At 70.0% G+C, this 51,795-nt stretch carries 46 protein-coding genes; 33 read left to right on the top strand and 13 right to left on the bottom strand.

The window, feature by feature from the left end:
* From A9X00_RS23070 to A9X00_RS23050, 5 genes are all read right to left on the bottom strand, one after another.
* A partial coding sequence (locus A9X00_RS23070; protein WP_197515242.1) for an alpha/beta fold hydrolase occupies positions 1 to 343 on the bottom strand: 343 nt, incomplete at its 3' end.
* Positions 344 to 354: 11 nt separating this feature from the next.
* Entirely contained in the window at positions 355 to 1,701 is a 1,347-nt protein-coding gene (locus A9X00_RS23065; RefSeq protein ID WP_067158765.1) for an AarF/ABC1/UbiB kinase family protein, read from the bottom strand.
* 52 nt (positions 1,702 to 1,753) lie between these two features.
* On the bottom strand, positions 1,754 to 2,701 hold the full coding sequence (locus tag A9X00_RS23060) for an alpha/beta fold hydrolase (protein ID WP_067158764.1): 948 nt from the start codon (positions 2,699 to 2,701) through the stop codon (positions 1,754 to 1,756).
* Positions 2,677 to 3,267: a DinB family protein gene (locus A9X00_RS23055; RefSeq protein ID WP_067158759.1), complete on the bottom strand. Its 591-nt coding sequence runs from the start codon at positions 3,265 to 3,267 to the stop codon at positions 2,677 to 2,679. The genes A9X00_RS23060 and A9X00_RS23055 overlap by 25 nt, the downstream gene beginning before the upstream one ends.
* A 1-nt stretch (position 3,268) precedes the next feature.
* Complete coding sequence (locus A9X00_RS23050; RefSeq protein WP_067158758.1) at positions 3,269 to 3,799, bottom strand: DinB family protein; 531 nt, start codon at positions 3,797 to 3,799, stop codon at positions 3,269 to 3,271.
* A gap of 39 nt (positions 3,800 to 3,838) precedes the next feature.
* Here A9X00_RS23050 and A9X00_RS23045 point away from each other — a divergent pair, with 39 nt between their 5' ends.
* From A9X00_RS23045 to rplL, 5 genes are all read left to right on the top strand, one after another.
* On the top strand, positions 3,839 to 7,981 hold the full coding sequence (locus A9X00_RS23045; protein WP_067158757.1) for an NEW3 domain-containing protein: 4,143 nt from the start codon (positions 3,839 to 3,841) through the stop codon (positions 7,979 to 7,981).
* Positions 7,978 to 8,595 (top strand): malonyl CoA-ACP transacylase, encoded by a 618-nt coding sequence (locus tag A9X00_RS23040; RefSeq protein WP_067158756.1) that lies wholly within the window; start codon positions 7,978 to 7,980, stop codon positions 8,593 to 8,595. The genes A9X00_RS23045 and A9X00_RS23040 overlap by 4 nt, the downstream gene beginning before the upstream one ends.
* Positions 8,595 to 9,509 carry an ROK family protein gene (locus A9X00_RS23035; protein ID WP_067158750.1) on the top strand — a complete coding sequence of 305 codons (915 nt, stop codon included), beginning with the start codon at positions 8,595 to 8,597 and terminating at the stop codon, positions 9,507 to 9,509. Before A9X00_RS23040 ends, A9X00_RS23035 begins: the two co-directional genes overlap by 1 nt.
* 236 nt (positions 9,510 to 9,745) lie before the next feature.
* Positions 9,746 to 10,372 carry a 50S ribosomal protein L10 gene (gene rplJ / locus A9X00_RS23030; protein ID WP_067158748.1) on the top strand — a complete coding sequence of 209 codons (627 nt, stop codon included), beginning with the start codon at positions 9,746 to 9,748 and terminating at the stop codon, positions 10,370 to 10,372.
* A gap of 42 nt (positions 10,373 to 10,414) precedes the next feature.
* Positions 10,415 to 10,810 carry a 50S ribosomal protein L7/L12 gene (gene rplL, locus A9X00_RS23025; protein WP_067158746.1) on the top strand — a complete coding sequence of 132 codons (396 nt, stop codon included), beginning with the start codon at positions 10,415 to 10,417 and terminating at the stop codon, positions 10,808 to 10,810.
* A 61-nt stretch (positions 10,811 to 10,871) separates the two neighbouring features.
* Here the strand turns inward: rplL and A9X00_RS23020 are convergent, their stop codons facing one another.
* On the bottom strand, positions 10,872 to 11,546 hold the full coding sequence (locus tag A9X00_RS23020; RefSeq protein WP_067158744.1) for a TetR/AcrR family transcriptional regulator: 675 nt from the start codon (positions 11,544 to 11,546) through the stop codon (positions 10,872 to 10,874).
* A gap of 71 nt (positions 11,547 to 11,617) precedes the next feature.
* Here A9X00_RS23020 and A9X00_RS23015 point away from each other — a divergent pair, with 71 nt between their 5' ends.
* From A9X00_RS23015 to A9X00_RS22970, 10 genes are all read left to right on the top strand, one after another.
* A complete protein-coding gene (locus A9X00_RS23015; protein ID WP_067158742.1) occupies positions 11,618 to 13,132 on the top strand; it encodes a carotenoid oxygenase family protein in 1,515 nt (504 codons plus the stop codon).
* A 160-nt stretch (positions 13,133 to 13,292) separates the two neighbouring features.
* On the top strand, positions 13,293 to 14,306 hold the full coding sequence (locus A9X00_RS23010; RefSeq protein WP_067158739.1) for an ABC transporter ATP-binding protein: 1,014 nt from the start codon (positions 13,293 to 13,295) through the stop codon (positions 14,304 to 14,306).
* A 384-nt stretch (positions 14,307 to 14,690) separates the two neighbouring features.
* The gene (locus A9X00_RS23005; RefSeq protein WP_156772248.1) at positions 14,691 to 18,215 is read left to right on the top strand and encodes a DNA-directed RNA polymerase subunit beta; all 3,525 of its coding nucleotides are present in this window, start codon (positions 14,691 to 14,693) and stop codon (positions 18,213 to 18,215) included.
* Between the two features lie 43 nt (positions 18,216 to 18,258).
* Positions 18,259 to 22,209, top strand: coding sequence for a DNA-directed RNA polymerase subunit beta' (locus tag A9X00_RS23000; RefSeq protein ID WP_067158731.1), 3,951 nt, complete (start codon positions 18,259 to 18,261; stop codon positions 22,207 to 22,209).
* 170 nt (positions 22,210 to 22,379) lie between these two features.
* Positions 22,380 to 23,135, top strand: a complete 756-nt coding sequence (locus tag A9X00_RS22995; protein WP_067158729.1) for a deoxyribonuclease IV — start codon at positions 22,380 to 22,382, stop codon at positions 23,133 to 23,135.
* A gap of 11 nt (positions 23,136 to 23,146) precedes the next feature.
* On the top strand, positions 23,147 to 23,983 hold the full coding sequence (locus A9X00_RS22990) for a PHB depolymerase family esterase (RefSeq protein WP_067158727.1): 837 nt from the start codon (positions 23,147 to 23,149) through the stop codon (positions 23,981 to 23,983).
* A gap of 46 nt (positions 23,984 to 24,029) precedes the next feature.
* Positions 24,030 to 25,658, top strand: a complete 1,629-nt coding sequence (locus A9X00_RS22985) for an acyl-CoA dehydrogenase family protein (RefSeq protein WP_067158726.1) — start codon at positions 24,030 to 24,032, stop codon at positions 25,656 to 25,658.
* Positions 25,659 to 25,666: 8 nt separating this feature from the next.
* Entirely contained in the window at positions 25,667 to 26,605 is a 939-nt protein-coding gene (locus A9X00_RS22980) for a crotonase/enoyl-CoA hydratase family protein (protein ID WP_067158721.1), read from the top strand.
* Between the two features lie 2 nt (positions 26,606 to 26,607).
* Complete coding sequence (locus A9X00_RS22975) at positions 26,608 to 27,330, top strand: PaaX family transcriptional regulator C-terminal domain-containing protein (protein WP_067158720.1); 723 nt, start codon at positions 26,608 to 26,610, stop codon at positions 27,328 to 27,330.
* Positions 27,327 to 28,094 carry a crotonase/enoyl-CoA hydratase family protein gene (locus tag A9X00_RS22970; protein ID WP_067158719.1) on the top strand — a complete coding sequence of 256 codons (768 nt, stop codon included), beginning with the start codon at positions 27,327 to 27,329 and terminating at the stop codon, positions 28,092 to 28,094. The genes A9X00_RS22975 and A9X00_RS22970 overlap by 4 nt, the downstream gene beginning before the upstream one ends.
* A gap of 9 nt (positions 28,095 to 28,103) precedes the next feature.
* On the opposite strand, the gene A9X00_RS22965 is transcribed toward A9X00_RS22970, so the two are convergent.
* Together A9X00_RS22965 and A9X00_RS22960 are read right to left on the bottom strand one after the other, a co-directional pair.
* On the bottom strand, positions 28,104 to 28,583 hold the full coding sequence (locus tag A9X00_RS22965) for a DUF3060 domain-containing protein (protein WP_067158718.1): 480 nt from the start codon (positions 28,581 to 28,583) through the stop codon (positions 28,104 to 28,106).
* Between the two features lie 33 nt (positions 28,584 to 28,616).
* A complete protein-coding gene (locus A9X00_RS22960; protein ID WP_067158717.1) occupies positions 28,617 to 28,994 on the bottom strand; it encodes a DUF3060 domain-containing protein in 378 nt (125 codons plus the stop codon).
* Positions 28,995 to 29,108: 114 nt separating this feature from the next.
* On the opposite strand from A9X00_RS22960, the gene A9X00_RS22955 reads away from it, so the two are divergent.
* The 11 genes from A9X00_RS22955 to A9X00_RS22905 all read left to right on the top strand — a co-directional run bounded on the left by A9X00_RS22955 (position 29,109) and on the right by A9X00_RS22905 (position 41,222).
* Entirely contained in the window at positions 29,109 to 29,762 is a 654-nt protein-coding gene (locus A9X00_RS22955; protein ID WP_067158716.1) for a TetR/AcrR family transcriptional regulator, read from the top strand.
* Between the two features lie 262 nt (positions 29,763 to 30,024).
* Complete coding sequence (rpsL, locus tag A9X00_RS22950) at positions 30,025 to 30,399, top strand: 30S ribosomal protein S12 (protein WP_003879423.1); 375 nt, start codon at positions 30,025 to 30,027, stop codon at positions 30,397 to 30,399.
* The gene (rpsG, locus tag A9X00_RS22945) at positions 30,399 to 30,869 is read left to right on the top strand and encodes a 30S ribosomal protein S7 (RefSeq protein ID WP_067012878.1); all 471 of its coding nucleotides are present in this window, start codon (positions 30,399 to 30,401) and stop codon (positions 30,867 to 30,869) included. The genes rpsL and rpsG overlap by 1 nt, the downstream gene beginning before the upstream one ends.
* A gap of 102 nt (positions 30,870 to 30,971) precedes the next feature.
* Positions 30,972 to 33,077, top strand: a complete 2,106-nt coding sequence (gene fusA / locus A9X00_RS22940; protein WP_082975450.1) for an elongation factor G — start codon at positions 30,972 to 30,974, stop codon at positions 33,075 to 33,077.
* A 114-nt stretch (positions 33,078 to 33,191) separates the two neighbouring features.
* Positions 33,192 to 34,382: an elongation factor Tu gene (gene tuf / locus A9X00_RS22935; protein ID WP_067012880.1), complete on the top strand. Its 1,191-nt coding sequence runs from the start codon at positions 33,192 to 33,194 to the stop codon at positions 34,380 to 34,382.
* 193 nt (positions 34,383 to 34,575) lie between these two features.
* Positions 34,576 to 36,294 carry a PE family protein gene (locus A9X00_RS22930; RefSeq protein WP_067158767.1) on the top strand — a complete coding sequence of 573 codons (1,719 nt, stop codon included), beginning with the start codon at positions 34,576 to 34,578 and terminating at the stop codon, positions 36,292 to 36,294.
* Between the two features lie 132 nt (positions 36,295 to 36,426).
* Complete coding sequence (locus tag A9X00_RS32570; protein ID WP_067158715.1) at positions 36,427 to 37,227, top strand: PE family protein; 801 nt, start codon at positions 36,427 to 36,429, stop codon at positions 37,225 to 37,227.
* Between the two features lie 85 nt (positions 37,228 to 37,312).
* Complete coding sequence (locus tag A9X00_RS22920) at positions 37,313 to 38,140, top strand: SHOCT domain-containing protein (protein WP_067158713.1); 828 nt, start codon at positions 37,313 to 37,315, stop codon at positions 38,138 to 38,140.
* Between the two features lie 49 nt (positions 38,141 to 38,189).
* Positions 38,190 to 39,017: a mycofactocin-coupled SDR family oxidoreductase gene (locus A9X00_RS22915; protein ID WP_067158712.1), complete on the top strand. Its 828-nt coding sequence runs from the start codon at positions 38,190 to 38,192 to the stop codon at positions 39,015 to 39,017.
* A gap of 25 nt (positions 39,018 to 39,042) precedes the next feature.
* Positions 39,043 to 40,227 carry an NAD(P)/FAD-dependent oxidoreductase gene (locus A9X00_RS22910; protein WP_067158710.1) on the top strand — a complete coding sequence of 395 codons (1,185 nt, stop codon included), beginning with the start codon at positions 39,043 to 39,045 and terminating at the stop codon, positions 40,225 to 40,227.
* On the top strand, positions 40,224 to 41,222 hold the full coding sequence (locus A9X00_RS22905; RefSeq protein ID WP_067158766.1) for a D-2-hydroxyacid dehydrogenase family protein: 999 nt from the start codon (positions 40,224 to 40,226) through the stop codon (positions 41,220 to 41,222). Before A9X00_RS22910 ends, A9X00_RS22905 begins: the two co-directional genes overlap by 4 nt.
* Here the strand turns inward: A9X00_RS22905 and A9X00_RS22900 are convergent.
* The 4 genes from A9X00_RS22900 to mftR are packed head-to-tail and all read right to left on the bottom strand — an operon-like array spanning position 41,204 to position 44,652.
* A complete protein-coding gene (locus A9X00_RS22900) occupies positions 41,204 to 42,439 on the bottom strand; it encodes a VOC family protein (RefSeq protein WP_067158708.1) in 1,236 nt (411 codons plus the stop codon). The genes A9X00_RS22905 and A9X00_RS22900 overlap by 19 nt on opposite strands.
* Positions 42,436 to 42,957: an RNA polymerase sigma factor gene (locus tag A9X00_RS22895; RefSeq protein WP_067158706.1), complete on the bottom strand. Its 522-nt coding sequence runs from the start codon at positions 42,955 to 42,957 to the stop codon at positions 42,436 to 42,438. Before A9X00_RS22895 ends, A9X00_RS22900 begins: the two co-directional genes overlap by 4 nt.
* A 52-nt stretch (positions 42,958 to 43,009) precedes the next feature.
* Positions 43,010 to 44,062, bottom strand: coding sequence for a DUF2332 domain-containing protein (locus A9X00_RS22890; RefSeq protein ID WP_067158704.1), 1,053 nt, complete (start codon positions 44,060 to 44,062; stop codon positions 43,010 to 43,012).
* A complete protein-coding gene (gene mftR, locus A9X00_RS22885; RefSeq protein WP_067158702.1) occupies positions 44,059 to 44,652 on the bottom strand; it encodes a mycofactocin system transcriptional regulator in 594 nt (197 codons plus the stop codon). The genes A9X00_RS22890 and mftR overlap by 4 nt, the downstream gene beginning before the upstream one ends.
* 90 nt (positions 44,653 to 44,742) lie before the next feature.
* Between mftR and mftA the strand changes: the two genes are divergently transcribed.
* The 7 genes from mftA (at position 44,743) to mftG (ending at position 51,253) form a co-directional block, all read left to right on the top strand.
* The gene (gene mftA / locus A9X00_RS22880; RefSeq protein WP_067158700.1) at positions 44,743 to 44,832 is read left to right on the top strand and encodes a mycofactocin precursor MftA; all 90 of its coding nucleotides are present in this window, start codon (positions 44,743 to 44,745) and stop codon (positions 44,830 to 44,832) included.
* A gap of 5 nt (positions 44,833 to 44,837) precedes the next feature.
* The gene (gene mftB, locus A9X00_RS22875) at positions 44,838 to 45,110 is read left to right on the top strand and encodes a mycofactocin biosynthesis chaperone MftB (RefSeq protein WP_369830784.1); all 273 of its coding nucleotides are present in this window, start codon (positions 44,838 to 44,840) and stop codon (positions 45,108 to 45,110) included.
* A complete protein-coding gene (gene mftC, locus A9X00_RS22870) occupies positions 45,107 to 46,273 on the top strand; it encodes a mycofactocin radical SAM maturase (protein ID WP_067158695.1) in 1,167 nt (388 codons plus the stop codon). Before mftB ends, mftC begins: the two co-directional genes overlap by 4 nt.
* Before the next feature lie 2 nt (positions 46,274 to 46,275).
* Positions 46,276 to 47,457, top strand: a complete 1,182-nt coding sequence (gene mftD / locus A9X00_RS22865) for a pre-mycofactocin synthase MftD (RefSeq protein WP_067158692.1) — start codon at positions 46,276 to 46,278, stop codon at positions 47,455 to 47,457.
* A gap of 217 nt (positions 47,458 to 47,674) precedes the next feature.
* Positions 47,675 to 48,406, top strand: coding sequence for a mycofactocin biosynthesis peptidyl-dipeptidase MftE (gene mftE / locus A9X00_RS22860; protein ID WP_067158690.1), 732 nt, complete (start codon positions 47,675 to 47,677; stop codon positions 48,404 to 48,406).
* Entirely contained in the window at positions 48,403 to 49,815 is a 1,413-nt protein-coding gene (gene mftF / locus A9X00_RS22855) for a mycofactocin biosynthesis glycosyltransferase MftF (RefSeq protein ID WP_067158688.1), read from the top strand. Before mftE ends, mftF begins: the two co-directional genes overlap by 4 nt.
* A gap of 16 nt (positions 49,816 to 49,831) precedes the next feature.
* The gene (gene mftG / locus A9X00_RS22850; RefSeq protein WP_067158686.1) at positions 49,832 to 51,253 is read left to right on the top strand and encodes a mycofactocin system GMC family oxidoreductase MftG; all 1,422 of its coding nucleotides are present in this window, start codon (positions 49,832 to 49,834) and stop codon (positions 51,251 to 51,253) included.
* A 10-nt stretch (positions 51,254 to 51,263) separates the two neighbouring features.
* Here the strand turns inward: mftG and A9X00_RS22845 are convergent, their stop codons facing one another.
* Positions 51,264 to 51,560 (bottom strand): hypothetical protein, encoded by a 297-nt coding sequence (locus A9X00_RS22845; RefSeq protein ID WP_067158684.1) that lies wholly within the window; start codon positions 51,558 to 51,560, stop codon positions 51,264 to 51,266.
* Positions 51,561 to 51,795: the final 235 nt, after the last annotated feature.

The following is a 51,795-nucleotide window of genomic DNA, read 5'->3' as shown; positions in this document are numbered from 1 at the left end:
CGATGCCCAGGTGATCCAGCACGGCCGCCGCGTCGTCGGCCAGGTCCTCCAGCGCGTAGGCTGCCTCGGCGCGCAGCCCCAGCCAGAACCGCAGCAGCCGGGGGACCAGGGGCTGCCCGGAGCCCGTTTTCGGCGTCTTGTCGGACAGGCCGACGTCGCGGTTGTCGTACCGGATGACCCGCAGGCCGCGCCCGACGAGCCTCTCGCAGAACGCGGTCCGCCACAGCAGCAGCTGCGCGCCGAGGCCCATGATCAGCAGGACGGGCGGGTCGTCGACGTCGCCCATGTCCTCGTAGTACAGCTTCAGGTCGCCCGAAATGGCATGGCCGCTGCGGATTTCCATCGGGATACCCCCTAGACCTCCACGTCGCTCTGGTGCTCGCGGCCGACCTCGACCATGAAGTTGGCGAAGTAACCCGTCAGCTGCGGGTCCGACATCATCTGCCACTTCGGTGCGAGCAGCTTCATGTAGCGCTCGACGTAGAGGAACTGCTTGCCGATGAGCACCAGCTCCCGGGGCAGCTTGACGTCGTAGGCGTCGGCCAGGGTCGACAGCTGCCGCCCGATGTCGGCGTAGGACATGTCGCCCAGCGTCTGCATGGTCAGCGGGGTGGCGAAGCGCTCCAGGTCCTTGGCGGCCTGGGCCTCGGGCTTCATGGTGCCGACGGCGCCCATCAGCACCACGATCTTGCCGGCCGAGGCGTGGTCCTTCTTCACCAGCAGCGCGTACACCAGCTCGCGCAGCAGCCAGCGGGTGCGGGGGTCGATGCGGCCCATGATGCCGAAGTCGAAGAACACGATGCGGCCCGCCTCGTCGACGTAGAGGTTGCCGGCGTGCAGGTCGCCGTGGAACAGCCCGTGCCGCAGCCCGCCCTCGAACAGGGAGAACAGCAGCGCCTTGACCAGCTCGGTGCCGTCGAAGCCGGCCTTGCGGATGGCGGCGACGTCGTCGATGCGGATGCCGTGCACCCGTTCCATGGTCAGCACCCGGTCGCTGGTGAAGTCCCAGTGCACCTGCGGCACCCGGATGTTCTTGCCCAGCGGGGAGGCGTGCAGGTGCGACACCCAGGCCTCCATCGACTGCGCCTCGAGGCGGAAGTTCAGCTCCTCGGCCAGGTTGTCGGAGAAGTCGGCGACCACGTCCTGCGCCGAGAGCCGGCGGCCGAGCTTGGCCAGTTCGACCGCCTGGGCGAAGCGCTTGAGGATCTGCAGGTCGGCGGCGACCCGGCGGCGGATGCCCGGCCGCTGGATCTTGACGACGACCTCCTCGCCGGTGTGCAGGGTGGCGTAGTGCACCTGGGCGATGGACGCGGACGCGAACGGCGTTTCGTCCCACTTGGCGAACAGCTCGGCGGGGTCGGCGCCCAGCTCCTCGACGAAGAGCTTGTGTACCTCTTTGGGGTCGGCGGGCGGCACCCGGTCGAGCAGGCCGCGGAATTCGCGCGACAGCGACTCGCCGAACGCGCCGGGGCTGGATGCGATGATCTGCCCGAACTTCACGTACGTGGGCCCCAGGTCGGCGAACGTGTTGGGAAGCTGCTTGATCACCTTTTGCTGCCACGGCCCCCTGCTGGGCAGCTTGGTGAGGATGCTTGCGGCGGCGCGGGTGACCTGCCAGCCGGTGGCTGCTACCCGGGCCGCTTCGACGGGCAACGGCACCCGGTCGAGCGTGGCCACCTCGCGGTGTTTGGTAGTAGTCATCTGTGCAGTCTGCCAAATCGAGACTGTCAAGTCCCAATTCCTGTGAGCGCGCTCACCGGTTCTCGCCGAGCGCGAAGTTCTCGGTGAGGGCTTCGATGATCGGCCGCCACACCTGTTTGGGGAGGTCGTGTCCCATCCCGTCGATCACGACGAACCGCGCCCCGGGGATGGCCGCGGCGACGGCGCGCCCGTTGCGCGGGCGCACCATCGGGTCCGCCGAGCCGTGCAGCACGACGGTCGGGGCAGTGATCGCCTTGCTGTAGCCGACGAGGCTGCCGGTGCCGAGCATGGCGTCGAATTGGCGCAGCATGCCCGGCGGGTAGCTGCAGCGGTCGGCGAGCCGGCGCACCCGGTCGCGCAGCTCGGCGTCGGGCGGCAGGAAGTTGGGGCCGTTGAACACCGCCACGTTGCGCACCTCGAGGGCCAATCTCTCCTCGGGCGACGCGTCCTTGGCCGGCGGATCAAAGGCAAGCTTGATGACCCGCCAGGCCGGCAACGCGGCGAACGGCTTGCCGGTGCTCGACATGATGATGCCCAGCGACGCCACCCGGCGCGGCTCGGTGGCGGCCAGGATCTGCGCGATCATCCCGCCCAGCGAGGCGCCCACCACGTGCGCCCGGCCGACGCCCACGTGGTCCAGCAACGCCACCACGTCCCCGGTCATGTCGACCAGCGTGTAGGGCACCCGGCTGGGCCGGCCGAGCAGGTAGCGCCCCACGCGCCGGTACACCGAGCCGCCGGCCCGCAGCCCGTGCATCTTGCCCGACAGCCCGGTGTCGCGGTGGTCGAAGCGGATGACGCGGTAACCGGCGTCGAGGAGTTGCGCGCAGAAGCCGTCCGGCCACATGGGCAGCTGGGCGCCCAGGCCCATGATGAGCAGCGCGGGCGGCGCGACCGGGTCGCCGAGATCCTCGTAGTAGAGCTCGACCGGGCCGTGCGGCGTGTCGCGGCGCGCGATGCCGCTCCGGATTTGCGCTATTTCCGCCAGGGCTGGACCCACCCTTCGATCTGCCAATTTTCCAGGCCCGCGATCAGCTCGTACATGGTGGCGCCGTCGATGGATTCCCGGACGATGTCGGCGTGCCCGGCGTGGCGGGCCAGCTCGTTGATCACGTGCAGGATCACCCAGCGCACCGACCAGGCCTTCTGGTCCTTGGGGAACCAGGGGATGTCCTGCGGCACGGGCACCGTGGCGTCGAGGTCGGCGGTGTCGGCCAGGCGCAGCGTCTCCGCGTTCTGGGCTTCGAACGCGCTCAGCAGCCCGGCCAGCGTCTCGTCGGGCCGCATCACGTGCTGGTCGCCGAACTCCTTGGCGATCTGGTCGAACGGCCGGGGATCCTTCGGCGGCAGGTCCGGGGCGGCGGCGACCCGGGCCATCCAGTTGCGTTGCATGGCGGTGGCGTGCTTGACCAGCCCGCCGACCGACAGCGCGCTGACCGACGGCGTCGAGCGGGCCTGTTCATCGGTGAGGCCGTACGAGACGGCGAAATAGGCGCTTTGGTGAAAGGCCAGGAATTGACGCAGGGCGTCGCGTTCGTCGGTGACGGGCGGGGCGAGTGCGGGCATTTCAATCCTTCCGAATGGCGTGGCTGTGCAGGTAAAGGTCCCGGAGGCAGGCGATTTCGGCGCCATGGTGGATCGCTTCTCGATTGATGTGCAGAATCAGCTCGCTGAGCGGGTGGTCGGCGTACGGCCCTTCGGCCGGGCCGCACCGGCGGGTCAGGTCGGTGGTGGACAGCGACCGCACGCCGGTGATCCACGCGGCGTACGTCTGGTCAAGCTGGCTCAGGGCGGTGACGGCGTCGGTCGCGTAACCCCAACCCTGGTAGTCGGCGGGCGGCCCGCCGAAATGGTGGTGGGCACGGACCGCGAACACACCGACGATGACGTGTGCCAGGCGCCAGGCGATCGTGGTGAACGGCGTGGGGCTGGGTGCCGGGAACGCGAAGTCCACCGACCCGTCCGGATGAACCGTCCAGCAACCGGGCACCGGCTGCCAGAAGTACTCGTCGTCGGTGAGGCCGTCGAGGCGGGGGCGCAGCTGCCCGCGCCAATGCCAGTCGAGCTGGTCGGCCAGTTGGGTGGTCAGGTCCGCCATGGGGACGAGCTTGCCAGCACGAGGTGACATGCTTTTCGCATGCAGGTGATCTCGGCGGGCTCGACCGAGCTGTTCGTCGGGCCGCCGGACGCGCCGCTGCAGCTCGCGCGCGTCGGCGTCGCGGGCTGCGCCGAGCCGACGCCGATCCGCATCGACGGCGACGGCCTGAGCGGGGAGGCCCTGGCCCGGCCCGGAAGCGACGTCGTCGAGGTGCCGGTCACGGTCGAGCGCCCGGTCGTCGGCCAGCGCCGGGCCGCGCGGGCGCGGGCCGGGCGCGCCAGCAAGCCGTTCGAGTTCGCCATCGCCGAGCCCGGCTGGACCATGTTCATGGTCAGCCACTTTCATTACGACCCGGTCTGGTGGAACACCCAGGGCGCGTACACCAGCGAATGGGCCGAAGACCCGCCGGGGCGGCAGGCCAACGGTTTTCAATTGGTCCGCGCGCACCTGGAGATGGCCCGCCGCGAGCCCGAGTACAAGTTCGTGCTGGCCGAGGTCGACTACCTCAAGCCGTACTGGGACACCCACCCCGAGGACCGCGCCGACCTGCGCCGGTTCATCGCGCAGGGCCGCGTCGAGGTGATGGGCGGCACCTACAACGAACCCAACACCAACCTCACCAGCCCGGAAACCACGATCCGGAACCTGGTGCACGGCATGGGTTTTCAGCGCGGCGTCCTGGGCGCCGACCCGGCCACCGCGTGGCAGCTCGACGTGTTCGGCCACGACCCGCAATTCCCCGGGCTGGCCGCCGACGCCGGCCTGACGTCGAGTTCGTGGGCGCGCGGGCCGCACCACCAGTGGGGCCCGGGCGGCGACGTCCAAGCCATGCAGTTCTGCAGCGAGTTCGAGTGGATCGCGCCGTCGGGCCGCGGGCTGCTGACGCATTACATGCCCGCGCACTACGGGGCCGGCTGGGGGATGGACGAGTCCGCCTCGCTCGCCGACGCGGAGGACGCCACGCGCGCACTGTTCGATCGGCTCAAGAAGGTCGCCCTGACGCGCAACGTGCTGCTTCCCGTCGGGACCGACTACACGCCGCCCAACAAGTGGGTCACCGCGATCCATCGAGACTGGGCCGCGCGCTACACCTGGCCGCGGTTCGTGTGCGCGATACCGCGGGACTTTTTCGCGGCCGTGCGCGCCGAACTCGCGCAGCGCGGCGGCGAGCCGTCGCCGCAAACCCGGGACATGAACCCGATCTACACCGGCAAGGACGTGTCCTACATCGACACCAAGCAGGCCAACCGGGCCGCCGAGAACGCCGTGCTGGAGGCCGAGCGGTTCGCCGTGTTCGCCGCGCTGCTGGCCGGCGCCGAGTACCCGCAGGCCGCGCTGGCCAAGGCGTGGGTGCAGCTGGCGTACGGCGCGCACCACGACGCCATCACCGGCTCGGAGTCCGACCAGGTCTACCTCGATCTGCTGACCGGCTGGCGCGACGCGTGGGAGCTGGGCCGCGCGGCGCGGGACAACTCGCTGGCGCTGCTGTCGGCGGCGGTGGGCGGCGACGTGGTCGTGTGGAACCCGTTGGCGCACAAGCGGACCGACATCGTCACCGCGCGGCTCGGCGCGCCCGTCGGCGCCGGGGCGCGCGTGCTCGACCCCGACGGCACCGAGCTGCCGGCGCACGTGGCGGACGACGGGCGGTCCGTCACCTGGTTGGCGTGCGACGTGCCGTCGCTGGGCTGGCGGGCCTACCGGCTGGTGCCGACGGGCGAGGCGACCGGCTGGGAACCGGTGCCCGGCAACGAGATCGGCAACGAGCACTACCGGCTTCGGGCCGACCCGGCGCGCGGCGGCGGGATCGTGTCCCTGGCTTCCGGCGGGCGCCAGCTGATCGCGGCGGGCCGGCTGGGCAACGAGCTGGCCCTCTACGAGGAATACCCGTCGCACCCCAGGCAGGGGGAGGGGCCGTGGCATCTGCTGCCCAAGGGGCCGGTGGTGTGCTCGTCGGAGTCGCCGGCGCGGGTGCGGGCCTACCGCGGCCCGCTCGGTCAGCGCCTGGTGGTGCGCGGCCGCATCGGCGATCAGCTGCGCTACACGCAAACCCTGACGCTGTGGAACGGGTTGGCGCGGCTCGACTGCCGCACGGCCATCGACGAATTCACCGGCGAGGACCGCTTGTTGCGGCTGCGCTGGCCGTGCCCGGTGCCGGGCGCCATGCCGGTCAGCGAGGTGGGCGACGCCGTCGTCGGGCGGGGCTTCGCGCTGCTGCATGACGGGGCGCGCTCGGTGGACACCGCGCGGCACCTGTGGACGCTGGACAACCCGGCCTACGGCTGGTTCGGGCTGTCCTCGGCGGTGCGGGTCCGGGTCGGCGCCGGGGTGCGGGCGGTGTCGGTGGCCGAGGTGGTGTGCCCGGCGGAGGCGGTGTCCGGGCCGCCGGCGCGCGAGCTGATGGTGGCGCTGGTGCGCGCCGGCGTCACGGCCACCTGCAGCGGCGCCGACAAGCCGCGCTACGGCTGCCTCGACGTCGACTCGAACCTGCCCGACGTCCGGATCGCGCTGGGCGGGCCGGACCGCAACGCGTTCACCAAAGCCGTTCTGGCGCAAGCCGATCCGGAGTACGCCGCGGAGCTCGAGCGCCAGCTGGCGGAGACCGGGCGGGCCCGGGTCTGGGTGCCGGCCGCCGCGCCGTTGGCGGAGGCCTGGGTCCCCGGCGCCGACCTGCGCGCGCCGCGGGCGCTGCCGGTCCTGGTGATCGGCGCGGCCGACGATGACGGCCTGGCCGCCGCGATCGCGTCGCTGGTCGACGACCTTGGGAACGCCGAGATCCCGATCAGCCAGCGGACGCCGTCCGGCATGGAACCCTTCGAATCCCGCACCGTCGCGCTGCTCAACCGCGGGGTGCCCAGTTTCGCCGTCGAGGCCGACGGCACGCTGCACACCGCGCTGATGCGGTCCTGCACCGGCTGGCCGTCGGGCACCTGGATCGACGATCCCCGCCGCACCGCGCCCGACGGCTCGAACTTCCAGCTCCAGCACTGGACCCACGCTTTCGACTACGCGCTGGCCTGCGGCGACGGCGACTGGCGCGAGGCCGAGATACCCACGCGCAGCGCGGAATTCGGCCACCCGCTGCTCGCCGTCGTGCCCGGCGAGGGGGATGGCGTGCTGCCGTCGGCCGGGTCGCTGCTGCGCGTCGAGCCCGCCGGCTCGGTCCAGCTGGCCGCCCTCAAGGCGGCCGGCAACCCGCTGGCGGCGGGCAGCGCCCGGCCGGTCGACGCGAGCGCGGTGGCCCTGAGGTTGGTGCAGACGACCGGGCGGCGCACCCGCGTCACCCTCGGCTCCGAGGTGGCCGCGGTGCGCGGGCTCGCGTTCGCCGACCTGCTGGAAGAGCGGCAGCGACGCGCGGAATCGGTTGAGCTGCACGGCTATCAGGTGGCCACCCTGCTGGCCGACCTCGAACCACAAAGCATGTCAACCGGTTTGACACAGCTGGCGCCGGACGCCGAGACCGCGCAACCGCTTTACGCGCGCTACTGGCTGCACAACCGCGGACCCGCGCCGCTCGGGGGACTGCCGGCCGTCGCGCACCTGCACCCGCAGCGCGTGACCGCCGAGCCGGGCGACGAGGTGGCGTTGCGGCTCACCGTGGCCGGCGACCGCACCGACGCCACGCTGGACGGCGCGGTGACGGTGCTGTGCCCGGACGGCTGGTCGGCCACTCCGGCGGAGCTTCCCTTCACGCTGGGCGTGGGCGACCATTGCGAGGCCGACGTGGCGGTGCGGATCCCGGCGCGCGCGCCGCCCGGGCTCTACCCGCTGCGCGCCCGGCTGTGCCTGACCGGGGACGTCCCGGCGGCGTGGCGACAGGAGGTCGAGGACGTGTGCGTGGTCGAGGTCGGCTCCCGCCGTGAGTACGACCTGGTCTACCTCGCCGACGGGCCGCGTGACGTCGAGCTCGCGGCGGGCGGGACCGCCCGGCTGACCGTGACCGTCGGCACCCACGCCCGCGCCGCCCTGGCGCTGGAGGCGCACCTGATCAGCCCCTGGGGCACGTGGGAGTGGATGGGGCCCGCCGCGCTCGGCGCGGTGCTGCCCGCCCGCGGCACGGTCGAGCTCGGCTTCGACCTGAGCCCGCCCTCGTGGCTGGATCCCGGACAGTGGTGGGCGTTGGTCCGGGTGGGCTGCGCGGGCCGGCTGGTGTACTCGCCGGCGGTGCGGGTGACGGTGACATGAACGCCAAACCGGTGGCCACCGTGGCCGGCGACCCGGTGCCTGTCGACGCGGTCGACGCGGCCGAGGCACGGCTGCGCCGCAGCCGTGGGGCGGCCGCCCTGCCGGCGAGCGGCACCGCCGAGGGCAGGCAGCTGCGGCGCTGGCTCACGCAGCTGATCGTGACCGAGCGGGTGGTCGCCGCGGAGGCGGCCGCGCGCGGCCTCACCGCCACCGGCGCGCCCGCCGAGGCCGAGCTGCTGCCCGACGCCACCGCGCGGCTGGAGATCGGCAGCGTGGCCGCCGCCGCGCTGGCGGACCCGTTGGCGCGGGCGCTGTTCGCCGACGTCACCGCCGCGGTAGGGGTCGGCGACGACGAGGTGGCCGGCTACCACGCCCGCAACCCGCTGCGCTTCGCAGCGCCACAACCCGGGCCCCACGGCTGGCGGGCCCCCGCGCTCGCCGCGCCGCCGCTGGCGGAGGTGCGCTCGGCGATCGCCGAGCACCTGCGGGGCGCCGCACGGCGGCGCGCGTTCCGGCTGTGGCTGGACGCGCGGCGGGCCGCGCTGGTCCGCCTCGCCCCCGGCTACGAGCACCCGGGCGACCCACGCCAACCCGACAACACACACCGCCACTGATGGCCGCCCTCACGCTCGGCCTCGACATCGGCGGCACCAAGATCGCCGCCGGCCTGATCGATCCGGGCGGCGCGCTGGTGCACACCGCCATCCGGCCCACCCCGGCCGGCGGGTCGGCGGAGGAGGTGTGGGCCGAGGTCGCCGCGATCGTCGCCGACACGCTGCGCGTCGCCGACGGTGCCGTCACCGCGGTGGGCATCGCCTCGGCGGGCCCCATCGACCTGCACGCCGGAACCGTCAGCCCGGTCAACATCCGGGCCTGGCGCGGGTTCCCGCTGCGGGACCGGGTCGCCGCCGAGGTCCCCGGCCTGCCCGTACGCCTCGGCGGCGACGGCGTGTGCATGGCGCTGGGCGAGCACTGGCGCGGGGCGGGGCGCGGCGCGCGCTTCATGCTCGGCATGGTGGTGTCCACCGGCGTGGGCGGGGGACTGGTACTCGACGGCGTTCCGTACACCGGGCGCACCGGCAACGCCGGCCACGTCGGTCACGTGGTGGTCGAGCAGGACGGCCGGCCCTGCGCGTGCGGCGGGCGCGGCTGCGTCGAGACCGTCGCGTCCGGGCCGTGGATGGTGCGCTGGGCGCGGGAGAACGGCTGGACCGCGCCGCCCGGCGCCGGCGCGCGGGACCTGGCCGCCGCGGCGGCCGCCGGGGACCCGGTGGCGCAGCGGGCGTTTCGCCGGGGCGCCACCGCGCTGGCGGCGATGATCGCCTCGGTCGGGGCGGTCTTCGACCTCGATCTCGTCGTCACCGGCGGCGGGGTGGCCAAGTCCGGGGACCTGCTCTTCGACCCGCTGCGGGCGGCGCTGGCCGAGTACGCCGGGCTGCAGTTCCTGGCCGGCCTGCGGGTGGTGCCCGCGGCGCTGGGCGGCGAGGCCGGTCTGGTCGGCGCGGCGAGGCTGGCCGGGCTGGGCTAGCCGCACCGTTTTGGCTGACCGCGGGGGGTCAGGCTATTGTGGTTGCCGATCCACCGAAGACCGTCGGTCACCGAGCAATCGGTTGAAGGTCCGGGAACATCCCGGCGGCCCACGCAGGAGGACGAGGCAGAACACCGGCGCACGCCGGTGCATTTTCACGCCCCGGCCGCTTCCTGCGCCGGGGCGTTTGTCGTTTCCAGGGGGATCACCGACAACTTTGACCTCAGGAGGCATGCATGGCCAGGGCTGACAAGGCCACCGCCGTTGCAGACATCGCGGAGCAGTTCAAGGACTCCACGGCCACGCTGATAACCGAGTACCGCGGTTTGACGGTGGCCAACCTGGCCGAGCTGCGCCGCTCGCTGGCGGGCTCGGCCACCTACACGGTGGCCAAGAACACGCTGATCAAGCGGGCCGCCGCCGACGCCGGGATCGAGGGCCTCGACGAGCTGTTCGCCGGCCCGACGGCCATCGCGTTCGTCAGCGGCGAGGCGGTCGACGCCGCCAAGGCGCTCAAGACCTTCGCCAAGGAGAACAAGGCGCTGGTCATCAAGGGCGGCTACATGGACGGCCACCCTTTGAGCGTCTCCGAGGTCGAGCGCATCGCGGACCTGGAGTCCCGCGAGGTGCTGCTGGCCAAGCTGGCCGGCGCGATGAAGGGCAACCTGGCCAAGGCGGCCGGCCTGTTCGCCGCACCCACCTCCCAGATGGCCCGGCTGCTGGCCGCGCTGCAGGAGAAGAAGCCCGCCGAAGCCGCCGCGCCGGAGCCCGCGGCAGCGGCACCCGAGGCCCCCGCGGCACCCGAAGCGTCCGCCGAAGAAACCCCTGCAGAAACCCCCGAAGCACCGGCCGAAGCCGAATAACAACCCACCCGCAACTTAGGAAAACAAGGAAGGACCCACACCATGGCCAAAATCTCTAGCGACGACCTGCTCGACGCGTTCAAGGAAATGACCCTGCTGGAGCTCTCGGACTTCGTGAAGAAGTTCGAGGAGACCTTCGAGGTCACCGCGGCCGCCCCGGTCGCCGTCGCCGCCGCCGGTGGTCCGGCCGCGGGTGGCGCGCCCGCCGAGGCCGCCGAGGAGCAGTCGGAGTTCGACGTCATCCTCGAGGCCGCCGGTGACAAGAAGATCGGCGTCATCAAGGTGGTCCGCGAGATCGTCTCCGGCCTGGGCCTCAAGGAGGCCAAAGACCTGGTCGACGGCGCGCCCAAGCCGCTGCTCGAGAAGGTGGCCAAGGAGGCCGCCGACGAGGCCAAGACCAAGCTCGAGGCCGCCGGCGCCACCGTCACCGTCAAGTAAGTCTGCCGAGCAGACGCAAAGGCTCCCACACGCCCGGCGTGTCGGGGGCTTTTGCGTCTGTTCAGCCCACCACCGCCGACCGCTGCGACTCTGCCACCCGGTCGGGTGAATCCCCCAGCGCGACAAACAATTTCGACGTCATCGAGCGAAGCACCGCCGCGACGGCCGCGCCGTCGTCGCCGTAGAAGCCGCCCAACTCGAGCATCACGAACCCGTGTACCAACGCCCAGAACTGGGCGGCCGTGGCAATGATGACCGCGTCGTCGGCCGTGGAGCCGACGGTGATCCGCCCGCCGCCCACCGACCGCTGAACCACGCGCACCAAATGCGCGAAGCTGGGAATGTCGCGTTCGATTTCGGCGACCGTCAGCGTCAACATGTTGCCCGCCGGGGCATTGATGCCGTGCGCGCTGGTGCTGCCGAACATCAGCCGATACATGTGCGGCCGCTCGATCGCGTAGCGCCGGTACGCGGCTTGCAGGGCGAACAGATCGGCGACCGGGTCGTCGGTCTCGGGCACCGCCAGCGCCGCGTCGAACTGCCGCAGGCCCTCCTCGGCGACCGCGGCGATCAGCCCGCGCATCCCGCCGAAATGGGTGTAGACCGCCATCGTCGAGGTCCCCGCCGCGCCGGCCACCTTGCGGGTCTGCAGCGCATCGGGCCCCTGCTCGTCGAGCAGGGCGACGGCGGCGTGCAACATCTCGTCGCGCACGCTGCGCTCAGTCTGCGAAGTCATTCTTGCCATCTTCTCACCGGGGGCGTAGCGTGCCAATAACGGCGAAATAACAATGTTATAGGAGCTCAGCAATGACCTCTGCGCAAGCCACCCGATCCAGCAACCCCTATCTCGACGGCTTTCTGGCGCCGGTGGGCGCCGAGGTGACCGCGACCGACCTGGAGGTCACCGGACATCTCCCCGAGCACCTCGACGGGCGCTACCTGCGCAACGGGCCGAACCCGGCCGAGGAAGTGGACCCCGCCACCTATCATTGGTTCAGCGGCGACGGCATGGTGCACGGCGTCGCGCTGCGCGACGGCAGGGCCCAGTGGTATCGCAACCGCTGGGTGCGCAGCCTCTCGGTGAGCGCCACCCTCGGCGAGCCGGCGCCGGGCCGCCTCAACACGCGGGCGGGCATGCTGTCCTTCGGCGCCAACACCAACGTGCTGACGCACGCCGGTCGCACCCTGGCGCTGGTCGAGGGCGGGGCCGCCAACTACGAGCTGACCGACGAGCTGGACACCGTCGGAACCTGCGACTTCGACGGCACCCTGGAGGGCGGCTACACCGCCCATCCGCACCGCGATCCGCACACCGGCGAATTGCACGCCGTGTCTTACTCTTTCGCGCGCGGGCGCACCGTGCAGTACTCGGTGATCGACACCCGCGGGCGGGCCCGCCGCACCGTCGACATCGAGGTGTCGGGGTCGCCGATGATGCACGACTTCTCGCTGACCGACAAATACGTGGTGATCTACGACCTGCCGGTGACGTTCGACGCGGTGCAGGTGCTTCCCACGAACATCCCGCGCTGGCTCGGCGTGCCGGCCCGGCTGGCGATGCAGTCGCTGGTCGGGCGGGTCCGGGTGCCGGGCCCGATCACCGCGATGATGAACCGCAACCCGAGACACGACGACCGGATGCCGTACGCCTGGAACCCCGGCTACCCGGCGCGCATCGGGGTCATGCCCCGCGAGGGCGACAACAAGGACGTCCGCTGGTTCGACATCGAACCCTGCTACGTCTACCACCCGCTCAACGCCTACTCCGAAATGCGCAACGGCGCAGAGGTTTTGGTGCTCGACGTGGTGCGCTACGCGAAGATGTTCGACCGCGACCGGCGCGGCCCCGGCGACACCACGCCCAGGCTGGACCGCTGGACCGTCAACCTGGCGACCGGCGCGGTGGCCACCGAATGCCGCGACGAGCGCTCGCAGGAATTCCCGCGGATCAACGAGACGCTGTTGGGTGCGCGGCACCGCTTCGGCTACACGGTGGGCATCGAGGGCGGCTTCCTCGCCGCGGGCAGCGCCGAGATGGCCACCCCGCTGTACAAGCACGACTACACGACGGGATCGGCCACGGTCGCCGGACTCGACCCCGAGCTTTTGCTCGGCGAGATGTCTTTCGTCCCGAACCCCGCCTCCAGCCCCGGGGACCGGGCCGAGGACGACGGCGTCCTGATGGGCTACGGCTACCACCGCGGCCGCGACGAAGGGCAGCTGGTGCTGCTGGATGCGCAGACCCTCGAATCCATGGCTACCGTGCACCTGCCACAACGCGTGCCGATGGGCTTCCACGGAAATTGGGCACCCGCTAGCTAACACTCGCGTCAAATAAACCCGACCCCGGCGGTCTCAGGTCGGCCAATTTTTGTCAGCGGTCCGTTCCAAGCCTGATGCCGGGTGCCTGACGTGCGCTACAGTGACTGATGCCACACAAAAGGGCAGGTGGCGGGCACGTGCGTCGACGGAAGGATTCCCCATGGGCGTCGCTATCGAGGTGAGGGGGCTCACGAAGTCCTTCGGTCCCTCGAGAATTTGGGAAGACGTGACGCTGGATATCCCCGCCGGGGAGGTCAGCGTCCTACTGGGGCCGTCGGGTACCGGCAAATCGGTGTTCCTGAAGTCCCTCATCGGTCTGCTGCGCCCGGAGCGCGGCTCGATCATGATCGACGGCACCGACATCCTCGAGTGCTCGGCCAAGGAGCTCTACGAGATCCGCACCCTGTTCGGCGTCATGTTCCAGGACGGCGCGCTGTTCGGATCGATGAACCTGTTCGACAACGCGGCCTTCCCGCTGCGCGAGCACACCAAGAAGAAGGAAAGCGAGATCCGTGACATCGTCATGGAGAAGCTGACCCTGGTGGGCCTCGGCGGCGACGAGAAGAAGTTCCCCGGCGAGATCTCCGGCGGTATGCGCAAGCGCGCCAGCCTGGCCCGGGCGCTGGTGATGGACCCGCAGATCATCCTGTGCGACGAGCCCGACTCCGGTCTGGACCCGGTTCGTACCGCGTATCTGAGCCAGCTGATCCTCGACATCAACGCCCAGATCGACGCAACCGTCCTGATCGTGACGCACAACATCAACATCGCCCGGACCGTGCCGGACAACATGGGCATGCTGTTCCGCCGCAAGCTGGTCATGTTCGGCCCGCGGGAGGTGCTGCTGACCAGCGACGAGCCCGTCGTGCGCCAGTTCCTCAACGGCCGGCGCATCGGGCCGATCGGCATGTCCGAGGAGAAGGACGAGGCCACCATGGCCGAGGAGCAGGCCCTCCTCGACGCCGGCCACCACGCCGGCGGCGTCGAGGAGATCGAGGGCGTGCCCCCGCAGATCACCGCGACGCCGGGCATGCCGGAGCGCAAGGCCGTCGCGCGGCGCCAGGCCCGGGTGCGCGAGATCCTGCACACGCTGCCCAAGAACGCCCAGGCCGCCATCCTCGACGACCTCGAAGGCACCCACCGGTTCAAGGCCAACGAGTTCGGCGGGGAGTAGCGAAAATTTCCGATAACTCGGTGCAACTTGCCGCCCCGCCCTCTTGACGACCGGGCCTAAACGGGTCAGTCTGTTGGGCAGCATGTACCCACGGAACGTCGAGATCGCGAGCCAGCGCCGATGTTCCTGGGTTGATTGTTGTGGGTAGTTGAGGAATGCGCGGTCCTGCGCTATTGTTGGACGTTGCGCTGGCTACCTCCTGCCCACCTCACCCGCCACCTGACACCGTGGTCTTAGCCTGAGCCCCCTCCCGCGGCTTAGCTATTTAGTTGCGCGCGTGAGATCCGGGCAGATCGTTCGCCAGCCGTACCGACAAATTGATGCGGCGAACGCAGCCGGTTCCCCCGGGGCCGTGAGTCGCACGAGGTGCTGGAAGGACGCATCTTGGCAGATTCCCGCCAGAGCAAGAGTCGCCACCAGAGTTCCAAAAACTCAAATTCCACCAACGGCTCCGTGCCCGGAGCACCCAACCGAGTTTCCTTCGCCAAGCTCCGCGAACCGCTTGAGGTTCCGGGGCTTCTCGACGTGCAGACCGACTCGTTCGAGTGGCTGATCGGGTCGCCGCGCTGGCGCGAGAGCGCCTTGGCCCGCGCGGGAAGCACGGGTGGGGCTGACCCGGTCGGTGGCCTCGAAGAAGTGCTCTACGAGCTGTCGCCGATCGAGGACTTCTCGGGCTCGATGTCGCTGTCTTTCTCCGATCCCCGCTTTGACGAGGTCAAGGCGCCGGTCGACGAGTGCAAAGACAAGGACATGACCTACGCGGCCCCGCTGTTCGTCACGGCCGAGTTCATCAACAACAACACCGGCGAGATCAAGAGCCAGACGGTGTTCATGGGCGACTTCCCGATGATGACCGAGAAGGGCACCTTCATCATCAACGGGACCGAGCGCGTCGTCGTCAGCCAGCTGGTGCGCTCGCCCGGCGTCTACTTCGACGAGACGATCGACAAGTCCACCGAGAAGACGCTGCACAGCGTCAAGGTGATCCCCAGCCGCGGCGCCTGGCTCGAGTTCGACGTCGACAAGCGCGACACCGTCGGTGTCCGCATCGACCGCAAGCGCCGCCAGCCGGTCACCGTGCTGCTCAAGGCGCTGGGCTGGACCACCGAGCGGATCACCGAGCGGTTCGGCTTCTCCGAGATCATGATGTCGACGCTGGAGAAGGACAACACCGCCGGCACCGACGAGGCGCTGCTGGACATCTACCGCAAGCTGCGTCCGGGCGAGCCGCCGACCAAGGAGTCCGCGCAGACCCTGCTGGAGAACCTGTTCTTCAAGGAGAAGCGCTACGACCTGGCCCGGGTGGGCCGCTACAAGGTCAACAAGAAGCTCGGCCTGAACACCGAGAACCCGATCACGACGACCACGCTGACCGAAGAGGACGTCGTCGCGACCATCGAGTACCTGGTTCGCCTGCACGAGGGGCAGACGGTGATGACCGTCCCCGGCGGCGTCGAGGTGCCGGTGGAGACCGACGACATCGACCACTTCGGCAACCGCCGGTTGCGCACCGTCGGCGAGCTGATCCAGAACCAGATCCGGGTCGGCATGTCCCGCATGGAGCGCGTCGTCCGGGAGCGGATGACGACCCAGGACGTCGAGGCCATCACGCCGCAGACGCTGATCAACATCCGGCCGGTGGTCGCCGCGATCAAGGAGTTCTTCGGCACCAGCCAGCTGTCGCAGTTCATGGACCAGAACAACCCGCTGTCGGGTCTCACCCACAAGCGCCGCCTGTCGGCGCTGGGCCCCGGCGGTCTGTCGCGTGAGCGCGCCGGCCTGGAGGTCCGTGACGTGCACCCGTCGCACTACGGCCGCATGTGCCCGATCGAGACCCCGGAGGGTCCGAACATCGGTCTGATCGGCTCGCTTTCGGTGTACGCGCGGGTCAACCCGTTCGGGTTCATCGAGACGCCGTACCGCAAGGTGGTCGACGGCGTGGTCACCGACGAGATCGTGTACCTGACGGCCGACGAGGAGGACCGCCACGTGGTGGCGCAGGCCAACTCGCCGATCGACGCCAGCGGCCGGTTCGTCGAGCCGCGCGTCCTGGTCCGCCGCAAGGCGGGCGAGGTCGAGTACGTGCCCTCGTCCGAGGTCGACTACATGGACGTGTCGCCGCGCCAGATGGTGTCGGTGGCCACCGCCATGATCCCGTTCCTCGAGCACGACGACGCCAACCGCGCCCTGATGGGCGCCAACATGCAGCGCCAGGCGGTTCCGCTGGTGCGCAGCGAGGCGCCGCTGGTGGGCACCGGCATGGAGTTGCGCGCCGCGATCGACGCCGGCGACGTCGTCGTCGCGGACAAGGCCGGGGTGATCGAGGAGGTCTCCGCGGACTACATCACCGTGATGGCCGACGACGGCACCCGGCACACCTACCGGATGCGCAAGTTCGCCCGCTCCAACCACGGCACCTGCGCCAACCAGTCGCCGATCGTCGACGCGGGCGACCGCGTCGAGGCCGGCCAGGTGATCGCCGACGGCCCCTGCACCGAAAACGGTGAGATGGCGCTCGGCAAGAACCTGCTGGTCGCGATCATGCCGTGGGAGGGCCACAACTACGAGGACGCGATCATCCTCTCCAACCGCCTGGTCGAAGAGGACGTGCTGACCTCGATCCACATCGAGGAGCACGAGATCGATGCCCGCGACACCAAGCTGGGCGCCGAGGAGATCACCCGGGACATCCCCAACGTCTCCGACGAGGTCCTCGCCGACCTGGACGAGCGCGGCATCGTGCGGATCGGCGCCGAGGTTCGCGACGGCGACATCCTGGTCGGCAAGGTCACCCCGAAGGGTGAGACCGAGCTGACCCCGGAGGAGCGGCTGCTGCGGGCGATCTTCGGTGAGAAGGCCCGCGAGGTCCGCGACACCTCGCTGAAGGTGCCGCACGGCGAGTCCGGCAAGGTCATCGGCATCCGGGTGTTCTCCCGCGAGGACGACGACGAGCTGCCGGCCGGGGTCAACGAGCTGGTCCGCGTGTACGTGGCCCAGAAGCGCAAGATCTCCGACGGCGACAAGCTCGCCGGCCGGCACGGCAACAAGGGCGTGATCGGCAAGATCCTGCCGGTCGAGGACATGCCGTTCCTGCCGGACGGCACCCCGGTGGACATCATCCTGAACACGCACGGTGTGCCGCGACGGATGAACATCGGCCAGATCCTGGAAACGCACCTCGGCTGGTGCGCGCACAGCGGCTGGAAGGTGGACACCGGCAAGGGCGTTCCGGACTGGGCCGCCAACCTGCCCGAGGACCTGTTGCACGCCGAGCCCAACGCCATCGTGTCCACGCCGGTGTTCGACGGCGCGCAGGAGGCCGAGCTGCAGGGGCTGCTGTCGGCCACGCTGCCCAACCGCGACGGTGAGGTGCTGGTCAACGGCGACGGCAAGGCGGTGCTGTTCGACGGCCGCAGCGGCGAGCCGTTCCCGTACCCGGTGACGGTTGGCTTCATGTACATCATGAAGCTGCACCACCTGGTGGACGACAAGATCCACGCCCGCTCCACCGGCCCGTACTCGATGATCACCCAGCAGCCGCTGGGCGGTAAGGCGCAGTTCGGTGGCCAGCGGTTCGGTGAGATGGAGTGCTGGGCCATGCAGGCCTACGGCGCCGCGTACACGCTGCAGGAGCTGTTGACCATCAAGTCCGACGACACCGTCGGCCGGGTCAAGGTGTACGAGGCGATCGTCAAGGGCGAGAACATTCCCGAGCCGGGCATCCCGGAGTCGTTCAAGGTGCTGCTCAAGGAGCTGCAGTCGCTGTGCCTCAACGTCGAGGTGCTGTCCTCCGACGGCGCGGCCATCGAGCTGCGCGAGGGCGAGGACGAGGACCTTGAGCGGGCCGCCGCCAACCTGGGAATCAACTTGTCCCGCAACGAATCCGCGTCCGTTGAGGACCTGGCTTAATCACGTTTTTAGTTACTAAACCCGCAAGGGGAAAGGGAGTTACGTGCTCGACGTCAACTTCTTCGATGAACTCCGTATCGGCCTGGCCACCGCGGAGGACATCAGGCAATGGTCTTACGGCGAGGTCAAGAAGCCGGAGACGATCAACTACCGCACGCTGAAGCCGGAGAAGGACGGCCTGTTCTGCGAGAAGATCTTCGGACCGACTCGCGACTGGGAGTGCTACTGCGGCAAGTACAAGCGTGTCCGCTTCAAGGGCATCATCTGTGAGCGCTGCGGCGTCGAGGTGACCCGCGCCAAGGTGCGCCGCGAGCGGATGGGCCACATCGAGCTGGCGGCGCCCGTCACGCACATCTGGTACTTCAAGGGTGTGCCGTCGCGCCTGGGCTACCTGCTCGACCTGGCGCCGAAGGACCTCGAGAAGATCATCTACTTCGCCGCGTACGTGATCACGTCCGTCGACGACGAGATGCGCCACAACGAGCTCTCCACGCTCGAGGCCGAAATGATGGTGGAGCGCAAGGGAGTTGAGGACCAGCGCGACGCCGAGCTGGAGGCCCGTGCGCAAAAGCTCGAGGCGGACCTGGCCGAGCTGGAGGCCGAGGGCGCCAAGGCCGACGCCCGGCGCAAGGTTCGCGACGGCGGCGAGCGCGAGATGCGCCAGATCCGCGACCGCGCCCAGCGCGAGCTGGACCGGCTGGAGGACATCTGGAGCACCTTCACCAAGCTGGCCCCCAAGCAGCTGATCGTCGACGAGAACCTCTACCGCGAGCTCGTCGACCGCTACGGCGAGTACTTCACCGGCGCCATGGGCGCGGAGTCGATCCAGAAGCTGATCGAGAACTTCGACATCGACGCCGAGGCCGACTCGCTGCGTGACGTCATCCGAAACGGCAAGGGGCAGAAGAAGCTTCGCGCCCTCAAGCGCCTCAAGGTGGTCGCCGCCTTCCAGCAGTCGGGCAACTCGCCGATGGGCATGGTGCTCGACGCGGTGCCGGTGATCCCGCCGGAGCTGCGCCCCATGGTCCAGCTCGACGGTGGCCGGTTCGCCACCAGCGACCTCAACGACCTGTACCGCCGCGTGATCAACCGCAACAACCGCCTCAAGAGGCTGATCGACCTCGGCGCGCCCGAGATCATCGTCAACAACGAGAAGCGGATGCTGCAGGAGTCCGTGGACGCGCTGTTCGACAACGGCCGGCGCGGCCGCCCGGTCACCGGGCCGGGCAACCGCCCGCTGAAGTCGCTGTCGGATCTGCTCAAGGGCAAGCAGGGCCGGTTCCGCCAGAACCTGCTCGGCAAGCGCGTCGACTACTCCGGCCGTTCGGTCATCGTGGTCGGCCCGCAGCTCAAGCTGCACCAGTGCGGCCTGCCCAAGCTGATGGCGCTGGAGCTGTTCAAGCCGTTCGTGATGAAGCGGCTCGTCGACCTCAACCACGCGCAGAACATCAAGAGCGCCAAGCGGATGGTCGAGCGGCAGCGCCCCCAGGTGTGGGACGTCCTCGAAGAGGTCATCGCCGAGCACCCGGTGCTGCTGAACCGCGCGCCCACCCTGCACCGGCTGGGCATCCAGGCCTTCGAGCCGATGCTGGTGGAAGGCAAGGCGATTCAGCTGCACCCGTTGGTGTGTGAGGCGTTCAACGCCGACTTCGACGGTGACCAGATGGCCGTGCACCTGCCGCTCTCCGCGGAGGCGCAGGCCGAGGCCCGCATCCTGATGCTGTCCTCCAACAACATCCTGTCGCCGGCGTCCGGTCGCCCGTTGGCCATGCCCCGACTGGACATGGTGACCGGGCTGTACTACCTGACCACCGAGGTCGACGGCGACACCGGCGAATACACACCGGCCGCCAAGGACCAGCCGGAGGTCGGGGTGTACTCCTCACCGGCCGAGGCGATCATGGCGTCGGACCGCGGCGTGCTGTCGGTGCGGGCCAAGATCAAGGTGCGGCTGACCCAGCTGCGCCCGCCCGCCGAGATCGAGGCGGAGCTGTTCGGTGCCAACGGCTGGCAGCCGGGCGACGCCTGGATGGCCGAGACCACGCTGGGCCGGGTGCTGTTCAACGAGCTGCTGCCGGTGGCCTACCCGTTCGTGAACAAGCAGATGCACAAGAAGGTGCAGGCGGCGATCATCAACGACCTGGCCGAGCGCTACCCGATGATCGTGGTCGCGCAGACCGTGGACAAGCTCAAGGACGCCGGTTTCTACTGGGCGACCCGCAGCGGTGTCACGGTCTCGATGGCCGACGTGCTCGTGCCGCCGCGCAAGAAGGAGATCCTCGACCAGTACGAGGAGCGCGCCGACAAGGTCGAAAAGCAGTTCCAGCGTGGCGCTTTGAACCACGACGAGCGCAACGAGGCGCTGGTGGAGATCTGGAAGGAAGCCACCGACGAGGTCGGTCAGGCGCTGCGCGAGCACTACCCCGCCGACAACCCGATCATCACGATCGTCGACTCGGGCGCCACGGGTAACTTCACCCAGACCCGAACGCTGGCCGGCATGAAGGGCCTGGTGACCAACCCGAAGGGTGAGTTCATCCCGCGTCCGGTCAAGTCCTCGTTCCGCGAGGGCCTGACGGTGCTGGAGTACTTCATCAACACCCACGGCGCTCGAAAGGGCTTGGCGGACACCGCGTTGCGTACCGCCGACTCGGGTTACCTGACCCGTCGTCTGGTGGACGTGAGCCAGGACGTCATCGTCCGCGAGCACGACTGCGAGACCGAGCGCGGCATCGTCGTCGAGCTGGCCGAGCGTCAGCCCGACGGCACGCTGATCCGCGACCCGTACATCGAAACCTCGGCGTACGCGCGGACTTTGGGCACCGACGCGGTCGACGAAAAGGGCAACGTCGTCGTCGCTCGCGGCGAGGACCTGGGTGACCCGGAGATCGACGCGCTGCTGGCGGCCGGCATCACGCAGGTCAAGGTGCGCTCGGTGCTCACCTGCACCACCGGCACCGGCGTCTGCGCGACGTGCTACGGGCGTTCGATGGCCACCGGCAAGCTGGTCGACATCGGCGAGGCCGTCGGCATCGTCGCGGCCCAGTCGATCGGTGAGCCCGGCACCCAGCTGACGATGCGGACCTTCCACCAGGGTGGTGTCGGTGAGGACATCACCGGCGGTCTGCCCCGCGTGCAGGAGCTGTTCGAGGCCCGCGTGCCGCGCGGCAAGGCCCCGATCGCCGACGTCACCGGGCGGGTGCGTCTCGAGGACGGTGAGCGGTTCTACAAGATCACCATCGTTCCCGACGACGGCGGCGAGGAAGTCGTCTACGACAAGCTCTCCAAGCGGCAGCGCCTGCGGGTGTACAAGCACGACGACGGCTCCGAGGGAGTGCTGTCCGACGGTGACCACGTGGAGGTGGGCCAGCAGCTGATGGAGGGCTCGGCCGACCCGCACGAGGTGCTGCGCGTGCAGGGCCCCCGCGAGGTGCAGATCCACCTGGTCCGCGAGGTCCAGGAGGTCTACCGCGCCCAGGGTGTGTCGATCCACGACAAGCACATCGAGGTGATCGTTCGCCAGATGCTGCGCCGAGTCACCATCATCGACTCGGGCTCGACGGAGTTCCTGCCCGGCTCGCTGATCGACCGCGCGGAGTTCGAGGCGGAGAACCGCCGGGTGGTGGCCGAGGGCGGCGAGCCCGCGGCCGGCCGCCCGGTGCTGATGGGCATCACGAAGGCGTCGTTGGCCACGGACTCGTGGCTTTCCGCGGCGTCGTTCCAGGAGACCACGCGAGTGCTGACCGATGCGGCGATCAACTGCCGCAGCGACAAGCTCAACGGTCTGAAGGAGAACGTGATCATCGGAAAGCTGATCCCGGCCGGTACCGGCATCAACCGCTACCGCAACATCCAGGTGCAGCCCACCGAGGAGGCCCGCGCCGCGGCGTACACGATCCCGTCCTACGAGGATCACTACTACAGCCCGGACTTCGGCCAGGCCACCGGAGCCGCGGTTCCGCTGGACGACTACGGGTACTCGGACTACCGCTAGTTCGCAACGAGAAAGCCCCGGGCCCAAAGAGGTCCGGGGCTTTTTCGTTCGCGGTTGGGCCTCCCTTTAGCGCCGAGTGTGCGGCCAGCCGCACGTTCGGCGCCGAGTGTGCGGCCAGCCGCACGTTCGCGGGCGCCGGCCGGTCGGTGGCACTCACTACACTGGCCATCGTGCTCATCGGTTCGCACGTCCACTCCGACGATCCCCTGGCCGCCGCGCAGGCCGACGGCGCCGACGCGGTGCAGTTCTTCCTCGGCAACCCGCAGAGCTGGAAGAAGCCCAAGCCGCGCGACGACGCCGAGGCGCTGAAGGCGTCCACGATCCCGCTGTACGTCCACGCGCCGTACCTGATCAACGTGGCCTCGGCCAACAACCGCATTCGCATCCCGTCGCGCAAGATCCTGCAGGACACCTGCGACGCGGCCGCGGCGGTCGGCGCGACGGCGGTGATCGTGCACGGCGGCCACGCCGACGACAATGACATGGAGGCCGGCTTCGAGCGGTGGGTCAAGGCGCTGGACTACCTCGAAACCGACGTCCGCGTGTACCTGGAGAACACGGCGGGCGGCGACCACGCCATGGCCCGCCACTTCGACACCATCGGCAGGCTCTGGGATCGCATCGGGGACAAGGGCATCGGCTTCTGCCTGGACACCTGCCACGCCTGGGCCGCGGGGGAGGAGCTGATCGACGCGGTCGACCGGGTCAAGGCCCTGACCGGCCGCATTGACCTGGTGCACTGCAACGACTCGCGCGACGCCGCGGGTTCGGGCGCCGACCGGCACGCCAACTTCGGCACCGGCCAGATCGACCCCGAGCTGCTCGTCGCGGTGGTCAAGGCCGCCGACGCGCCGGTGATCTGCGAGACCGCCGACGAGGGCCGCAAGGACGACATCGCGTTTCTGCGGGAAAACACCGGCGGCTGATTCACGCGCCCATGCTCGGTCGGCTCGCGGCGCTGCTCGGAGTGGTTCTGCTGGTCGCCGGTTGCGCGCCGTGGCGCGAGCTCCCGTCGGGCTTCGTCACCGGCACCAGCCTGCACCACCTCAACGTCGGTGGCCACGATCGCGACTATCGGCTCTACAAGCCCGCGGGGGCGCCCGCATCGGCCGCGCTGGTGGTCGTCATGCACGGCTATTCCGGCAGCGGCGCGCAGGCCGAAAGGGGTTACGACTGGGACCATTTGGCCGATTCGGCCAAATTCGTCGTCGCCTATCCGGACGGGTTCGACCGGGCCTGGAACGTCGACGGGGAGGGCTGCTGCGGCCGGCCCGGACGGGAGGGCGTCGACGACGTCGCCTTCATCAGCGCGGTCGTCGCCGACATCGGCCGCAACGTCGGCATCGACCACGCCAAGGTCTACGCCACCGGGATGAGCAACGGCGCCATCATGTCCTTCACGCTGGCCTGCACGACCGACATCTTCGCGGCGATCGGCCCGGTTGCCGGCACCCAGCTGAACGCGTGCCGCAGCCCGCGCCCGACGTCGGTTTTCCACATTCACGGCACCGCCGACCGGCTCGTCCCGTACGCCGGCGGGCAGGGCTTCAGCGTCATCAACGGCCCGTCGGTGCCTGAGGTCAATGCGTTCTGGCGCAACGTCGATCAATGCGGCGCCGCGGCCGCCACCACCAGCGGACCCGTCGCCACCTCGGCGGCCACGTGCGCGGACAACCGCGGCGTCGTCCTCGTCACCGTCGACGGCGGCGGCCACGAATGGCCGCCGTTCGCGACCGAGGCGCTGTGGCAATTCTTCGCCGCGCACCCGCGCTGATCATTACAGCTCTTGTGCGACTGTCGGAAAACTGTAACATGAGTGCATGCCTGATACCCATGTCGTGACCAACCAGGTGCCGCCCCTGGAGAACTACAACCCGGCCACTTCCGCCGTGCTCGTCGAGGCGCTGATCCGCGAGGGCGGGCAGTGGGGCATCGAAGAGGTGAACGAGCTTGGCGCGCTTGCGGGCAGCCGCGAGGCGCAACGGTGGGGCGAGCTGGCCGACCGCAACCGGCCGGTGCTGCACACCCACGACCAGTACGGGCACCGCGTCGACGAGATCGAGTACGACCCGGCCTACCACGAGCTGATGCGCGTGGCGATCGGCCACGGCATCCACGCGGCGCCCTGGGCCGACGGGCGGCCGGGCGCGCACGTGGTGCGCGCCGCCAAGATGTCGGTCTGGAACGTCGAGCCCGGACACACCTGCCCCGTGTCGATGACGTACGCCGTCGTCCCCGCGCTGCGCTACAACCCCGAACTGGCGGCGGTTTACGAGCCGCTGCTGACCAGTCGCGAATACGACCCCGAGCTCAAACTGGCCACGACGAAGGCCGGCATCACCGCGGGCATGTCGATGACCGAGAAGCAGGGCGGCTCCGACGTACGCGCCGGCACCACCCAGGCGACCCCGAACGGGGACGGCAGCTACAGCCTGACCGGTCACAAATGGTTCACCTCGGCGCCGATGTGCGACATCTTCCTGGTGCTGGCGCAGGCCCCGGGCGGGCTGTCCTGCTTCCTGCTGCCGCGGATACTCCCCGACGGCACCCGCAACCGGATGTTGTTGCAGCGGCTCAAGGACAAGCTCGGCAACCACGCCAACGCCTCCAGCGAGGTGGAGTACGACGGCGCCACCGCGTGGCTGGTGGGCGAGGAGGGCCGCGGCGTCCCGACGATCATCGAGATGGTCAACCTCACCAGGCTGGACTGCACGCTGGGCAGCGCCACCAGCATGCGCACCGGCCTGACGCGCGCCATCCACCATGCCCAGCACCGAAAGGCGTTCGGCGCCTACCTGATCGACCAGCCGCTGATGCGCAACGTGCTGGCCGACCTGGCCGTCGAGGCCGAGGCCGCCACGATCGTCGCGATGCGGATGGCCGGCGCCACCGACAAGGCCGTGCGGGGCGATGAGACCGAGGCGCTGCTGCGCCGGATCGGCCTGGCCGCCAGCAAGTATTGGGTGTGCAAGCGAGCCACCCCGCACGCCGCCGAGGCGCTGGAATGCCTGGGTGGCAACGGCTATGTCGAGGACTCCGGCATGCCGCGACTGTTCCGTGAGGCGCCGCTGATGGGCATCTGGGAGGGCTCGGGCAACGTCAGCGCGCTGGATACGTTGCGCGCCATGGCAACCCGCCCCGAATGCGTCGAGGTGCTGTTCGGCGAGCTGGGCCAAACCGCGGGCCAGGATCACCGGCTGGACGGCCACGTCGAAAAGCTGCGGCAGCAATTGGCCGACCTGGACAGCATCGCCTACCGCGCCCGCAAGGTCGCCGAGGACATCTGCCTGGCGCTGCAGGGCTCGCTGCTGGTGCGCCACGGGCACCCGGCCGTCGCCGAGGCATTCCTGGCCACCCGGCTCGACGGGCGGTGGGGCGGCGCTTTCGGCACCATGCCCACGGGCCTCGACCTCGCACCGATCCTCGAGCGCGCCCTCGTAAAGGGCTGAGCCACAAGATGTCTCACGCCATCAGGCCGGTGGACTTCGACAACCTGAAGACCATGACCTACGAGGTCACCGATCGGGTTGCGCGCATCACCTTCAACCGGCCGGAGAAGGGCAACGCGATCGTCGCGGACACCCCGCTGGAGCTCTCGGCGCTGGTGGAGCGCGCCGACCTCGACCCGGGCGTGCACGTCATCCTCGTGTCGGGGCGCGGCGAGGGCTTCTGCGCGGGCTTCGACCTGTCCGCCTACGCCGATGGCACCGGGTCGGCCGGGGGGACCGGCGCGTATGCGGGCACGGTGCTGGACGGGAAAACCCAAGGCGCCAACCACCTGCCGAATCAGCCGTGGGACCCGATGATCGACTACCAGATGATGAGCCGCTTCGTGCGCGGGTTTTCCAGCCTGATGCACGCCGACAAGCCGACGGTGGTCAAGATCCACGGCTACTGCGTGGCCGGCGGCACCGACATCGCGCTGCACGCCGACCAGGTCATCGCCGCCGCCGACGCCAAGATCGGCTACCCGCCGACGCGGGTGTGGGGCGTCCCGGCCGCCGGGCTGTGGGCCCACCGGCTCGGCGACCAGCGCGCGAAACGCCTGCTGCTTACCGGGGATTGCATCACCGGAGCGCAGGCCGCCGAGTGGGGCCTGGCGGTGGAGGCGCCCGACCCGAAGGACCTCGACGAGCGGACGGAGCGGCTGGTCGAACGGATCGCCGCCGTGCCGGTCAACCAGCTGATCATGGTCAAGCTCGCGCTCAATTCGGCTCTGCTGCAACAGGGTGTGGCCACCAGCAGGATGGTCAGCACCGTGTTCGACGGCGTCGCCCGGCACACCCCGGAGGGGCACGCCTTCGTGGCCGACGCGGTCGAGCACGGCTTCCGGGAGGCGGTTCGGCACCGCGACGAGCCCTTCGGTGACCACGGCCGCCGGGCGTCGCAGGTGTAGCCATGCCGAACATGACCGCGCGGTCGGTGGTGCTCAGCGTGCTGCTCGGCGCACACCCCGCCTGGGCCACGGCCGGCGACTTGATCAGGCTGACAAACGATTTCGGCATCAAGGAAACGACGTTGCGGGTGGCGCTGACCCGCATGGTGGGCGCGGGCGACCTGATCCGCTCCGCCGACGGCTACCGGCTCTCCGATCGACTGCTGGCCCGCCAACGGCGGCAGGACGACGCCATCGACCCGCGGACGCGGGCCTGGCGCGGACAATGGATCGTTCTCATCGTGACCAGCGTCGGCAACGACGCGCGCACCCGCGCGGCCCTGCGAACCTCCTTGCACGACAAGCGCTTTGGCGAACTTCGCGAAGGCGTCTGGATGCGGCCGGATAACCTGGATCCGGATTTGGGCCCGGAGCTCGACTCCCGGGTGCGGACGCTGACGGCCCGCGATGACGCCCCCGCCGAGTTGGCCGCCCGGCTGTGGGATCTGCCCGGCTGGGCGCAAACCGGCCGCCGGCTGCTCGACGAGATGGCCGCCGCGCCGGACATTCCCGGCCGCTTCACGGTGGCCGCGGCGACGGTGCGGCACCTGCTCACCGACCCGGTGCTGCCCGACGAACTGTTACCGTCCGACTGGCCGGGGGACCGGCTGCGCGCGGCGTACCACGACTTCGCCGCCGAGCTGCTAAAACGACGCGAACCCATCCAACTCCAGGAGGCGACATGAGCGACCCGGTGCGTGTCGAGCGAAACGGTCCGGTGACCACGGTGATCCTCGATCGGCCGGGGGCGCGCAACGCCGTGAACGGCCCCACCGCGACCGCGCTCTACGCGGCGTTCGAGGAGTTCGACCGCGACGACGCCGCATCGGTGGCTGTGCTGTGGGGCGATGGCGGAACCTTTTGCGCCGGAGCCGATTTGAAGTCATTCGGCACGCCCGACGCCAACGAGGTGCACCGCACCGGTCCCGGGCCGATGGGGCCGACGCGGATGGTGCTGTCCAAGCCGGTGATCGCCGCCGTGAGCGGCTACGCCGTCGCCGGCGGCCTGGAGCTGGCCCTGTGGTGCGACCTGCGGGTCGCCGAGGAGGACGCCGTGTTCGGCGTGTTCTGCCGGCGCTGGGGGGTCCCGCTGATCGACGGCGGCACCGTGCGGCTGCCCCGGCTCATCGGGCAGAGCCGCGCCATGGACATGATCCTCACCGGCCGCGGCGTCCGTGCCGACGAGGCGCTGGCGATGGGGCTGGCCAACCGCGTCGTGCCCAAAGGCCAAGCGCGCCAAGCCGCCGAGGAACTGGCGGCAGAGCTCGCGGCCCTGCCGCAGCAGTGCCTGCGCTCGGATCGGCTCTCGGCGCTGGCGCAGTGGGGCAGGCCGGAATCGGAGGCGATCGATTTCGAATTCGCCAGCATCTCCCGGGTCGCCGCGGAGGCCGCGGAAGGCGCGGGGAGGTTCGCCGCGGGGGCCGGGCGGCACGGCGCGGCGGCGAATTAGCCTGCGGCCCTAGCCCTTGCTGATCGTGTTGCCCGAGCCGAGGTTGTCGACCTTCGGTTCACCGTCCTTGTAGGTGATGGTGTTGTTCAACCCCACCACGCTGATGCGCGTGTCGACCTTGTCGATGGTGATCTTGTTGTTGGCACCGCCGATGGTCACCGTCGCGCAGGTGCCGGTGACGGTCAGCGTGTTGTTGGAGCCGCCGACGTTGAGCGTCTTGCCGTTGGCGCAATCAAGCGTGGCCGTGGTGCCCATCGACCCGTAGTTCAGCGAGTTCCCGATCTCGATCGACGCGGTGGTGCTCGCCCCGCTCGAACCGGTCGGCGCCGCCGCGCCGCTCGTCGTGGTCGCGGTGCTCTTCGTCGTCGTCGTGACGCCGCCGGGCGGGTTGGCCGTCGAGCTGCAGCCCGCCAGGACCAGGGCCGCGGCCGCCGGCGCCAGGGCGAGCGCGGCCAGCCTGGACGAGCGGTCGGTGATGTGGTCGCGCATTGATCCTCGATTCCCCTTGAGTGGTGCCGTGCCTCAGCCCGGCACCTGCTGGAGCCGGTTGGTCATGCCCAGTTCGCGTCCGCGGTCCCACAGGATCGGTGCGCCGCCGTGATAAAAGACGGTCTCGTCGTAGCCGTACACGGTGATGTCGTGGGTGACCGAGTCCGCGATGACGGTGTTGCCCGACCCCATGACCGTGACAGCCCAGCAGTTTCCCTTGGCGTTGACGGTGTTGCCGGTGCCGTTGACGATCAGGGTGGCGTCGTTGCAGTCCAGCGTCTGGTCGACGCCCTGTCCGGTGATGTGCGTGTCGCCGTTCTTGGCGTGCGCGGCCGGCGCCGCCGGGGCGGGCGTCGCGGCGACTACGACGGCGCAGGTGACCAGGGGCCCCGCGACGGTTGTCCAGTTCACTGCACGCCCCCTTTGAACACGGGTGAATCCGCTCGAATGAGCCTACGATTTTCCCGGCCTTCGTCAACTAGAGTCATTAGTTAACCCACCCGGGATCAATCGAAGGGCGATCGCATGGCAGCTCCGGAACCGCCGTCGGCGGCTGGGCGCCAGCGCGCCGGGAAGTCGGGCTCGCGCCCGGCGAAACTGAGCCGCGACGGCATCGTCGACGGCGCACTGGCCTTCCTGGACCGGGAGGGCTGGGACTCGCTGACCATCAACGCGCTGGCCACGCAGCTGGGCACCAAGGGGCCGTCGCTGTACAACCACGTGGACAGCCTGGAGGACCTGCGCCGCGCCGTGCGGATCCGGGTCATCGACGACATCATCACGATGCTGAACCGGGTCGGCGAGGGGCGCGCCCGCGACGACGCGGTGCTCGTCATGGCCGCCGCCTACCGCAGCTACGCGCATCACCACCCCGGCCGGTACTCCGCCTTCACCCGGATGCCGCTGGGCGGCGACGACCCCGAGTACGCGACGGCCACCAGGGGCGCGGCGGCGCCGGTGCTCGCGGTGCTGGCGTCCTATGGGCTGGACGGTGTCGAGGCCTTCCACGCCGCGCTGGAGTTCTGGTCCGCGATGCACGGCTTCGTGTTGCTGGAAATGACCGGGGTCATGGACGACATCGACACCGACGCGCTGTTCTCCGACATGGTGTTGCGGCTGGCCCGGGGTTTGGAGGCGCTGGAAAGGCGCTCCGCGCACCAGCGGGCCTCACCCGGTTAGTCGGATGATCGCCGCTTTGACCTGCGAGACCGGCGGCAGGTATTGTGGTAGCTCGTGCCTGGCGGCTTACGGCGCCTGACGTAAGGAAGCGGATGCCGGGCTAATTCGCATGTCCACGACGCATCGGATCGAACTCCGTGCTGAGCGCTTGCGACACACCCGGCCGCGGGGTACGAGAGCTAGTCCGCGACGGGGCAAAACTGCAGTACACAGACTTAACAGCCGAGCCAGAACGCACACTTCAACACAGAAAGCCTCCTAGATGCCAACCATTCAGCAGCTGGTCCGCAAGGGTCGTCGGGACAAGATCGGAAAGGTCAAGACCGCGGCTCTGAAGGGCAGCCCGCAGCGCCGTGGCGTATGCACCCGCGTGTACACCACCACCCCGAAGAAGCCGAACTCGGCGCTTCGGAAGGTCGCGCGCGTCAAGCTGACGAGTCAGGTCGAGGTCACGGCATACATCCCCGGCGAGGGCCACAACCTGCAGGAGCACTCCATGGTGCTGGTGCGTGGTGGCCGGGTTAAGGACCTGCCGGGTGTCCGGTACAAGATAATCCGCGGTTCGCTCGACACCCAGGGCGTCAAGAACCGCAAGCAGGCTCGTAGCCGCTACGGCGCCAAGAAGGAGAAGAGCTGATGCCGCGCAAGGGGCCCGCGCCCAAGCGTCCGTTGGTCAACGACCCGGTCTACGGGTCGCAGCTGGTCACCCAGCTGGTCAACAAAGTTCTGCTCAAGGGGAAGAAATCCCTCGCCGAACGCATTGTTTATGGAGCGCTCGAACAAGCCCGGGAAAAGACCGGCACCGACCCGGTGATCACGCTTAAGCGTGCTCTCGACAACGTCAAGCCCGCCCTGGAGGTGCGCAGCCGCCGCGTCGGTGGTGCGACCTATCAGGTGCCCGTCGAGGTGCGCCCCGACCGGTCCACCACCCTGGCGCTGCGCTGGCTTGTCAGCTTCTCGCGGCAACGCCGGGAGAAGACCATGATCGAGCGGCTGGCGAACGAACTCCTGGACGCCAGCAACGGCCTCGGGGCCTCCGTCAAGCGGCGTGAGGACACCCACAAGATGGCCGAGGCCAACCGCGCCTTCGCGCACTATCGCTGGTAGAGCGCGCACCGCGCGCGCAGCCGCGGAGGCGGCGACATTCGGCAGAGTGGCCGGGGCGACAACAACCGCTAACCAAGCAATCGAAAGAGTGGGAAGACTTCTGTGGCACAGAAGGACGTGCTGACCGACCTCACCAAGGTCCGCAACATCGGCATCATGGCGCACATCGACGCCGGCAAGACGACGACGACGGAGCGCATCCTCTACTACACCGGCATCAGCTACAAGATCGGTGAGGTGCACGACGGCGCCGCCACCATGGACTGGATGGAGCAGGAGCAGGAGCGGGGGATCACCATCACCTCCGCGGCCACCACCTGCTTCTGGAACGGCAACCAGATCAACATCATCGACACGCCCGGCCACGTCGACTTCACCGTCGAGGTCGAGCGCAGCCTGCGCGTGCTCGACGGCGCCGTCGCCGTCTTCGACGGCAAGGAGGGTGTCGAGCCGCAGTCCGAGCAGGTCTGGCGGCAGGCCGACAAGTACGACGTCCCCCGCATCTGCTTCGTCAACAAGATGGACAAGATCGGCGCCGACTTCTACTTCTCCGTGCGCACCATGGAGGAGCGCCTCGGCGCCAACGTCATCCCGATCCAGCTGCCCGTCGGCTCGGAGGGTGACTTCGAGGGCGTGGTCGACCTGGTCGAGATGAAGGCCAAGGTGTGGCGCGGCGAGACCAAGCTCGGCGAGACCTACGACACCATCGACATCCCCGCCGAGCTGGCGGAGAAGGCCGACGAGTACCGCACCAAGCTGCTCGAGGCCGTCGCCGAGACCGACGAGGCGCTGCTGGAGAAGTACCTCGGTGGCGAGGAGCTGACGGTCGCCGAGATCAAGGGCGCCCTGCGCAAGCTCACGATCAGCTCCGAGGCCTACCTGGTGCTGTGCGGCAGCGCGTTCAAGAACAAGGGCGTGCAGCCCATGCTCGACGCGGTGATCGACTACCTGCCCTCGCCGCTGGACGTGCCGCCGGCCGTCGGGCATGCGCCGGGCAACGAGGACGAGGAAGTCACGCGTAACCCGTCGACCGACGAGCCCTTCTCGGCGCTGGCGTTCAAGGTCGCCACGCACCCGTTCTTCGGCAAGCTGACCTACGTCCGGGTGTACTCGGGCAAGGTCGACTCCGGCAGCCAGGTCATCAACGCCACCAAGGGCAAGAAGGAGCGGCTGGGCAAGCTGTTCCAGATGCACTCCAACAAGGAGAACCCGGTGGAGACCGCCTCGGCGGGCCACATCTATGCCGTCATCGGGCTGAAGGACACCACCACCGGCGACACCCTGAGCGACCCGAACCACCAGATCGTGCTGGAGTCGATGACGTTCCCCGACCCGGTGATCGAGGTGGCCATCGAGCCCAAGACCAAGAGCGACCAGGAGAAGCTCTCCCTGTCGATCCAGAAGCTCGCCGAGGAGGACCCGACCTTCAAGGTGCACCAGGACGTCGAGACCGGCCAGACCGTGATCGGCGGCATGGGCGAGCTGCACCTGGACATCCTTGTGGACCGCATGCGCCGCGAGTTCAAGGTCGAGGCCAACGTCGGCAAGCCGCAGGTGGCGTACAAGGAGACCATCCGCCGCGTGGTGGAAAAGGTCGAGTACACCCACAAGAAGCAGACCGGCGGCTCGGGCCAGTTCGCGAAGGTGCTGATCAACCTCGAGCCGTTCCACGGCGAGGACGGCGCCACCTACGAGTTCGAGAACAAGGTCACCGGTGGGCGCATCCCCCGCGAGTACATCCCGTCGGTGGACGCCGGCGCGCAGGACGCCATGCAGTACGGCGTGCTGGCCGGCTACCCGCTGGTGAACCTCAAGGTCACCCTGCTTGACGGTGCCTTCCACGAGGTCGACTCGTCGGAGATGGCGTTCAAGATCGCAGGCTCGCAGGTGCTGAAAAAGGCTGCGGCGCAAGCGCAGCCGGTGATTCTGGAACCGATCATGGCCGTCGAGGTCACCACGCCCGAGGACTACATGGGCGACGTGATCGGCGACCTGAACTCCCGCCGTGGCCAGATCCAGGCCATGGAGGAGCGGGCGGGTGCGCGCGTCGTGAAGGCGCACGTGCCGCTGTCGGAGATGTTCGGCTACGTCGGCGACCTGCGGTCCAAGACTCAAGGCCGGGCGAACTACTCCATGGTGTTCGACTCGTACGCCGAGGTTCCGGCGAACGTGTCGAAGGAGATCATCGCGAAGGCGACGGGCCAGTGAGGTCGAGCAATCGGCTTTAGCACGCACGAGTAAGCTGGCCCGGTTAACACCGCGGCCGAAACCCAGAAAATCAACACTGCTTAACAAAGCACCAACAAGTCGGAGGACATAACAGTGGCGAAGGCGAAGTTCCAGCGGACCAAGCCCCACGTCAACATCGGGACCATTGGTCACGTTGACCACGGCAAGACGACCCTGACCGCGGCTATCACCAAGGTCCTGCACGACAAGTATCCGGACCTGAACGAGTCGAAGGCGTTCGACCAGATCGACAACGCCCCCGAGGAGCGTCAGCGCGGTATCACGATCAACATCGCGCACGTCGAGTACCAGACCGACAAGCGTCACTACGCGCACGTCGACGCCCCCGGCCACGCCGACTACATCAAGAACATGATCACCGGCGCCGCCCAGATGGACGGCGCGATCCTGGTGGTCGCCGCGACCGACGGCCCGATGCCGCAGACGCGGGAGCACGTGCTGCTGGCCCGTCAGGTCGGCGTGCCCTACATCCTGGTCGCGCTGAACAAGGCCGACGCCGTCGACGACGAGGAGCTGCTCGAGCTCGTCGAGATGGAGGTCCGCGAGCTGCTGGCCGCCCAGGAGTTCGACGAGGACGCCCCGGTGGTGCGGGTCTCGGCGCTGAAGGCGCTCGAGGGCGACGCCAAGTGGGTCGAGTCCGTCGAGGAGTTGATGAACGCGGTCGACGAGTCGATTCCGGACCCGGTCCGCGAGACCGACAAGCCGTTCCTGATGCCCGTCGAGGACGTCTTCACCATCACCGGCCGTGGCACCGTGGTCACCGGTCGTGTGGAGCGCGGCGTGATCAACGTGAACGAGGAAGTCGAGATCGTCGGCATCCGCCCGTCCACCACCAAGACGACCGTCACCGGTGTGGAGATGTTCCGCAAGCTGCTCGACCAGGGCCAGGCCGGCGACAACGTCGGGCTGCTGCTGCGCGGCATCAAGCGCGAGGACGTCGAGCGCGGCCAGGTCGTGACCAAGCCCGGCACCACCACGCCGCACACCGACTTCGAGGGCCAGGTCTACATCCTGTCCAAGGACGAGGGCGGCCGGCACACGCCGTTCTTCAACAACTACCGTCCGCAGTTCTACTTCCGCACCACCGACGTGACCGGTGTGGTGACGCTGCCGGAGGGCACCGAGATGGTGATGCCCGGTGACAACACCAACATCACGGTCAAGCTGATCCAGCCCGTCGCCATGGACGAGGGCCTGCGGTTCGCGATCCGCGAGGGCGGCCGCACCGTCGGCGCCGGCCGGGTCGTCAAGATCATCAAGTAATTCTCGCTCGCGCGAAGCCCGGGCTGCCTATCGGCGGTCCGGGCTTCGTGCATTTTCGGCCGTTTTCAGTTCGGACGAAGCCGGCGAAATTGCTCTGCGCAAGGCCCCGGCCGCGGATACGATCTGCCCCGTAATGACCCAGTTTTCGGGGAGCCGTGCATGAGGCGGCCACCGAACTGTGCCGGAGGTTGTGATGTCGTACTTGTACGCTGCGCCCGAGTACGTCCAGGCCGCGGCCGCGGACCTGGCGAACATCGGCTCGACGATCAGCTCCGCCAACGCGGCGGCCCTGACCCCGACGTCAAGCGTGCTGGCCGCGGGCGCCGATGAGGTGTCGGCCGCCATCGCGTCGCTGTTCGGCGCGCACGCGCAGGCCTATCAGGCGTTCGGCGCCCAAGCGGCGTCGTTCCACCGGCAGTTCGTGCAGCTCATGAGCGGCGGCGCGGCGCAGTACGCCGCGGCGGAGGCCGCGAACGCTTCGCCGCTGCAGACCGCCGAACAGGAAGCGCTGGGCGCCATCAATGCTCCGTTTCAGGCGTTCACCGGGCGTCCCCTCATCGGCGACGGCGCCAACGGCGGCCCCGGGCAGGCGGGCGGGGCCGGTGGCTGGCTGATGGGCAACGGCGGCAACGGCGGCGCCAGCACTACCGCCGGCGTGGCCGGTGGCAACGGCGGCTCGGCCGGATTGATCGGCAACGGCGGGGCCGGCGGCGCCGGCTTCAGCCCGGGTTCGGCCTCGGGCGCCGTCGCCGGCACGAATGGCGGTGCCGGCGGTCACGGCGGCTGGCTGTACGGCAACGGCGGGGCCGGTGCGCCCGGTGGGGCCGGCGCCAACGGCTTGCTCGCCGGGGACAGCGGCGGCAATGGCGGCAACGGCGGCGCCGGCGGGGGAGCCGGGCTCTTCGGCGGGACTCCCGGCGCGGGCGCGAACGGCGGGGCCGGCGGCAACGCCTTCCAAAGTGCGACGGCGGCGAACGGCGGCAACGGCGGCAGCGGCGGTGTCGGTGGCGCGCCGGGGTTGATCGGCAACGGCGGCCTCGGCGGGTCCGGCGCGGACGGCGGGGTCAACCAGACCGGCCTGCCGGGCAACAACAACAACCTCGGCGGCAACGGCGGGGTCGGCGGCGCGGGCGCGGCCGGCGGGCGCGGCGGGTGGCTGTACGGCGCGGGTGGTGACGGCGGCAACGGCGGCGCCACCAACGCGTTCAACGTCGCCAACGGCGGCGCCGCCGGCAACGGTGGCAACGCCGGACTGTTCGGCGTGGGCGGGACCGGCGGGATCGGTGGTGGCCTTCCCGGCGGCGGGACCGGCCTTACCGCCGGGCAGTCGGGCACCGGCGGCAGCGGCGGATTCCTGAACGGCGCCGGCGGCGCGGGCGGGGCCGCCACCGCATCGTCTAACGGAGTCGGCGGGACCGGCGGCAATGCCGGGCTGTTCGGCACCGGCGGCGCGGGCGGTGCGGCATCCGGAAACTTCGGCCACGGTGGCCAGGGCGGCGCCGGCGGGCGCGTGGACGGCCTCGGCGGCGCGGGTGGGGCCGCCACCGGAATCACCTCGAAGGGCGGAGCCGGCGGCGCTGCCGGGTGGTTCGGAACCGGTGGCGCCGGCGGCGCCGCGTCGGCAGCCCCTGGTGGGACCGGCGGCGACGGCGGCGCCGGCGGCGGGCTGGTCGGCGACGGCGGTGCCGGCGGGGCCGCCGGTGTCAACGGCCACGGCGGTAATGGCGGCGGGGGCGGATTGGTCGGCAACGGCGGGGCCGGCGGGTCGGCGACGGGGCCGACAAGCTTCGGCGGTAACGGCGGGAACGCCCAGTACATCGGCAACGGCGGCAACGGCGGGAACGGTCACACGCCCGGCAAGGGCGGCACCGGCGGCACCCTGTACGGCACGGCCGGCGCAAACGGCAGCTGACGCGCTTTCCGGGTCCGCGCAATTGGCCAAACTGGAGGCGGGCCGCGCAGGTTAATATAGATTCAGCCTATTGCGTCCGTGTCTAATGACCGGGCGATTGCCTTTGTCGAGTGGCCTGTCCTGGAGGTTCGGATGTCGTTCGTCTTCGCGACGCCCGAATACCTGGCTGCGGCCGCGTCCGACCTGGCGAACATCGGTTCGACCATCAGCTCCGCCAACGTGGCCGCGTTGGGCCCCACTTCGGGGGTGCTGGCCGCCGGGGCCGACGAGGTATCGGCGAGCATCGCCGCGCTGTTCGGCGCCCACGCCGAGGTCTATCAGGCGCTCAGCGCCCAGGCGTCGCTGTTCCACCAGGAGTTCGTCAACCTGATGAGCAGCGGCGGGGTGCAGTATGCGCTCGCCGAGGCTACCAACGCGTCGCCGCTGCAGACCGTCGAGCAGGGGGCGGCGAGCGCGCTCAGTGCCCCCGCCCAGGCGGCGGGGGTGGCGATCCAGGCCGCCACGGGCGCCACCGGGTCCCCGGCGGCGGCCGCCGCCAGTGTCGGGCCCGCCGGGTTCGGCGCCGGCGGCAGCGGCGCGGGCGGCCAGCTGATCAGCAGCGTCGGCGCCGATCCCGCCGCGACGGCCGCCGGAACCGGCGGATCGTTCAGTCCCGGCGGGGCCGGCCTCACGGGCAGCCTGGTCGCCGGTCAGAACTTCGGCGCCGCCCCCGCGGCCGGCGGCAGCGGCGCGTTGGCCGAGTCCGGCGGTGCCGCCGAGGCCGCCGCCGCCGAAGAGCTCGGCATCGGCGAACCCGTGGCGTCCGCCCCGCCGATCACCCCGCTGGCGGGCCTGCCGACGCCGGGATCCGCCGCGCCCACGGCCGCGGCACGACCCGGCACGCCCGCCTACTCTCCGGCCGCGGCGCCGGCGTCCGAGCCCGCCGAGGAGTGACGGGCGTCCTTGCGCGCTTTGCGCGCGTCCCGCTGGCGACGGCGTTAATCTGACACGAACTTCCCAGCGAGACGAGGAGAGACACGTGTTGGCGCGCTACCTGAAGGCACAGTTGATCGTTTTGCTGTGCGGCGGCCTAGTCGGGCCGATCTTTTTGATCGTCTACTTCACCGTCGGATTCCAAGACCTGCTGGGGTGGATGCTCTACGTCGGCCTGCTGATCACCGTCGTCGACGTGGTGATCGCGATCGCGCTGGCCAACTTCGGCGCGAAGTCGTCAGCCAAGAACGCGGAGCTCGAGCAGACCGGCGTGCTGGCGCTCGCCCAAATCACCGGGCTCACCGAGACGGGGACGTGGATCAACAATCAGCAGGTGGTGAAGGTGCACCTGCACATTTCCGGGCCCGGGTTCCTGCCGTTCGACAGCGAGGACCGGGTCATCGCCCACCTCACCCGGCTCGGCAACCTCAATGCCCGCAAGGTGGTCGTGCTGGTCAACCCGACCACCCAGGAATACCGCATCGACTGGGAGCGAAGCGCTTTGGTCAACGGGCTGGTGCCCGCGCAGTTCACCCTGACCGAGGACAACAGGACCTACGACCTCAGCGGGCAGGCCGGACCGCTGATGGAGATCCTGCAGATCCTGAAGGCCAACAACATCCCGCTCAACCAGGCGGGCGACCTCCGGTCGAATCCGGTGGTGCGCCAGCAGATCCAGGCCGTGGTGCGGCGCGCCGCCGAACAACAGGCGCCGGCGCCCCAGCCCGCGGCGGGCGGTCCGGCACCCGCCGGCACGCCGGCGCAACCGTCGATCGCGCAGCGGCTCCAGGAGCTGGAGACACTGCGCGCCAGCGGCGCGCTGACCGACCAGGAATACAACAGCCGGCGGGCCCAGATCATCTCGGAAATCTGAACCCGAGCCGCATTAGAACACGTTTCAGTTCCGCTGCTAGCCTGTCCTCGTGGCTGCACAGGTTGGATCACTGCAAGGACGGGTGGCATTCGTTACCGGCGCCGCCCGGGCGCAGGGACGGTCGCACGCGGTGCGGCTTGCCCGGGAAGGCGCGGACATCATCGCGCTCGACATCTGCGCGCGGGCTTCGGACACCCTGACCTATACGCCGGCTACACCCGAGGATCTCAGCGAGACCATCCGCCTGGTCGAAGCCGAGGGCCGCAAGGTGCTGGCCCGCGAGGTCGACATCCGGGACGACGCGGCGCTGCGGCAACTGGTCGCCGACGGCGTCGAACAATTCGGCCGGCTCGACATCCTGGTCGCCAACGCCGGCGTGCTGGGCTGGGGCCGGGTCTGGGAGCTCACCGACGAGCAGTGGGACACCGTCATCGGGATCAACCTGACCGGCACCTGGCGCACCCTGCGGGCGGCGATTCCGGCGATGATCGAGGCCGGCAACGGGGGCTCCATCGTCGTCGTCAGCTCGTCGGCGGGCCTGAAGGCCACGCCCGGCAACGGCCACTACGCCGCCAGCAAGTTCGGGCTGACCGGCCTGACCAACACCCTGGCGATCGAGCTCGGCGAATACGGCATCCGGGTCAACTCCATCCACCCCTACTCGGTCGAAACCCCGATGATCGAGCCCGAGGCAATGATGGAAATCTTTGCCAAGCACCCCCGTTACGTGCACAGCTTCCCGCCGATGCCCATGCAGTACAAGGGATTCATGACGCCCGACGAGGTTTCCGACGTCGTCGTCTGGTTGGCGGGCGACGGCTCGGGCACACTGTCGGGCACGCAGGTCCCCGTCGACAAGGGCGCCTTGAAGTACTGACCGGCCATCGTGGTATGAACACCACGTGACTGAAGAGGGCTCCCAAAAGGGGGTCGTGATCGTCGGCGGCGGACTGGCCGCCGCTCGCACGGCCGAGCAACTGCGGCGGTCCGAATACGCCGGGCGCATCACGATCGTCAGCGACGAGGTGCACGTGCCCTACGACCGCCCGCCGCTGTCCAAGGAGGTGCTGCGCAAAGAGGTCGATGACGTGGCCCTCAAGCCGCGCGAGTGGTACGACGAAAAGGACATCACGCTGCGGCTGGGTTCGGCTGCCACCGCGCTGGACACGGACCGTCAGACGGTGACGCTGGCCGACGGGACCGCGCTCGGCTACGACGAACTCGTCATCGCCACCGGGCTGGTACCGCGACGCATCCCGGCGTTTCCCGACCTGGACGGGATTCGGGTGCTGCGCTCGTTCGACGAGAGCATGGCGTTGCGCGAGCACGCGTCCGAGGCGCAGCGCGCCGTCGTCGTCGGCGCCGGTTTCATCGGCTGCGAGGTGGCGGCCAGCCTGCGCACCCTGGGCGTCGACGTGGTGCTGGTCGAGCCCCAGCCGACGCCGCTGGCCGCGATCCTCGGCGAGCAGATCGGCCAGCTGGTGGCGCGACTGCATCGCGACGAGGGTGTCGACGTCCGCCTCGGGCTCGGGGTGGCGGAGGTGCGCGGCGAGGGGCACGTCGACACCGTGGTGCTGACCGACGGGTCGGAGCTGGCCGCCGACCTCGTCGTGGTCGGCATCGGCTCGCGACCGGCGACCGAGTGGCTCGAGGGCAGCGGCGTCGACGTCGACAACGGGGTCCTCTGCGACGAGGCCGGACGCACCAGCGCGCCGCACGTGTGGGCGCTCGGCGACGTCGCCTCCTGGCGCGATACGACGGGACACCAAGCGCGCGTGGAACATTGGAGCAACGTGGCCGACCAGGCCCGGGTGGTGGTGCCCGCGATGCTCGGGCAGGACGTCCCGTCGGCGGTGGTGGTGCCGTATTTCTGGAGCGACCAGTACGACGTCAAGATCCAGTGCCTGGGGGAGCCCGAGGCCACCGACACCGTGCATCTCGTCGAGGACGACGGGCGCAAGTTCCTGGCCTATTACGAGCGCGACGGGGTGCTGGTCGGGGTGGTCGGCGGCGGGATGCCCGGCAAGGTCATGAAGGTCCGCGCCAAGATCGCCGCCGCCGCGCCCATCGCCGAGGTCCTGGGCTGACGCTTCCCAGGGTCGCGATACTCGACGACTACGCCGGCGCGGCCCTCGACCTCGCCGACTGGTCGCCGGTGCGGACCCGTTGCGAGCTGACGGTTTTCGACCGGCACCTGTCCGAGGCGCAGGCCGCCGACGCGTTGCGGCCCTTCGACGTGATCTGCACCATGCGCGAGCGCATGGCGTTGCCGCGCACGCTCATCGAGCGGCTGCCGAACCTCAGGCTGATCACCATAGTCGGCAGGAGCCTGCCCAACCTGGACATGGCCGCGGCCACCGAGCGCGGCGTGCTGGTCGCCCACTCCGACTTCGCCAACCCGCGGTTCGCCGCGGTTCGCGACGCGACGCCGGAACTGGCCTGGGGGCTGTTGATCGCGACGGTGCGCAACCTGGCCGAGGAACATCGGCGGATGCGCGACGGGGGCTGGCAGTCGAGCACCGGCATGACGCTGTCCGGCAAGACGCTCGGGCTGCTCGGCCTGGGCCGCACCGGCAAGCGCATGGCCGAATACGCGAAAGTGTTTGGCATGCAGGTGATTGCGTGGAGCCAGAATCTCACCGACGAGGCCGCCGCGGCGGCCGGCGCCCGCCGGGTCGAGAAGGCGGCCCTGTTCGCGGAGTCCGACGTGGTCTCGATCCACCTGGTGCTCTCCGAGCGCACCCGCGGTCTGGTCGGCCGTCCCGAGCTGGCGCTGATGCGGCCGCATGCCTACCTGATAAACACCTCGCGCGGCCCGATCGTGGAGGAGGCCGCGCTGATCGACGCGCTGCGGGCCGGGGGCATCGCCGGGGCCGGGCTCGACGTCTACGACACCGAACCGCCGCCGCCCGACCATCCGCTGCGGGCGCTGGCGAACGTGACGCTGTCGCCCCACCTGGGGTACGTCACCCGCGAAATGCTCGGCGCCTTCTACGCGGACACCGTCGAGGCCGTCGTCGCGTGGCTGGACGGGGCGCCCGTCCGGATCGCCAATCCCGAGGCTCAGAACTCGCCGAGGTAGAAGCGGGCGCCCTGATCGTCGGCGCATTCCGCGGTCACGCCGTACGGCTGGCGGGCCGGCTCCGCGAGCACCGTCCCGCCGGCTTCGCGCACCCGCGCGACGGCCGCGTCGATGTCCGACACCGTCCACATCGGCACCGTCGCCGGAGAAGCGCTGCCCCCGGCCGCGCCGGCCATCGGGTGGGTTCCCACCACCTGCCAGCCGTCGGCCACCCGGCCGGGCTCGAAGCTCCACCCCAGCACCCGGCCGTAGAAGTCGCGGAAGCCCGCGGAATCCGGCACTTCGTAGGTGACGTACGACAGCTCGCCGGGCCCAGACCCGTTGAGCCCCGGGCGCTTTCGCCCGGGCGCCGGTTCGAACACCGCGAACGCCGCCCCCTGCGGGTCGGTGGCGTCGAGGAGCACGCCGTCGTCGGTCCGGCGCGCTTCGCCCGCGACCCCGCCCGCCTCGATTATCGCCGCGCGGGCGGCCCGCACGTCGGCGACGGCGTAGCAGCAGAACAGCGTGGGCGCCCCGGGTTGCGCCGAAATGCCGGTCGGCAGATCGGTATTGGTGACGCGATGGGATGCCCGGTCGTATGTCCAGCCCAGGACGTGGCCGTAGAAGGCGGCCGCGCGATCGGCGTCGGGGCTGCACACCGAGACGTATCCGATGTCGCCGTGCCGGATGCCCACGGGGCCCTTAGTGGGCCCGGACAGCATCCAGCGGTGCCCGAACGGGTCGACGACGGTCGCGTTGCGGCTCCCGTGGCTTTCGTAGCTCTCGCGCTGGACGGTGGCGCCGTGTTCGCGCGCCCTGGCCAGCGCGGCGTCGGTGTCGCCGACGTGCAGCATCAGGCTCACCGAAACCGCTTCGGGCGCGGGGGCCTTCAGCCCGAGTTCGGGATACTCGTCGGCCAAATAGAGCACCCCGCCTCCGATCTCGATCTCCGCGTGCCCGATTCGGCCGTCGTCCATCACGATCGGTTCGCCGACCACGACGGCGCCGAACGCGTCGGTGTACCAGGCGATCGCGGCCCGCGCGTTCGCGACGCTCAGGTAGGGCAGGGCCGCCGGGCGCGGGGCGACCTGAGTCTCGATGCCGCTCATGACAACTCCTTTCGGCAGGGAAAGTGCGGATTCCAGCCGCCGGCGCAGCCGCGCGGCGAAACCCGAATCTGGTTGCACCGGAAGGTCATCGGCGCGCAGCACGTCCAGCGGGTCGTCGTGCCGACTCATGACGTGCCTCCTTCCGGATACTGTTGTTTGAAGGCCCGGCGGGCCCGCACCAGGAGCGCCTCGGTGGCGTGCACGGTCCGTCCGATCAGCTCGGCGCACTCACCGACCGAGCAGTCGTCCATGTAGCGCAGCACCAGCACGGCGCGGTGCGGCTCGGCCAGCCGGGCCAGCACCGCCTCGGCGACCATGCGATCCAGCTCGGCGTCCCAGTCGTCGACCCCGTCCGCCGGTTCCGGCGGGTCGGCGACCGGCACGGTCACCCGGTGCGGACCGCGCCGATAGTGGTCGGCCAGCTTGTGCCGCGCCACGCCGAGCAGCCACGGTATCGACACCGGCGGCGGATCGCTTTTCCGCGCGGCATCCATGGCCGCGAGAAACGTCTCCGATGTCAGGTCTTCCGCCGTCGTGCGGTCACCGCAGCGGCGAACGAAATATCCGTACACCACGGGTAACGCCTCGTCGTACAGCTCGAGCAATGCGCGTCGAGCGTCGGACCTCGGATCCGCTTCGGCGCTCACACCTATATCGTCGCCGCGGCGGGCCGAGCTCCGACGCTGCGGGGAGAAAAACTTACTGCCAATTCACCGGCGGGCCGTGCGGATGGCATTCGGCGAGCACGGCCAGCTCGCCGCCCGGCCAGCTGCGGGCCCGCACCAAAAACCGGATCGGGGCGCCGGGCCCGTCGCGCGCCGGCTCGAGCGTCAGGTGCGCGAACGGCGACCGGGCGTCGGCCCGCCCGCCGAGCGCCTCGATCCCGTCGCGGACCGCCGCGCGCTCGTCGTCGGACAGGTACTGCCAGGTGATCGAATGCCACAGCACCGTGAGCGCGCCGGCGGCGAGGGTCAGGCCGGCCACCGCCTCGGCGGCCGTGCGGCGCTCGAGGGCCGCCGGGACGTTGCGGGCGACGGCGATGGCGCCGCGCAGCCGGCGCAACCGGGCGTCCTGGTCGGGCCAGACGTAGCTCAACGCGGTCACTTCCCCCTCGGCGCCGGTGACGTCGACGGGCGCGATGTCGTAGCCGTTTCGCTCGACGATGCGCACCGCGCCGTCGGGCGGCAGGGCGCCGCGCCACGCGTCGTCGATGGTGACCGGCGAGTCGGCCGGCCCCCAGCGGCCGCCGTCATAGCGGTAGTGGTAGTGGTCGGCGCGCATGTTCAGCCCCGCGCTCGATCCGATCTCGAAAAGCCTTATCGGCAAATCGGATCCGTGATTGAGCCGCAGCAGCCCACCGATCAGCGCGGCGGACCGGCCCACCTCATTGGTCTGCGGCGGCTGATGCAGCGCGCCGCGCAGCGGGTCGGCGTTTGCCGCCGCGGTGCGCAGGATCTCGGGCCAGGCGCTCGCCGCGTCCCAGGCGCCGCCGGTGCTGGGATAGAAGCGGCGCAATTGCGGCGCCCGGCCGTCGAGCACCAACCGGTGCAGCCCGCCCAGCAGCCGAAGCGGCACCGCGTGGCGCGAGGGTGCGTCCTCGTGGCCGGACAGGATGGTCGCGAAGACGCCGCCCGCCTCGACGTCGCCGGCCACCAGCTCGAAGAGCTCCCCGTACATCGGGGAGCCGGAGCCCGCGCAGAACCGGCCCTGCGAGCGCAGCATGTGCAGCAGGTGCTCGGCGCCCCCGCTCATCGGTCCAGCCGTTCCAGCCCGGCGCCGACGACGTCGAACGCGTCGCCGAGCGCGGTCGGCAGCGGCACGGATTCGTCGGAGAGCCAGTGCTCGTAGGCGCTCAACGCCACCCCGAGCATGGTCCAGGCGACGGTCTGGGGCAGCGGGTCGGTGGTCTTGACGCCCAGCCGGTGGGCGACGAAACCCGCCATGACCTCGCGCCAGCCGGCATACATCGTCATCGAATAGGCCTGCAGCTCAGCGGTTTCCAGGATGACGCGCATGCGTTGGCGGTGCCGGACCGTCTCGCACTCGTCGAAGGTGTTGAACGCCAACAGCGCCCCGCGCAACGCCTCGTCGAGGGGGACCCCCGGGTCGACGTTGTCGAGCAGCTCGCGCAGGTGCGCGAGGTGGGCGTCGAAATCGCCCCAGAGGATCGCATTTTTGGAGGCGTAATAGCGAAACAGCGTGCGGCGGGCGATGCCGGCCGCGTGCGCGACGTCGTCGACGCTCACCTCGCCGAATCCCCGGGCGGCGAACAGGTCGAGGGCGACGTCGGTGATGTGCCCCGGTGTCGTCGAGCGGCGTCGGCCCACCCGCGGTTGCGGCATGTCAGACCCGCCCTTCCATTGCGGCACTCGATGCCATATTGTGTCCAGAACGATCCATCCTTGTCGAGTCCCAACGGGAGGAAAAGTTCCATGGAGCACGAAAACGAGACCGAGACCGAGCTCGTCACCGAGACCCTGGTCGAAGAGGTGTCCATCGACGGGATGTGCGGGGTCTACTGATCCGCGTGTTCGACCCCGACCGCGGCTGGCGGTTGCACCCGCAGGTGGCGGTTCGGCCGGAGCCGTTCGGCGCGCTGCTGTACCACTTCGGCACCCGCAAGCTGTCCTTTCTGAAGAACCGCACCATCCTCACGGTGGTGCGGTCGCTGGCCGACCATCCCGACGTCCGGTCGGCCTGCCGCGCCGCGGGCATCGACGAGCCCGGGCAGGGTCCCTACCTGCACGCGCTGGGGGTGCTGGCGGAGTCAAACATGTTGGTAGCCAAGGAGGCCGAATGACTGTCACTGTTCCGCGGCTCATCGAGCAGTTCGAGCGCGGCCTGGACGCCCCGATCTGCCTGACGTGGGAGCTGACCTACGCGTGCAACCTGGCCTGCGTGCACTGCTTGTCCTCGTCGGGCAAGCGCGATCCGCGCGAATTGTCCACCCGCCAGTGCATGGACATCATCGACGAGCTGGAACGCATGCAGGTGTTCTACGTCAACATCGGCGGTGGCGAACCCACCGTGCGGCCCGACTTCTGGGAGCTGGTCGACTACGCGACCGCGCACCACGTCGGCGTGAAGTTCTCGACCAACGGCGTCCGCATCACGCCGGAGGTCGCCGCCCGGCTGGCGGCCAGCGACTACGTCGACGTCCAGATCTCGCTCGACGGCGCGACCGCGGAGGTCAACGACGCCGTGCGCGGCGCGGGCTCGTTCGCGATGGCGGTGCGGGCGCTGGAGAACCTGGCGGCGGCGGGATTCCGGGATGCCAAGATCTCCGTCGTCGTGACCCGGCACAACGTCGACCAGCTCGACGAATTCGCCGCGCTGGCAAGCCGTTACGGCGCCACGCTGCGAATCACCCGGCTGCGGCCGTCGGGTCGGGGCGCGGACGTGTGGGAAGACCTGCACCCCACCGCCGCCCAGCAGGTCCAGCTCTACGACTGGCTGGTCGCCAAGGGGGAGCGGGTGCTCACCGGCGACTCCTTCTTCCACCTGGCCCCGCTCGGTCAGTCCGGCGCGCTGGCCGGCCTCAACATGTGCGGCGCCGGCCGGGTCGTCTGCCTGATCGACCCCGTGGGCGACGTCTACGCCTGCCCGTTCGCCATCCACGACCGCTTCCTGGCCGGAAATATCCTGTCGGACGGGGGATTTGACAACGTCTGGAAGAACGCGCCGTTGTTTCGCGAGCTCCGCGAACCGCAGTCGGCCGGGGCGTGCGGCAGCTGCGGGCACTACGACAGCTGCCGGGGCGGATGCATGGCGGCCAAGTTCTTCACCGGCCTACCGATGGACGGGCCCGATCCCGAGTGCGTGCAAGGCCACAGCGAGCAGGCCCTGGCGCGTGACCGCACCACCCCGCGGCCCCGCGCCGACCATTCCCGGAAGACGGGTGGACCGGTACTCCTGAAACTGTCGCAACCGCCGGCGCGGCTCTGCAACGAAAGCCCCGTCTAGCCATGGCCGACCAATGGTTCGAAACGGTCGCCATCGCCCAGCAGCGCGCGAAGCGGCGGCTACCGAAATCGGTTTATTCGGCGCTGCTTGCGGGCAGTGAAAAGGGAATCACCGTCTCGAACAACGTCGAAGCGTTCAGCGAACTCGGATTCGCGCCCCACGTCGTCGGCGCCCCGGAAAAGCGCGACCAATCGACTACCGTTATGGGGCAGGATATTTCGCTGCCGGTGGTCATTTCGCCGACCGGCGTCCAGGCGGTGGATCCGGACGGCGAGGTGGCCGTCGCCCGGGCGGCTGCCGCGCGGGGCACGGCGATGGGCCTGTCGTCTTTCGCCAGTAAACCGATCGAAGAGGTCATCGCGGCCAACCCGAAAGTCTTCTTCCAGGTGTACTGGCTCGGCGGGCGCGACGCCATCGCCGAGCGCGTGGAACGCGCGCGCCAGGCCGGCGCGGTCGGCTTGATCGTCACCACCGACTGGTCGTTCTCGCACGGGCGCGACTGGGGCAGCCCGAAGATCCCCGAGCAGATGAACCTGCGCACGATCCTGCGCCAGTCTCCGGAGGCGGTCTTCAAGCCCCGCTGGTTGTGGAAGTACGGCAAGACGCTGCGCCCGCCGGACCTGCGGGTGCCGAACCAGGCGCGCCGCGGTGAGCCCGGTCCGCCGTTCTTCGCCGCATACGGGGAGTGGATGGGCACCCCGCCGCCGACCTGGGACGACATCGCCTGGCTGCGCGGGCTGTGGGACGGACCGTTCATGCTCAAGGGCGTGATGCGCGTCGACGACGCCAAAAGGGCTGTGGACGCGGGTGTTTCGGCGATCTCGGTGTCGAATCACGGGGGCAACAACCTGGACGGCACGCCAGCGTCGATCCGCGCCCTGCCCGCGGTGGTCGAGGCGGTCGGGGACCGGGTCGAGGTGCTGCTCGACGGCGGCATCCGCCGCGGCAGCGACGTCGTCAAGGCGGTGGCGCTCGGCGCGCGGGCGGTGATGATCGGCCGCGCGTACCTGTGGGGCCTCGCGGCCGGCGGCCAGGCCGGCGTCGAGAACGTCCTCGACATCTTGCGCGGCGGCATCGACTCGGCGCTGATGGGTCTGGGGCGCTCCTCGGTTCACGACCTCACCCCGGACGACCTGTTGGTGCCCCCCGGCTTCGCGCGGGCGCTCGGGGTGCCGCCGGCGTAAATCCGGGCCTAAATCCAGGTAAGCCGGGCCTTTTTCCCAAGATTGAGCATGAGCCGTTTTCACCAACAGCGCGAATTGGCCCTCTAGCGTGAATCGACGGCGGCGAAAATTGTGGTGCCTGCGAGGCAACCGTGACGAACGAGCCATCAAATTCGACCGCTTGGTGAACAAGCCAGAAAAAAATAATTTTGTAGGGTCAACAATTGGTGCACGCCAGGTGAATTCGTCCTACCATCAGCCAGTGCCCGTACTCGGCGAATTAGCAACGATGGCGTCGAGCCAGCTATTCGGCACCTCGCCGTCACTAATGGTCCCGCTGGGGTCGACCGAACAACACGGTCCGCACCTCCCGCTGGACACCGACACCCGGATCGCGACGGCGGTCGCCCGTGGCGCCCGGACCCGCCTGGAACAGGACTGGTTGGTGGCGCCGGCCATCGCCTACGGCGCCAGCGGCGAGCACCAAGACTTCGCCGGAACGATCTCGATCGGCACCGAGGCCCTGACGACGCTGCTGGTGGAGTACGGCAGGTCAGCGGCTTGCTGGGCACCGCGGCTCGTCTTCGTCAACGGCCACGGCGGCAATGCCGACGCGTTGCGCGGCGCGGTGAGCACGCTGCGGGCCGAGGGCCGGGACGCCGCATGGTGCCCCTGTGTCGCCGCCGGCGCCGACGCCCACGCCGGCCATACCGAAACTTCGGTGTTGCTCCACATCTCGCCGGCCGACGTGCTGACCGACCGGTGGCTCGCCGGGAACCGGGCGCCGTTGGGGGACCTGCTCCCCTCGCTGCGCCGCGGGGGCGTCGCGGCGGTCAGCCGGGTCGGGGTGTTGGGGGACCCCACCACCGCGACGGCCGCCGAGGGCAAGCGCATCTTCGCCGAGATGGTCGACGACTGTGTCCGTCGCGTCGCCCGGTGGTCGCCCGGGCACGACGGGAAGCTGACATGACGGCAACCCGGTTGCCGGACGGGTTCGCTGTCCAGGTCGATCGTCGCGTGCGGGTGCTCGGCGACGGTTCCGCCCTGCTGGGCGGCTCACCGACGCGCCTGCTGAAGCTGGCTCCCGCCGCCCAGAGCATGCTCTCCGACGGCCGGCTGAAGGTTCGCGACGACGTCAGCGCCCAGCTGGCCCGCACCCTGCTGGACGCCACCGTGGCGCACCCGCGCCCCGCGGGCGGCCCGTCGCACCGCGACGTGACCGTGGTAATCCCGGTGCGGGACAACGTTTCCGGGGTGCGCCGCCTGGTCAGCTGCCTGCGCGGATTGCGCGTCATCGTGGTCGACGACGGTTCGTTCCCCCGCATCGAGCCGGAAGACTTCATCGGCGCGCACTGCGACGTCGAGGTGTTGCACCACTCGCACAGCAAGGGTCCGGCCGCGGCGCGCAACACCGGGCTGGCCGCCTGCACGACCGACTTCGTCGCGTTTCTCGACTCCGACGTGACGCCGCGCCGGGGCTGGCTCGAGGCCCTGCTCGGTCACTTCTGCGATCCGACCGTCGCCCTGGTCGCGCCGCGCATCGTCGGCCTGGCGCACAGCGAGAACGTCGTGGCGCGCTACGAGGCGGTGCACTCGTCCCTGGACCTCGGGGAGCGCGAGGCCCCGGTGTTGCCCCACAGCACGGTGTCCTACGTCCCCAGCGCCGCGATCATCTGCCGGCGCTCGGCCATCCGTGACGTCGGCGGGTTCGACGAGACGATGCAGTCCGGCGAGGACGTCGACCTGTGCTGGCGGCTGATCGAAGCGGGTGCGCGGCTGCGCTACGAGCCGATCGCCCAGGTCGCCCACGACCACCGCACCGAGCTACGGGATTGGCTCGCGCGCAAGGCCTTTTACGGCGGTTCGGCGGCCCCGCTGTCGGTGCGTCACCCGGACAAGACGGCCCCGGTGGTGATCTCCGGCTGGGCGCTGATGGCCTGGATCCTGGTGGCGCTGGGGACGAGCCTCAGCCAGCTCGCCTCCATCGTCGTCGCCCTGCTGACCGGCCGGCGGATCGCCAAGGCGATGCGCGGCGCCGAGACTTCGCTCGTTGACGTCCTGACGATCGCGACGCGCGGCCTGTGGTCGGCGGCGCTGCAGCTGGCGTCGGCGCTGTGCCGGCACTACTGGCCGCTGGCGCTGGTCGCGGCGATCCTGTCGCGCCACTGCAGACGCGTCGTGCTGGTGGCCGCCGTCATGGACGGCGTGGTGGACTGGCTGCGCCGCCGGGACGCGACCGGCGACGAGGCCGAACCCATCGGGCTGCTGACCTACGTGTTGCTCAAGCGGGTCGACGACCTGGCCTACGGCCTCGGGCTGTGGTGGGGCGTGGCGCGTGAACGCAACGTGCGCGCGCTCAAGCCGCAGATTCGCACATAGCGGGTTCGAAGCCCCCTTGACCGCAGCCGCCCCGCACAGCGATGTGCTGATCGTCGGTGCCGGCAGCGCTGGTTCGGTTGTCGCCGAACGCCTTTCCGCCGATCCCGCCCGTACCGTCACCGTCCTGGAGGCCGGCCCCGCGCTCGCCGACCCGGAGCTGCTGGCCCTGACCGCCAACGGGCTGCAACTGCCGATCGGGGTCGGCAGCCCGCTCGCGCGGCGGTACCTGACCACGCTGACCGATCGGCACGCCCTCAAGCTGCCGATCGTGCGCGGGGCCACCGTCGGCGGTTCGGGTGCGATCAACGGCGGCTACTTCTGCCGCGGCCTGCCGCGCGACTTCGATGACGTCGGGGTTCCCGGCTGGGCGTGGTCCGACGTGCTCGAGCACTTCCGCGCCGTCGAGACCGACCTCGATTTCGACGGCCCCGCCCACGGCCGGGACGGGCCGATCCCGGTGCGCCGGACCCGCGAAATGACCGGTACCACCGAAGCTTTCATCGCGGCGGCCGAGCGCGCGGGCTTTCGGTGGATCGACGATCTCAACGATGCTGGGCGGGAACTGGTTTCGGGGCTGGGTGCGGTCCCCCTCAATATCGTCGACGGCGTGCGCACCGGATCCGGGGCCGCGTACCTGCTGCCGGCGCTCGCGCGGCCCAACCTGACGTTGCTGGAGCGGACCCGCGCGGTGCGACTGCGTTTCGCGGGCGCCGCGGCGGTGGGCGTCGAGGTGATCGGCCCGCAAGGTCCGGCGGCGCTTTCCGCCGATCGAATCGTGTTGTGCGCCGGTGCGATCGAGTCGGCTCACCTGCTGATGCTCTCGGGGATCGGCGACGAGGCAATGCTGCGCGTCGCGGGCGTCCCGGTGGTGGCGCCGCTGCCGGTCGCGACGTCGTGCAGCGACCACCCCGAGTGGGTGTTGCCGACGAACTGGGCCGTGGCCCCGGGCCGGCCCGTGGTGGAGGTGGTGCTCAGCACCGCCGACGGGATCGAGATCCGGCCGTACACGGGCGGATTCGTCGCGATGACCGGCGACGGCACCGCGGGACACCCCGACTGGCCGCACATCGGGGTGGCGCTGATGCGGCCGCGGGCGCGCGGGCGCATCACGCTGGTCTCGCCGGATCCCGACGTGCCGCCGCACATCGAGCACCGCTACGACAGCGAACCCGACGACGTCGCCGCGCTGCGCCGGGGCAGCGAACTGGCCCGCGAATTGGCCGGTGCCGCAACGTCTGTCGGGTCGCCGGTGTGGTCGACGTCGCAGCATCTGTGCGGCACGGCGCCGATGGGTGCCGTCGTCGACCCGCGTTGCCGGGTCCATGGCATCGAAAACCTTTGGGTGATCGACGGTTCCATCCTGCCGGAGATCACCAGCCGCGGGCCGCACGCCACCATCGTGATGGTCGGCCACCGCGCCGCGGAGTTCGTCGAATGAGTCGAGTTCGCTAAGCGAAGGTAAGGCCGTCCGCGCCGGGTACGCCGATCAGCAAGCCGCCCTGGCCGCCCACGCCGGGGGGATTCGTGGCGGCGGTGAAACCGTTGCCGCCGTTGCCGCCGAACCCGATCAGCTGGGCGTCGCCGCCGTTGCCGCCGGCGCCATCTTGGGCCGCGCCGAAACCGCCGTTGCCGCCCGCGCCGCCGTTGCCGATCAGGGCGGCGTTGCCGCCCCCACCACCGTTGCCCCCGGTAACCCCGGTACCGCCGGAACCGCCGGGGCCGCCCGTGCCGAACAGTCCACCCATCCCGCCGTGCCCGCCCCCGCCACCGCCGCCCCCGAGCAAGCCCGTGTTGCCGCCGGCCCCGCCGGTGCCGCCGGTCGCGGGGGGGGGGGGGGGGTCCTGTTTTACCCCCCCCGGGGCCGCCCCCCGGGGGCGCCCCCCCCCCCCCCGCCGGCCCCACGACCCGGCACGCCCGCCTACTCTCCGGCGGCGGCGCCGAAGTTCTGACCGGCGACCAGGCTGCCCGTGAGGCCGGCCC

The organism is Mycobacterium sp. 1245805.9 (genome assembly GCF_001672915.1).
Taxonomy (GTDB): Bacteria; Actinomycetota; Actinomycetes; order Mycobacteriales; family Mycobacteriaceae; genus Mycobacterium.
This window is presented reverse-complemented; position numbering and strand designations above follow the sequence as displayed.

Coding starts and splice junctions, on each gene's coding strand:
- A9X00_RS23065 (WP_067158765.1), bottom strand. CDS start 1,701: ATGACTACTACCAAACACCGCGAGGTGGCCACGCTCGACCGGGTGCCG.
- A9X00_RS23055 (WP_067158759.1), bottom strand. CDS start 3,267: ATGCCCGCACTCGCCCCGCCCGTCACCGACGAACGCGACGCCCTGCGT.
- A9X00_RS23050 (WP_067158758.1), bottom strand. CDS start 3,799: ATGGCGGACCTGACCACCCAACTGGCCGACCAGCTCGACTGGCATTGG.
- A9X00_RS23045 (WP_067158757.1), top strand. CDS start 3,839: ATGCAGGTGATCTCGGCGGGCTCGACCGAGCTGTTCGTCGGGCCGCCG.
- A9X00_RS23040 (WP_067158756.1), top strand. CDS start 7,978: ATGAACGCCAAACCGGTGGCCACCGTGGCCGGCGACCCGGTGCCTGTC.
- A9X00_RS23035 (WP_067158750.1), top strand. CDS start 8,595: ATGGCCGCCCTCACGCTCGGCCTCGACATCGGCGGCACCAAGATCGCC.
- rplJ (WP_067158748.1), top strand. CDS start 9,746: ATGGCCAGGGCTGACAAGGCCACCGCCGTTGCAGACATCGCGGAGCAG.
- rplL (WP_067158746.1), top strand. CDS start 10,415: ATGGCCAAAATCTCTAGCGACGACCTGCTCGACGCGTTCAAGGAAATG.
- A9X00_RS23020 (WP_067158744.1), bottom strand. CDS start 11,546: ATGACTTCGCAGACTGAGCGCAGCGTGCGCGACGAGATGTTGCACGCC.
- A9X00_RS23015 (WP_067158742.1), top strand. CDS start 11,618: ATGACCTCTGCGCAAGCCACCCGATCCAGCAACCCCTATCTCGACGGC.
- A9X00_RS23010 (WP_067158739.1), top strand. CDS start 13,293: ATGGGCGTCGCTATCGAGGTGAGGGGGCTCACGAAGTCCTTCGGTCCC.
- A9X00_RS22990 (WP_067158727.1), top strand. CDS start 23,147: ATGCTCGGTCGGCTCGCGGCGCTGCTCGGAGTGGTTCTGCTGGTCGCC.
- A9X00_RS22985 (WP_067158726.1), top strand. CDS start 24,030: ATGCCTGATACCCATGTCGTGACCAACCAGGTGCCGCCCCTGGAGAAC.
- A9X00_RS22980 (WP_067158721.1), top strand. CDS start 25,667: ATGTCTCACGCCATCAGGCCGGTGGACTTCGACAACCTGAAGACCATG.
- A9X00_RS22975 (WP_067158720.1), top strand. CDS start 26,608: ATGCCGAACATGACCGCGCGGTCGGTGGTGCTCAGCGTGCTGCTCGGC.
- A9X00_RS22970 (WP_067158719.1), top strand. CDS start 27,327: ATGAGCGACCCGGTGCGTGTCGAGCGAAACGGTCCGGTGACCACGGTG.
- A9X00_RS22965 (WP_067158718.1), bottom strand. CDS start 28,583: ATGCGCGACCACATCACCGACCGCTCGTCCAGGCTGGCCGCGCTCGCC.
- A9X00_RS22955 (WP_067158716.1), top strand. CDS start 29,109: ATGGCAGCTCCGGAACCGCCGTCGGCGGCTGGGCGCCAGCGCGCCGGG.
- rpsL (WP_003879423.1), top strand. CDS start 30,025: ATGCCAACCATTCAGCAGCTGGTCCGCAAGGGTCGTCGGGACAAGATC.
- rpsG (WP_067012878.1), top strand. CDS start 30,399: ATGCCGCGCAAGGGGCCCGCGCCCAAGCGTCCGTTGGTCAACGACCCG.
- A9X00_RS22930 (WP_067158767.1), top strand. CDS start 34,576: ATGTCGTACTTGTACGCTGCGCCCGAGTACGTCCAGGCCGCGGCCGCG.
- A9X00_RS32570 (WP_067158715.1), top strand. CDS start 36,427: ATGTCGTTCGTCTTCGCGACGCCCGAATACCTGGCTGCGGCCGCGTCC.
- A9X00_RS22900 (WP_067158708.1), bottom strand. CDS start 42,439: ATGAGTCGGCACGACGACCCGCTGGACGTGCTGCGCGCCGATGACCTT.
- A9X00_RS22890 (WP_067158704.1), bottom strand. CDS start 44,062: ATGAGCGGGGGCGCCGAGCACCTGCTGCACATGCTGCGCTCGCAGGGC.
- mftR (WP_067158702.1), bottom strand. CDS start 44,652: ATGCCGCAACCGCGGGTGGGCCGACGCCGCTCGACGACACCGGGGCAC.
- mftA (WP_067158700.1), top strand. CDS start 44,743: ATGGAGCACGAAAACGAGACCGAGACCGAGCTCGTCACCGAGACCCTG.
- mftC (WP_067158695.1), top strand. CDS start 45,107: ATGACTGTCACTGTTCCGCGGCTCATCGAGCAGTTCGAGCGCGGCCTG.
- mftD (WP_067158692.1), top strand. CDS start 46,276: ATGGCCGACCAATGGTTCGAAACGGTCGCCATCGCCCAGCAGCGCGCG.
- mftF (WP_067158688.1), top strand. CDS start 48,403: ATGACGGCAACCCGGTTGCCGGACGGGTTCGCTGTCCAGGTCGATCGT.
- A9X00_RS22845 (WP_067158684.1), bottom strand. CDS start 51,560: ATGGGTGGACTGTTCGGCACGGGCGGCCCCGGCGGTTCCGGCGGTACC.